This is a genomic window from Streptomyces albicerus, assembly GCF_008905045.1.
GTDB classification, from domain to species: Bacteria; Actinomycetota; Actinomycetes; order Streptomycetales; family Streptomycetaceae; genus Streptomyces; species Streptomyces albicerus.
The window spans coordinates 1-56,093 of record NZ_VWMY01000011.1; the positions used below are offsets into that span (position 1 = coordinate 1).

Genomic DNA, 56,093 nt, shown 5'->3' on the forward strand with positions numbered 1-56,093 from the left:
AAGCCGTTCATCTGGACCAAGACAGCCGAAGAGATCCTCGACTCCCTCGCCCGCTTCTACCGACGGATCTCTGGCGCAGGACACTAGCGGAAGGTGTGGTGTTTCCGTATGCCGTGTTCGGTGCTCGGCTCGGTCAGCGTGGTTCCTTCACGGGCGGGCCCGGGTTCTTGCGCGGGGTGATCGTGGCGTTGGGCAGTGCGGGTGCCGGGAGGCGGTCGCCGTCGTAGCCCTCCACTCGGCCGAAGCGGTCCGACGCGTTCTGCCAGGCATCGCGGGCCTGCACGATGTCCTCGTGGGTGCGGCCGATGAAGTTCCACCACATGACGATCTCCTCCGGGAACGGCGGCCCGCCCAGGAGCACCAGTCGTGCCGCCTCCTGCCCCTGGTTGGTCAGGTCAACGGCGGTGTGGCCGGGTGCCGCGTAGCCGAGTTCGGCCGGCTTCAGCGTCGTTTCGTTCATGAGGACGTCGCCGCTGTCGACGAGGACGCCGTGCTCGAATCCGGGATCGACATCAAGGATCACCGTGGCGCCGGGGTCCACGGTGAGTTCCGCTCCGAGGAGCGGGGTGAAGGTGCGCACGGGGGATGTGTCGCCGGCGAGCGTGCCCAAGAAGACGCGGGCCTCGCCGCCGTCCAGCGGCACGGCGCGTGGGACGTGGTGCTGGAAGTCCCTTGCCGCATTGCGGTGTTCGCCGGGCAGCGCCACCCACAGTTGCACACCGTGCAAAACGGTGGTGTTCGGTGTGGAGACCTCCGAGTGGCTGATGCCGAAGCCGCCCGTCATGAGGTTCAGCTCGCCGGGCCTGACGAAGGCGTGGGTGCCCAGGCTGTCGCGGTGTTCGATCTCGCCGCTGAAGAGCCAGCTCACCGTCTGCAGACCGGTGTGAGGGTGAGGGGCGACGTCCATGCCGCCGCTCGTCGTGACATCGTCGGGGCCGTAGTGGTCAGCGAAGCACCAGGCGCCGATGAGCGCCCGGGCCCGCTGGGGCAGTGTGCGCCGTACCCGCATGGCACGAGGGCCGCCGAGCGGGACGTCCCGCGGGGTGATTGTCTCGATGCGCGTGTGCGGCCGTCCGTCGGTCTCGGCCCGGCAGGTCAACTCGGCAGGGCGCTCTTCTGTGTTGCTCACCGGAAGGTGCCCCCTTCAAGGAACGTTCGATTTTCAACATTCACAGGGTCGATGATAGGACGGAGACCGAGAGATCGTGTGATGAAGGAGTTCAGGTGACCCAGACGGCAGCGGCGACCACCGAGGGACGTGTCTTCGTCGACAAGCAGAGCCCGGATGCCTACCGCGCCCTGACGGCCACAGCCGAGGCGGTGCGCGGCGTCGCGGCCGAGGCCGGGCTGGACCGCCTGCTCGTCGAGCTGATCAACATCCGGGTGTCGCAGCTCAACGGCTGTGCGTTCTGCCTCAATCTGCACACCAAGACGGCCCTGCGCGCGGGCGAGACCACTCAGCGTCTCGGCGTACTGCCGGCCTGGCGGGACACCGAGTTGTTCACCCCGCGCGAGCGTGCGGCGCTGGCGCTGGCGGAGGCCACCACCCACGCCGCGGACGCCGACCCCCAGAGCACCGCCTACGCTCTCGCCCGTGCCGCGCTGTCGGACGACGAGATCTCCGCCGTGATCTGGGTGGCGATCACCATGAACGCCTTCAACCGGGTCTCGGTCATGAGCAAGCACCCCGTTCGCAACAGCCCCCCAGCACCGTCCGTCTGACGGCGCCTGCCTGCGGGCAACACAGCCGCGCAGAGACAAAAGGGCCGGCTCCGCGTGCTGGAGCCACGCACATCCTTGGAAACAGCAGAGCAGTCCAGTGGCACATCGCCATCGCCATCGGCTGCGGCCGACGTCCGGCCGCAGCCGATGAATGCTGCGGCGCAGATATGCAACCATGTATCACAGCGTGCACAGCGAACATACTGTGCGAAGCAACACCTTGTCACACTGGGTCATGGCCGCATCGGCACCAGACCGGCAGGCACGACGGGCCCCATGCGGCCTTTGCCATGCTCTGCCGATCCAAGGTTGAGCAACTCATGGATCGGGCGATCCCGTGCACGGACCCTTGTGGCCTGGCAACGACACGACCGCACACCAGGAGCATGCGATGAACGACGTAACCGTCCCCGACCTGCGCGGAAAGCTCGCCGTGGTGACCGGAGCGAGCAACGGCATCGGACTCGGGCTGGCCCAACGGCTCGCTCGCGCCGGCGCCGATCTCATATTGCCGGTCCGCGACGCGGCCAAAGGAGCCGCCGTTCTGGAGCAGATTATGGCCGCCACGCCCCAGGCGAAGGTCTCCATTCGTGACCTCGACCTGGCCTCACTGGCGTCGGTGGATGGCCTCGCTGACGCACTGCAGGCAGACGGCAGGCCGATCAACCTTTTGATCAACAATGCGGGAGTGATGGCACCGGCCACCCGGCACACGACAGTGGACGGGTACGAGCTGCAATTCGGAACCAACTACCTCGGCCATGTGGCGCTCACCGGACGCCTGATGCCGCTGCTGCAGGCGGGTCAGGCCCGCGTGACGACCATCACCAGCAGCGCGGCCCGCAGCGGCCGGATCAACTGGGACGACCTGCAGAGCGAGAGACGCTATTCGCCGGTGCGTGCCTACAACCTCTCGAAGCTGGGCAATCTGTTGTTCGCCCTCGAGTTGGAGCGCCGCAGCGCGGCGAACGGGTGGGGCATTGTCAGCAACGCCGCTCATCCCGGCACGACATTGACCAACCTCTACGCGTCCGGGCCCAACCTCGGCCGCAGCCGTCCCGCCCCTTTTGAGGCGATCGTGAAACGACTGGCTCGCTGGGGCGTCTTCGTGCATTCTGTCGACGCAGGGATGCTTCCGCCGCTGTACGCAGCCACGAGCCCCCAGGCCAGGGGCGGGCTCCTCTACGGTCCTGACGGCCTCGGGCAGTTCACCGGCGGCCCCACCGAGCTGGCGATCTACAAGTCGGCCCGGAGCGAGGCGGACGCCGCCCGGCTGTGGGAGATCTCCGAGCGTCTGACGGGGGGCGCGTTCGCGTCCGCTTGAGGCAGCCGGTGCCGTCAGGAAGTTCTTCCTCGGACGAACAGGCCAAGCACCAGTGAACAGAGCCGAATTGGCGGCCTTTCTCGGATCGCTCATCGAAGAACCATGTGACCACAGGCGCCGTGACACCGACACAGGAGTCACCGCATACATAACTTGTGACACTGTATAATTCGGTGTGTTCGTCGCCCTCGCAACGTCGCGACGCAGACACCAGAGACAGCCGCGGGAGCACAGGAACAGGCGCCGACCTGTCCTCTCCGCACATCGTGTGCCGCAAGGACGAGCCCGCACGGGCCCGCAGCACGGACTGGCACACCGGCGGTCGTCCGAGCTGCACGACAAGACCTGGAAGTAGCTGATGCACGATGAATGACGGCATGACCGCGTGGCTTCCCTATCCTCCGGGGGAGGTTCCCGGCCTGCCGGACGGGATTTCCTACCAGTACTGGAACGGTTCCCACTCGCTGCCTGGTGACCCGAACGACGTCCGTTTCCTGGTCGGTCCCCCTACGCCCGCGGCGGAACATGCCCTGAGCCGCGTACTGCCCCACACAGGCAATCTGCAGGTTCTCCAGCTCCTCAGCTCGGGATACGACGGCATGGCCCCGCTGCTGGGCGCGATGCCGCCCGGCGCGCAGCTGGCCACCGCCCGTGGAGTCCACCGCGAGGCGACGGCAGAACTGGCTGTCACTCTCCTGCTCGCTCTCATGCGCGGTGTCGACCAATTCATCGGCCAACAGGCGCAGCACGAATGGAAGTCCAAGGTCTGGCCCACGCTGGTCGGCAAGCGCGTCCTGGTCGTCGGATACGGGGCCGTGGGCACGGCCGTCGCAGCCCGGCTCCATGCGTTCGGGTGCGAGGTCGTGCCGGTGGCCCGGGTCGGGCGCACCTCAGCGGCCGGCCGCGTGTACAGCGCGGCGGTGCTGACCGAACTGCTTCCCACGGCCGATGCCGTGGTGCTCTGCGCACCGCTCACAAAGGCAACGCGCGGCATGTTCGGCGCAGACTTCCTGGCGCTGCTGAAGGACGGGGCCGTGCTGGTGAACACCGCCCGCGGCGAACTCGTGGACACCGCCGCGGTGGTCCGAGAGGTACGCAACGGCCGACTGCGGGTCGCGCTCGACGTGACGGATCCCGAGCCCCTGCCCGCCGATCACCCGCTGTGGAACCTCCCCGGTGCGCTGATCACCCCTCATGCGGCAGCGTTCACCGACGCGTTCCGGCCGATGTCCATTGACTTCCTGCGGCGGCAGCTGCATCGCTACGCAGGCGGCGAGGAGTTGGAGAACGTCATCCCCATCACGCAGGAACTCTGGGCCGGTGATCAAGCTGCCTAGGCACGGCACAGCATCGCAAGGCACTTCCCCCGAGGTCGTCGGGCCGGGCACCGCCCTGGCGCAAGTGCTGCGCTTCTACGAGCGCGAGGCGCACCACGATCCCTCCGCGGCGTGGAGGTCGTTCACCACCACATGGAACTGGGCCGCTCCGCTTCCCGCCGCCCTACCCACTGACCACGGCCTCACCATCGCCCGTTCCGTCCCAGGCGGCTTCTCGCTGTCGGGGGTGTGGCGGATGCCGTGGGACGCTCGGCATGCACGATGGCTGGCTGTGCCGCTCGTCGACCACCGGCAGCGGCCCCGGACCGAAGCAGCGAAAAGAGGACCCGACGTCTTCGTGCTCTCCTCGAACGCACTGCCGCGCCCACACCGCACCGTGGACGACACGGACACCTACGACCCCACGCTCCCGCTGGACCAGGTCTATGTGCCCGGCGGATTCGCCACCAGCTCAGCAGGCACACCGCTACGGTCCGACGACGCTGCCTTCGTCCGGACGGCGGTCACCGCCATGGCGCTCGGCTCTGCCCGTCGGCTGACCGATGCCCTGACGGCTCTGGATCAGCAAGTGGCGGCCTCTCCCGTCGTGTCGGCGATGTCACCCGCTGCCGCAGCCGCGGAACTGGCCGCTGTGCTGCACGACGAACGACTGAGCCTGGCCGTGCACCTGCACGGCACTTCCCCCGGCAGCCCGGGTGCTGGGCCGTCCCCCGACGGCCCCCTGGCCGCGTCGACGCGGCGGGCCAGTCACATGGTCCACGAGGTGGTCGCGGCGGTGTACGAATACGGCGCGCCCTTCCTCGGAATTGAGGGTCACGACTCTCTGGTGTCCCTGATCGAAAGCAGCACGCCCGTCCTGCAGTGCATGCGGTTTGCGGTGGAGCTTCTGCCGCCCGGCAACGCCGCTTCGACGAGGGAAGGCTCAGCACCGTGATGGTCGTCGCGTACCAGGGTGAACCGGGATCCAATTCCGCGACCGCCGCCCGTGCTCTGTACCCCGAGAGCAGAGGGCTCGCCTGCACGAGCTTCGAGCAGGCGCTGGACGCTGTGACGCTCGGCACCGCCGAGGTGGCGGTGATTCCGGTGGACAACTCCGCGGCCGGGCGCGTCGCGGACGTGCATCATCTCCTTCCGGAGACAGGCCTGTTCATCGTCGCCGAGTACTTCCTCGCCATCCGCTTCGACCTCATGGCCGTCCCCGGCACGTCACTTGACCAGGTGGAGTGCGTACGCAGCCACGTGCACGCCCTGGGGCAGTGCCGGAAGGTACTGCGCGAAGGCGGCTGGCGCACCCTCATCAGCGATGACACGGCAGGTGCGGCCCGTGAAGTCGCGGAGCTGGGCGACCCCAGGCACGCGGCGCTGGCCCCGCCGGCCGCGGCACGGCTCTACGGCCTGGACGTACTGCGGCCGGCGGTCGAGGACGATCCCGACAACACCACGCGGTTCGTCGTACTCTCCCGGGACGCCAGCCTCTCGCCGAGCACGGACGATCCGACGATGACCAGTCTGTTCTTCTGCGTACGGAACATTCCCAGCGCGCTCTACAAGGCGCTCGGCGGATTCGCGAGCAGCGCCGTGAACCTCACCAAGATCGAGAGCTACCAGCTGGGTGCCGGGCTGAATCCCAGCCGCTTCTATGTCGAGATCGAGGGACATCCCGACGAGCCCCGCGTCGCCCTCGCGTTGCAGGAACTGCGCTTCTTCTCGTCCGAGGTACGCGTTCTCGGCGTGTATCCGGCGCATCCGCACCGGTTGGGGGACCGCGTCAGCTGACCGGAGTAGCGAACGAAAGACCTCATGACGCGTCATCGTCCCCTACCTGCGGGGGCGTGGTCCCGCGTTCCAGCCCAGGTGGAGAACAGCGACGTCGTCCGCCAGGCCCCCGTAGGGAGCGGCCTTCGACGCGGCGCCATCGACCAACGCGTCTATGAACTCCTGCCCCGGCAGGTGTACGTGCCGCATCGCCAGCCGGAGCAGGCCTTCCTCGCCGAGCCGTGCGGACGGCGCGGTCCTCCCCTCGAACAGTCCATCGGTGTAGAGGACCACACCGTCGCACGGGGACAGCTGAATTTCCGTCTCCGTCCAGTCTTCGCATCCCGGAAACAGACCGAGCGCAATTCCGGCCTGCGGCTCGACCCAATGGACTTTCCCCCGCCTTCGCAGCAGAAGTCCTGGGTGCCCCGCACTCACCGCTCTGACGGACCTTCCTCCCGAAGGGAACACCAGCGACACAACCGTGGTGTATGTGTCGTCGTCCGCTCTCTCGTCGACCAGGATCCTCTCCAGGATGCCCAGTTGCTCGAACTGAGTCTTTCCGCAGAGAACAGCCGTCCGCCAAGCCACGCGCATGTGAATCGCGAGAGCGGCTTCTGCCACTCCGTGTCCGGAAACGTCACCCATGATCACATGCACAGTCGAATCCTCTGTCTGCACGATGTCGTAGAAGTCACCGCTCAGCAGCGCGCGTGGCCGGCCGGGTACGTATCGTGAGGCGGCCACGAAGTCGTCTCCACGCAATGCCGGCGCAGGAAGGAGGCTTCTTTCCAGAGATGCATTTTCATAGGAAGTCAGCACGTCTGCCCTCAGATGCCAAGAGTCAGCCATCGATGTCCTGTCAGTGATAATCGTTGAAACTGCATAAGGCATTGGCGCGGTACCCCACCCTCAATTCACTTGTTTCCGCCGCGGGTTGTTCACAACACCAGACCGGAGAGGCGCCGGATCTGTGACATTGGCTTCGGCGGCCATGTTCTGCGACGGGATTGTCGGCGGCGCGTCCCCGACTTTTCAGCATCACCCAGCCCCGGGCACCACGGAGGGGTCCCGCCCTGCTCCCGGCGGTGTGCGCCGCCCGTTGTCGAGGTGTCGGGCTTGCAGCCAGCACGGGTGAATACGGGTGATGAAGTGGAGGCCACGCTTACACTCCGGCCCCGAACTATGTTGTCCCACCACATGTGCGCCTGACCTGCCAATTCCTACGGTGTTCCGACACGTACCCGTCCCCACCGCACACGAGGAAGTGGCGCACATGGCCTCCGCAGCAACCGCTCCCCCACCACCCGCCAGCCTCAAGCGCATCGTCGCCGCCAGCCTCATCGGCACCACCATCGAGTGGTACGACTTCTTCCTCTACGGATCTGCCGCCGCGCTCGTCTTCAACAAACTGTTCTTCCCGGACTCCGACCCGCTCGTCGGCACCCTGCTGTCGTTCCTGACGTATGCGGTGGGCTTCGCCGCCCGGCCGCTCGGGGCGCTCGTCTTCGGGCACTACGGCGACCGGCTCGGGCGCAAGAAGCTGCTGGTCCTGAGTCTGCTGCTGATGGGCGCGGCGACCTTCGCGATCGGGCTGCTGCCCACGCACGCGACCGTCGGCACGGCGGCTCCAGTGCTGCTGACCGTGCTGCGCCTGGTGCAGGGCTTCGCGCTGGGAGGCGAGTGGGGCGGCGCCGTGCTGCTGGTGTCGGAGCACGGGGACGCACGGCGGCGCGGGTTCTGGGCCTCGTGGCCGCAGACCGGGGCGCCCGCCGGGCAGTTGCTGGCGACGGGTGTGCTGTCGCTGCTGACCGCCGTCCTCTCGGACGCCGCCTTCACGTCCTGGGGCTGGCGCATTCCGTTCCTGCTGTCGGGTGTGCTGGTGATCGTCGGTTTGTGGATTCGTCTGTCTGTCGATGAATCGCCTGTCTTCAAGGCGGCCCTCGCTCAGGCCGAGGCGCGCAAGGCGGCCCAGGACGGGACCGTCGAGAAGCTGCCGCTGGTGTCCGTGCTGCGGTACCACTGGCGGGACGTGCTGATCGCGATGGGCGCGCGTATGGCGGAGAACATCAGCTACTACGTGATCACCGCCTTCATCCTCGTGTACGCCACCACCTCGGCCGGACTCTCCAAGCAGACGGCGCTGAACGCGGTGCTCATCGCGTCCGCCGTGCACTTCGCGGTCATCCCGGTCTGGGGCGCCCTGTCGGACCGCGTGGGCCGTCGGCCGGTGTATCTGCTGGGCGCGGCCGGCGTCGGTCTGTGGATGTTCCCGTTCTTCTCACTCATCGACACCGGCAGTTTCGGGAACCTGATCCTCGCCGTGACCGTGGGCCTGGTGCTGCACGGGGCCATGTACGCGCCGCAGGCGGCCTTCTTCTCGGAGATGTTCGCCACCCGCATGCGCTATTCGGGCGCTTCGATCGGCGCGCAGTTCTCGTCGGTCGCGGCGGGCGCGCCGGCGCCGCTCATCGCGACCGCGCTGCTGGCGGACTACGACAGCTCCACTCCCATCGCCCTCTACGTGATCGGGGCCGCCGTGCTGACACTGATCGCGGTGGGCGTGGCGAAGGAGACCCGGCACCGCGACCTCGCGGACGTGGAGATGGAAGCCGGGCCCGGCCCCGAAGATGCGACGACACCGGCCCACGCCGCCGACGCCCGTACCACCTGAGCCGGCAGCCGGCTTCTCGGAGACCGACCCCCGTACGCACGCGCGTGCGGGGGTCAACGCTGTGCGGTCGACGCCAACCGGTGCAGCCGCAGGGCGAGTTGGATCTCCAGAGCCCGAGCCGGGCTCTGCCAGTCGGCGCCGAGCAGGCGGCCGACCCGCTCCAGCCGCTGCGCGACCGTGTTGACGTGGACGTGCAGTTCGTCCTTGGTGCGTGCCGGGCTCATGCCGCAGGCGAAGTACGCGTCGAGGGTGCGCAGGAGGTCGGTGCCGCGCTTCTCGTCGTATGTGACGACCTGGCCGACGGTGCGCTCGACGAAGCCCGAGATGTCCTTGCTCCCGGCGAGCAGCAGCCCCAGGAACCCGAAGTCCTCCGCCGCGGCGCCGTCCCCGGTCCGGCCGAGGAGCCGCAGCGCTTCGAGGCATCGCTGACCCTCCGCGTAGGCGTCGGCCACGGTGTCCGGACGGGAGGCGAGGTCCTGGACGGGCGCGGAGGCGCCGACGGTGACCGCTTCGTGGACGGCCGTCCCCAGGTCTCTGGCCGTGCGGCGGGCCAGGTCAGTCGCGGTGTCACCGGGGCCGAGGGGCAGCAGCAGAACGGTGCCGCCGTCGCGGGCCGCGGCCAGTCCGTGCCGGGTGGCGGCGAGGTGGGAGGCGGCGGACCACAGCCTGCGGCGGGCGGCGGCCTCCTGGTCGCCGTCGGCGGCCTCGGCGTCGAGGCGGGCGGCCAGCACCACATGGACGGCGTCGAGGTCGGCGTCCAGCCGGGCGGCACGCTCGCGCAGCAGCCGGGGGTCGCGGTCGCGCGCGTCGAGCAGGTCGTCCAACAGCTCGCCGCGGACGCGCTGTTCGGCCTCGGAGGCCGAGCGGCGGGCGAGCAGCAGGAGCGAGGTGACCATGGCGGCCCGTTCCAGGGTGCGCTGGTCGACGGGGTCGAGCCCAGGGTGGCCGCGCAGCACCAGCGCGCCGAGCAGTTCCCCGCCGGCGGCGACGGCCGCGACCCAGTCGTCCCCGTGCCGGACGGCGTGTCCTTCGGCCCGTGATACCTCCAGGGCGTCGCCGGGTGCGGCACCCGCGTCGGCGAACTGCACGGTGGCGTCAAGGACCTGGGAGACCGCGGCGGACACGTCGTGGACTCCGCCGCCCCGCAGTACGAGTTCCGCCAGCCGGTCGTGGACGTCCGAGGCGCGCTCGATGACGCCGCTGCGGTCGCGGATGATCTCGTTGGCCCGCTCCAGGTCCGCGAGTGCTTCACGGGTCTCGGTGAGCAGGTTCGCGGTGTCGATGGCGGCGGCCGCGAGGGCGGCGAACGAGCCGAGCAGCGCGATCTGCTCCCGCTCGAAGACCCGCGCACGGCGGTCGGCTGCGAAGAGCACGCCGATGACATGCGGTCCGAGCATGAGGGGCACGCCGAGGATCGCCACCAGCCCCTCGTCGCGTACCCCCGCGTCGATGGTCTGGGTGTGCTGGAAGCGGTCGTCCCGGAAGTAGTCGTCGGTGACATAGGGGCGGGCCGTCTGGGCGACGAGCCCGCCGAGCCCCTCCCCCATGCCGAGCCGCAGCTGCTGGAAGCGCGCCGCCACCGAGCCCTCGGTGACCCGCATGTACGTGTCGCCCTTGGCCGGGTCGTTCAGGCTGAGGTACGCCACGTCCGTGCTCAGCAGCGAGCGGGCGCGCTGCACGATCGCCTGGAGCACGGCGTCGAGGTCCCGCAGTCCCGCGAGGTCGTGGGCCGTCTCGAAGAGCGCGGACAGCTCGGCCTCGCGTCTGCGGCGCCCCTCCATCTCGGAGCGCACGCGCAGCGCGAGCAGCTTGGCGTGCTCCAGAGCGACGACCCGGTCGGGCGGCAGCCCGTCCGCGCGGGCGAGCAGCACCGGCTGTTCGTACGCGTCGGCGGACGCGCCCCGGGCCAGCAGCTCAAGGAACGGCGCCTCGGCGCTCGCCTCGGAGCGCCCGGCTGACTGCAATTGATCGCGAGACATGTCCACCAGGATTACCCACCGCACCGACAGCCTGACCAGCCCTGTGGACAACTCGCGTTCAGTGCGCGGTCCAGCCGCCGTCGAGGACCAGCGAGGTCCCGGTGACGAAGGACGCGGGCGGGCTGCACAGATATGCCACGGCTTCGGCGACCTCCTCCGGTTCGATGAGGCGCTTGACCGCGCTGTCCTGCAGCAGGACCTCGGTCAGTACCCGCTCCTCGGGGATGCCGTGGGCGGCGGCCTGGTCGGCGAGCTGCTGCTCGACCAGTGGGGTGCGCACATAGGCGGGGTTCACACAGTTCGAGGTGACTCCATGGGGGGCACCTTCCAGGGCCGCGGTCTTGGAGAGACCTTCCAGTCCGTGTTTCGCCGCCACATACGCGGACTTGAAGGCAGAGGCGCGCAGCCCATGGACGGAGGACACATTGACGATGCGGCCCCACCCCTGCCCGTACATGTGCGGCAGTGCCCCCCGGATCAGCCGGAACGGAGCCTCCAGCATCACGGTCAGCACGGTGTGGAAGGTGTCGGGCGGGAACTCCTCGATGGGGCGCACCAGTTGCAGCCCGGCATTGTTGACCAGGATGTCGGTGCCCGCGGCGGCGGACTCCGCGGCGTCCAGGTCGGTGAGGTCGAGGACGTGGGGCTCGACGGTGCCGGCGAGGCCCTGGGCCTGTTCGGCGAGCGCATCGAGTCCCCCGGCGTCCCGGTCGACCGCGCGCACCTTCGCCCCGGCCGCGGCGAGCCGCCGTGCGCACGCGCGGCCGATGCCGCCTGCGGCGCCGGTGACGAGGGCGGTACAGCCGCCGAGGTCGAGAGACGGGGCGTGAGGGCCTGCGAGGGCGCTGGGCGCGGTCATGCCCCGACTCTAGGCAGCGGCCACGCCCCGACCGATGTGGTCACCACCCACACTTCGTCGTCAGGTCGTGGCGTCGAACCACGTGGGCTCGTCCGACAGCGCCTGCTTGATCCGGAACAGCCCATGCTCGTTCAGCTCCGGCAGCGCGTCGACGTCGAACCAGCCGACCTCCAGCGATTCGTCGTCGTTGACGCGGGCCTCCCCGCCGACTGCCCGGCACCGGATCGTGATGTCCATGAACTGGCAGATGTCGCCGTTCGGGTACGTGATCGGTTTCAGGGCCTGTACGAGCACGACGCGCTCGGCGACGCACCGGACGCCCGTCTCCTCGTACACCTCCCGAACGGCGCAGGCCGCGGGCTGCTCGCCGGGGTCCGACATTCCGGCGACGACAGCCCACTTGCCGGTGTCGGCCCGGCGTCCCAGCAGCACTCTGCCCTCGTCGTCGAAGACGACGGCGGTGACGCCGGGGAGCCACAGCAGCTGGTGGCCCGCGGTGGACCGGATCGTACGGATGAAGTCAGGAGTAGCCATGAGCCGACCCTAACGGGCCGGTTCCGCCATCCCGGCGCGTTCCGGACGGACACGACCGGCATGCAACCGGTGTACGGCTACAGGTCACCAGTGCGTCGCCCGCGCACCACCGAGGTCACGGCCCAGCCGAGCCCGCCCGCCGCGATCAGCAGCAGGAGCATCTCCGGCGCGGTCCCGAGCCGTGTGGCGGGGGTCTCGGAGGAGCGCAGCGGCACCTTCTGGACGAGCGAGTCCGCCACGAACATGCCGGTCCGCTGCGTGATCTTCCCGTCGGGCATGATCACTGCACTGACGCCGCTGGTCACCGGGACGGTGACGGTTCGGCTGTGCTCGACCGCGCGGATCCGGGACATGGCGAGCTGCTGGTAGGTCATCTCGCTGCGGTCGAACGTGGCGTTGTTGCTCGGCACGGAGATGATCTGGGCGCCATGGGTGACGGTGTCGCGCACAGCCCAGTCGAAGGCGGCTTCGTAGCAGGTCGCGAGGCCGACCTTGGTGCCCGCCATGGTGAACACGCCGGGCTTGCTGCCCCGGCTGAAGTCCTGGCGGACCATGGACGTCCAGTTCTCGTTGATGGCGCCGACCATCGACCGCAGGGGGAGGTACTCGCCGAACGGCTGGACCTGCCGCTTGTCGTAGGTGGCGCCGGGCCCGGTCTCCGGGTCCCAGAGGATCTGCTCGTTGTAGAGCTTGCCGTTCTTCTCGACGACGCCGCCGACCGAGATGGGCGCGCCGATCGCCTTGGCCGCCTGGTCGATCACGGCGTAGGCGTCGGGGTTGCCGAACGGGTCGATGTCGGAGGAGTTCTCCGGCCACAGCACGAACTCCGGCTGGGCGATCTTGCCGGCCTTGACCTGCGCGGCGAGGCGCTCGGTCTCCCGCGCGTGGTAGTCGAGGACGGCGCGCCGCTGGGAGTTGAAGTCGAGGCCGGCGCGCGGCACATTGCCCTGGATGACCGCGACGGTCGCGGTGCCGTCCTCGGCCGTGTCGCTGACCAGGGGCCGCGCGGCGAAGGCGCCCACGACAGGGAGGACGAGGCTGAGCAGAGCGACCGCGGCGGCCCCGCGGCGTACGGCACCGGTGCGCCGCGCCTCGAGGGCCTGGCGGACGATCTCGCACAGTCCGAAGCCGCACAGGACGACCGCGAACCCGAGCACCGGAGTGCCGCCCACCGCCGCGAGCGGCAGGAAGACGCCGTCCGCCTGGCCGAAGGCGATCTTGCCCCAGGGGAAGCCGCCGAACGGCGCACGCGCGCGTGCCGCCTCACCGGCGATCCACAGGGCGGCCGCCCACATTGGCCACCCGGGCAGCTTCGACACGGCCGCGACGCCGACGCCGACGAGCGCGACGAACACCGCCTCGATGACGACGAGGGCCAGCCAGGGCCCGGGACCGACCTCCACGCCGGTCCACACGAGCAGGGGCAGCAGGAAGCCGAGGCCGAAGAGGTAGCCGAGGCCCAGGGCCGCCTTCCAGGTGCGGCCGCGCAGCACCCAGCCGAAGACCGCGAAGGCCGGGACGGCCAGCCACCACAGGGTGCGTGGCGGGAAACTGACGTACAGCAGCACCCCGGAGAGTGCCGCGGCGGCGGCCGGAGCGAGCCGCCGCACCAGTCGCGCGCCGCGCGATACGGGCCGGGCCTGCGGTTCGAGCTGTTCCGGCTCGTCTACGGAGGTTGCTGTGACGGTCACTCGGGGAGTGTACGGCGCGTGACCGTGGCGCCGACAGCGCGGCCTTCGGCGCCCGGCCGGGCGCGCCCCTCTCACCTGCCGCATCGTTTCTGCGCAACTCGTCCACAAACCGGCGCATCACCCGTTACGGTGTGCCCGAGCCTCTGACGTACAGGCCGTGTCCGGCCGGGCGGTCGGGGCCCGTCACAGGTCGGGGGGCGGCGGGGTGGGGTCCACGGGGATGGCGTCGGCGGCCGGTGCAGCGTCGGCGCACGAGAGACGCAGCAAGTCGGACGCGACGGGTGTCGTCGTGCTCGGAGCCTGCGCGGCCTGGTCCTTGATCACGGCCGCGGCGCACGGCGGCCGGCCCGAGGGGGTACTGCTCGCGGTGCTCGCCGTGGCCGCCGGATACGCCTCGGGGCGGATCTGCGGGGAGCTGCTGCCGGTCGCCGCGCCGTGCGCGGGCGCGCTCGCCGGGCTCGGTCTTGCGGTGGCCGTCCCGCACACCAATCCGGGTTCCCAGGTGACCTCGCCGCTCGGGCAGACCGGCGCCACCGCCGCGCTGCTGACGATCTCCGCGGGGGCCGCGTGCTGTGCGGCGTGGGCGGCCGGCCCGACGGGGCTGCGGCTCGTGCTGCGCCTGCTGGCCGCCGGTATCGCGGTGGCGGCGGCCGTACTGGGTTCGACGTCGGGTTTCGTGGCCTGCCTGGGTGTGCTGCTGTGCTCACTCGCCGCCGACCGCATGCGGCGCCGTGGGCTGGGGCTCGGCGGCCTCACCCTCACCGCGGTCCTGGTGACCGGAGCGACCTGGGCGATCGCCGAGAACGTACTGCCGGACGGTCTGACCAGGTCCCTGGAGGGGCAGCTCACCCAGCACCGGGTCCTGCTGTGGCACGACGCGCTCGACATGGCCGGCCGGGAGCCGGGGCTTGGCGTCGGACCGGGACGGTTCTCGGAGCTGAGCCCGACCGTCACGCAGTCGCTGCTGCCCGACGGCAAGCCTCACTCGGCGCCGTTCCAGCAGGCGGCCGAGCAGGGCGTGGTCGGCGTGGTCCTGCTCGCGGCGGTGTTCGGCTGGGTGCTGTACGCGCTGTGGCGATCGCCGCGTCCGACGCCGGTCGTGCTGACGGCGGGCGCCGCCCTGACGGCACTGGCCGCGATCGCCGCGGTCGGCAACGCGCTGAGCTTCACCACGGTGACGGCGGGCGCGGGCCTGCTCGCGGGCCTCGCCACGGCGCGCCGCCTGCTCGACGAGGTGCCGGAGACCGCGGTGGACGCCGGACGCGCCCGCAGCGGTCCGCCGCAACCCTGAGGTTCAGGTGCGAACCTGCCGGGCCGAGCCCCTCTGACGTCAGCGGGCGGTGCGCGCGGCGGCCGCTCTCAACCGGTCGCGGATGACCCGGACGGCCGCCTCCGCGTTGTCCACCGTGATGGTGAACGAATGGCCGTCCCCAAGACGGAGCACCAGGCCCTCGCCGCGCCGGACGACCACGGCGGTCCCCTTCTCGGGCCGCCAGCGGTAGCCCCAGCCGCCCCACTGCCTCGGGGTGACCCGGGGCACGAAGTCGGCGCCGATGATGTTCGACAGCGGGATACGGCGGCGCGGGAGGCCCATGTGGCCGCAGCGCACCTCGAGGCATTCCTTGTCGACCTTCACGGCGACGTGCACGAACGCGAGCGTGCCGAAGAGAACCAGGAGGCCCGCGGCGATGCAGCCGACCACGGACATGACGAGCGGGGCGATGCCCGACGTCCACGCCGAGTCGACGGCCAGCTCGATGCCCAGTGCCACGCAGGCGGCACCGCCCGTCGCGAGCAGCCACTGAACGCGGTTGGACGCGCGGCCGTGCCAGACCTCGGGGTGCGGGGCGTCGGCAGCGCCCTGTTCGCCGTGGGGGTGGTCCCTCATGCCAATGAGCGTACTCATGTTCCGCTCCGCGGGCATCAGGTTGCGGACTGTCACTACTCTGGGTGGACGCGGAGTGTCCGCTTCGTGACAGGACGTTCAGCGCGCCGGGCTGACCGCCTGCAGCAGCCTGCCCTCGTCGTACGTCAGCGCGGTCGCGGGCAGGGCCCCCGCGCGTCCGCCGAGCAGCACCGTGAGGCTGCTGTCAGCGGGTGCCTCCAGGGCCGGGCCCCCACCGATCCGGCGCAGCGCCTGGGCGGCCACCGCGCCGGCGGATCCGTGCAGGACGAGCGGCGCGAGGCCGGGGCGCTGCACGGCAGCGCGGATGCGCTCGGCGACCAGTTCGTAATGGGTGCAGCCCAGGACGACGGCCCTTACATCGTCGGGGGTGCCCACCGCGGCCGCGGCGATCGCGGCGTCGATGGCTGCCTCGTCCGCGTGTTCGATGGCGTCGGCGAGCCCGGGGCAGGGCACCTCGGTGACGGTCACACCGTCGGCGAACTCACGGATCAGACCGCGCTGGTAGGGGCTGCCGGTGGTGGCGGGTGTGGCCCAGATCGCGACGGGCCCCCCGCCCGCCGCGGCCGGCTTGATCGCCGGGACCGTGCCGATCACGGGAATCCCCGGCTCCAGGTGGGCGCGCAGCGTGGGCAGGGCGTGCACGGACGCGGTGTTGCACGCGACGATCAGGGCGTCGGGCCCGTGCAAGGCGGCGGCCTCGGCGACGGCGAGGGCGAGGGCGGTCACATCCTCCGGCGTGTGGCGTCCCCACGGCATGTTGCCGGGGTCCGAGGAGAGAACGAGCTCCGCGTCGGGGCGCAGACGACGTACGGCGGCGGCCGCCGCGAGCAGTCCGATTCCGGAGTCCATGAGCGCGATCTTCACCCGGTCACCATAGACGATCCGCCTCAACGGGCCGCCGTGGTGGGGCAGACTGCGGCGGGTGAGCGCCGTCGCATGGATCGCTGTGGGATCGCTGGCCGCCTGGCTGTGGCTGCTCCTCTGCCAGGGCTTCTTCTGGCGTACGGATGTGCGGTTGCCGCCGCGTAGAGAGCCGGACGGCTGGCCTTCCGTCTGTGTCGTCGTACCGGCGCGGGACGAGGCCGCCGTCCTGCCCGAGAGCCTGCCCTCGCTTCTTGCGCAGGACTATCCGGGGCGGGCCGAGATCTTCCTCGTCGACGACGGCAGTTCGGACGGCACCGGTGAACTGGCCCGTGAACTGGCGCGCCGGCTCGGGGGGCTGCCGCTGACCGTCGACTCGCCCGGGGAGCCGCCCGCGGGCTGGACGGGCAAGCTGTGGGCCGTACGCCACGGAATCGGCCTGGCACGCGCGCGTGGACCCGAATATCTGCTGCTGACGGACGCGGACATCGCCCATGCGCCGGACAGCCTGCGGGAGCTGGTGGCCGCGGCCCGCACGGGTGACCTCGACCTCGTCTCGCAGATGGCCCGGCTGCGCGTGGAGAGCGTCTGGGAGCGGCTCGTGGTGCCCGCGTTCGTGTACTTCTTCGCGCAGCTGTATCCGTTCCGCCGGATCGCCGTGCAGGGGTCGCGGACCGCGGCCGCGGCGGGCGGCTGCGTCCTGCTGTGCACCGCCGCGGCCGAGCGGGCGCGGATTCCGGACGCCATCCGGCAGGCCGTCATCGACGACGTGGCGCTGGCGAGGGCGGTGAAGGGCTCCGGTGGGCGCATCTGGCTGGGGCTCGCCGAACACGTCGACAGCGTGCGCCCGTATCCGCGGCTGCACGACCTCTGGCGGATGGTGTCGCGCAGCGCGTACGCCCAGCTGCGGCACAACCCGCTGGTGCTGGCCGCAACGGTGGCCGGTCTCGCGCTGGTGTACCTGGTACCGCCCGTGGCACTCGTCGTGGGCCTGGCGGCGGGCGGTTCCGGGGCGGCGGCGGCCGGGGGTCTCGCATGGCTGCTGATGACGCTGACGTACCTGCCGATGCTCCGTTACTACCGCCAGCCGCTCCTGCTCGCCCCGCTGCTCCCGTTCACCGCGTTCCTGTACCTCCTCATGACGGTGGATTCCGCGGTGCAGCACTACAGGGGGCGGGGTGCGGCCTGGAAGGGCCGCACCTACGCCCGTCCCGACGCGGCGCCCGAGCAGCAGTGAATGATCGCCCCCGGTCAGGTCACTTCCTGCCGGGAGTCCAGTTCATGCCCCACCCGTAGGTGTAGTCGACGGTGCGCTGCGGGCTCACTCCCCGGTCGGGGACGAGGAAGCGGGCCTCGCGCTGTACGACGAGGTCGCTGCCGGTGTTGGTGATGAGGGCGAGCGCGCACACCGTCGAGGGCACGGTGCACTCGCCGAGCGAGAAGTCGACGGGTGCGCCGTGCAGCGGCTGGAGGGTCACCGTGGCGTCCAGGTCGGCGAAGGAGCGTGCTCCTTCGTAGATGGTCACGAAGATGAGGATGCGGCGGAAGTACTGCGTGTGGTCGAGGTTGATGCTGAGGTTCTCGCCGCTCGCCGAGGCTCCGGTGCGGTCGTCGCCGTCGAGATGGATGAACGGCGGCTGGTGCAGCGCTCCGAAGGCGTTACCCAGTGCCTGCACGACGCCCTTGCTGCCGTCGGAGAGCTCGTACAGGGCGCACAGATCGAGGTCGAGGTCCGCGTGCATGGCGACGGCCCGGCCCAGTTTGGCCTGCCATCCCGAGAACTGCTTGCGCACCTGCCAGTTGAGGTTCACGCGCATCACGCCGGAGGTGCCGCCCTGCTTGGTCAGCGAGACGGACGGGGCTTCCTTGGTGAGCGTGACCTTGGTCAGGCGTACGGGGGCCGCGGGCTGGGCCGGCGGTGCGGGCGGCGGTGTCACCGGCGGCGCGGCCGTGACCGGCGGGGCCACGGGGGCGGGCGGCGGCGCCACGGGGGCCGGCGGTGCCGCCTGCTGCGGTTCGTCCACCGTGATCCCGAAGTCCGTGGCCAGCCCCTCCAGTCCGCTGCTGTAGCCCTGTCCGACGGCACGGAACTTCCAGGCGCCCTGACGGCGGTAGAACTCCCCGAGGACGAAGGCCGTCTCGACACTCGCCCCCTCGCTGTCGAACCGGGCGACCTCGGTGCCCTGCTGTGCGTCGACGACCCGGATGTACAGCCCGGGCACCTGCCCGAACGTGCCGCCGTCCGAGGACGCGGCGAGCACCACCGTGTCGATCGAGGGCTCCACGCGCGCGAGGTCCACCAGCAGCGTGTCGTTCACCTGGCCGCCGGCATCCCGCTTGCCTTCGTGGCGCACCGCGCCTGAGGAGTGCGTCGCCTGGTTGTAGAAGACGAAGTCCCCGTCGGAGCGGACCTTCCCGGCGGCCAGCAGCAGCGCCGAGGCGTCCGCGTCGGGTACGCCTGGACCCGCCCGCCAGCCCAGCTCGACCCTGAGGCCGGTCGTAGGCACCGGAACGTTTGATCCCTTAGGCATTGACATGTCCGCCCCCATCGGGTGTCTCCGCGCGCGACCGCGCCTCGTTACGTTCAGTCGTTCTTCGCCAACCTATTCCCCCGAGCGTCGAACGCGCATGACCCGGCTCAGGAGTTCGCCTACCGACCCGCGGGTAACCCGCCCGGAACTCGGCTTTTACATGAACGAACGCCATCCCGCCGCCCCTTTTCGCCAAGTTCGCTCGCATTGGGGATCCCGCGTCACCGCCGACACGGAAAACAACCCTCTTATCGGTCTCCCCAACCGGCACATCGTGGGCTTAACTTATGTGCCATGACCTCCCCCCGCTCCACCTATGGCGGCGGTTACTACTCCGCCTCCTTCCCGGACACTCCGATCTACGACTCCCTCGTGGCCGAGCGGGGAACCCCGCAGATCGCCCCGATCCGGGTCCCCGCGGCTTACGACACGGGCAGTCACCTGCCCGCGCTTCCGGCAGCGCTGCCCGCCCTGCCTGCCGCCCCCTCCCCGCAGGTTCCCTCGTACAACTACCCGCAGGCTCAGCAGCCCGCCCCGCTGCACCAGGCCCCGGCGCCGTACATCCCGCAGCAGGCCGGTGCCCCGCGCGGCTACCCCGGCCCCCAGGCCCCTCAGCCGCAGCGTCCCGTAGCGGGCGGTACGGGTTACGAGGCGATGCGCCCCGCGGCCCCGCGTCCCGCTCCGGCGCCGTACCAGGATCCGTACAACAACCAGCAGTACCGCGGCTACTGAGGTCGTTCGGCGGAGGTTGTCCGTGCTCGCTGGCAGGATGACCTCATGTCGAAGCCGGTGCTGCACTCGATCCACGTCTATCCGCTGAAGGCGGGCAGGGGGTATGCCCCGCGTGCGGCCGTCGTGGAGCCGTGGGGGCTGGCGGGTGACCGGCGCTGGGTGCTGATCGACGAGAGCGACAAGGTCGTCACCCAACGCCCGCAGCCGCGTATGGCGTTGGCCGCCGCCGAGCTACTGCCCGGCGGCGGCATCGTGCTGTCCGCGCCCGGCCGTGAGCCGCTGACCGTCCCCGTGCCCGAGCCGACCGGGACGACGACGGTGGAGATCTGGAACGACAAGGTGGAGGGGGTCGCCGCCGACACCGCGGCGCACGCCTGGTTCAGCGACTATCTCGGCACGGGGGTGCGTCTCGTGCACCTCGACGACCCGGCCACGCGCCGGCCCATCGACCCGGAGTTCGCCCGTCCCGGCGAGACCGTCAGCTTCGCCGACGGCTATCCGCTGCTGCTCACCACGCTCGCCTCGCTCGACGCCCTCAACACGCTGATCGCGCGGGGCGACCGGCCCCAGGAGGGCCCGCTCCCCATGAACCGCTTCCGGCCGAACGTGGTGATCGACGGCACCGTCTCCTGGGCCGAGGACGACTGGTCCCGGATCACCATCGGCGAGGTCACCTTCCGCGTCGCCAAAATGTGCGGGCGCTGCGTCGTGACCACCACCGACCAGTCGACCGCCGAGCGGGGCAGGGAACCGCTGCGCACCCTCGCGCGCCACCGCCGCTTCGGCGACAAGCTGGTCTTCGGCCAGAATCTCGTGCCCGAGTCCCCCGGCACGGTCCGCGTGGGCGATCCGGTCAGCATCCTGGAATAGGCCCTTTCGCGGGGAACACCGACGCCGGGGACGTCCGTTGAGCCTGTGTGAGAAGTTCATAAGAGGCCGGTACGAGGGGTGATTTCGCTCTCTCTTCCCCGGTCCCGCGCGTGAACGGCTCCGGTCGGGGTTATCACGGACGCGGAAGGGGGTGCGGGACGGTTGCGGGCAATCAGGGGACTCTGGCGCTGGCGGCACAACCCGCTGCGACGTACGACGGATCTCGCCGAGGCGTGGCTGGCGCTGGCCACGCTGCTGCTGATCCTCGTCGCCGCGCCCCTGGTCGGTGTCCTGGTCGGCGGACTCGCCCAGGACGCCCTGCAGCAGTCCGTGAAGGAGCAGCGCAAGGACCGCCATCCGGTGGTCGCGACCGTCGTCAAGAAGGCGGATCGCACGCCGCTCGACCCCGACCCCGAGACGGCCTCGGGACGTGACTCCCACAGCCGCGTCCTCGCCGACTGGACGGCCCCGGACGGCACCGCTCGGCACGGCACGGTCATGGCGGCCCTCAACTCCCCGCAGCGCGGCGATCACTTCACCCTGTGGACGGACGAGCGCGGCCGCCTGGTGGGCCGGCCGCTGGACACCGCGACCGCGACGACGCACGCCGTGCTGGCCGGATTCGGCACGGCCGCCGTCTGCGCGGGTCTCGTCGAGGGCTCCCGGCGGCTGGTCGTGTGGCGCATGGTGCGGCGCCGCTACGACCGGTGGGACCAGGCATGGTCGCAGGCCGGGCCGGACTGGGGCAGGACGGGCACGGGCAGCTGACGGCCTCTCCGCTCCGGTCAACCGGCCGGCTCCGCGCACGCTACGGTGGACCGGCCGAGGTGTTCGGCAACGTCGTGAGAGGCTGTTCTCGTTGCCCCCGTGCCGAGTTGACGCGGCCGGGTACCGGGGAACGGCCTCTCAGGGCCCGCGTACGACGAGGTGGGGGCACAACAGCGCCATGGCACAGGGCACGGTCCAGGTGACGCACGCCGGTACGTCGCGGTGGCGGCGCCGCACGGGTGAGTACGCATCCCTCGCCGCCGCCCTGGAGGCCGCGGCCGACGGTGATGTCCTCACTGTCGCCGCCGGGACCTACCGGGAGAACCTCGTGGTCCAGCGGGCGGTGACGCTGCGCGGCCCCGAGGGCTCGCCCGGTTCCGTGCGCATCGCGCCCGTCGACGGAGTGCCGCTCACCGTGCGTGCCTCAGCCGTGGTCCAGGACCTGCTCGTGGAGGGCCAGGACTCGGCCGCGCCCGCGCTGCTCGTCGAAGAAGGCACCCCGGAGCTCATGGACATCCGGATCGTCACGCGGTCCGCGGCCGGCATCGAGGTGCGCGGCGGCGCGCGTCCGACGGTTCGGCGCTGCACGGTGGACAATCCCGCGGGCGTCGGCATCGCCGTACTGGACGGCGGGGGCGGGGTGTTCGAGGAGTGCGAGGTCGTGGCGGCCGGCCAGTCCGGTGTCTCGGTCCGTGGCGGCGGCCATCCGCGTCTGGAGCGCTGCCGGGTGCACCACACCTCGGGCGCGGGCCTGGCGGCGACCGGCGAGCAGTCCGCCCTGGAAGCCGTGGGCTGCGAGGTGTACGAGGTCAGGGGCAGTGGCGTACAGGTCACCGCGCGGGCCACGGCGCACCTCACCGACTGCGATGTGCACCGCACGACCGCGGACGGCATCACGCTCGACACGGACGCCGTACTGACCCTCGCCGACTGCCGTATCCACGACATCCCGGAGAACGCGGTCGACCTGCGCTCCCGCTCGGTCCTCACCATGACCCGTTCCACCGTGCGGCAGTTCGGGCGCAACGGCCTGTCGGTGTGGGATCCCGGGACCCGCGTGGACGCCAACCAGTGCGAGATCCACGACAGTACGGGCGACTACCCCGCGGTGTGGGTCAGCGACGGCGCGACGGTCGTGCTCGACTCCTGCCGGGTGCACGACGTGCCGGACGCCCTGTTCGTCCTCGACCGCGGCTCGCGCGCGGACGTCGTCGACAGCGATATTTCACAGGTGCGCAACACGGCCGTGTCGGTGAGCGACGGCGCCACCGCGCAGCTCGACGACTGCCGGATCCGGGACGCCGCGACGGGCGCCTGGTTCCGCGACCACGGCAGCGGCGGAACGCTGAACGGCTGCACCGTGGACGGCACGCAGACCGGCGTGATCGTCACCAAGGGCGCCGACCCCACCATCGAGCGGTGCACGGTCACCTCACCCGCGGAGGCGGGCTTCTACGTGTCGGCCGGCGGCCGGGGCAGCTTCCACGGCTGCCGGGTCACGGGCAGTGGCGGCTACGGCTTCCACGTGCTCGACGGCTGCCGTACGACGCTGAAGAAGTGCCGTACGGAGCGGTGCGCGCGCGGCGGTTACGAGTTCGCGGACGCCGGCGGCGACCAGGCGTCCGGCACGGGACCTTTGGTCGAGGACTGCACGAGCGACGAGAGCGCCGGCGTGCGGGCTCCGGCGCACGAGACCGCCATACAGACCACGGGCCAGTCCCCCGGTCTGCTGGGGGCGATTCCGGGTCAGCGCATCACCGAGCAGGAGCCGCTCGTCACTCCCCAGGAGTCCGAGCAGCCCGCCCGCACCTCCAAGGCTGTCCTCGGTGAACTGGACGCGCTGGTGGGTCTGGAGAGCGTCAAGCGCGAGGTGCGGGCCCTCACCGACATGATCGAGGTGGGCCGCCGCCGCCAGCAGGCGGGCCTCAAGGCGGCCTCCGCGCGGCGCCATCTGGTATTCACCGGCTCCCCCGGCACCGGCAAGACGACGGTCGCCCGGCTGTACGGCGAGATCCTCGCCTCGCTCGGAGTCCTGGAGAAGGGGCATCTCGTCGAGGTCTCCCGGGTCGACCTGGTCGGCGAGCACATCGGCTCCACGGCCATCCGTACGCAGGAGGCCTTCGACAAGGCGCGCGGCGGGGTGCTGTTCATCGACGAGGCGTACGCCCTCTCGCCGGAGGACTCGGGGCGCGACTTCGGCCGTGAGGCCATCGACACGCTGGTGAAGCTGATGGAGGACCACCGGGAGGCGGTGGTGGTGATCGTCGCGGGGTACACGGCCGAGATGGAGCGCTTCCTGTCGGTCAACCCCGGTGTGGCGTCCCGCTTCTCACGGACCATCACCTTCAGCGACTACGACTCCGAGGAGCTGCTGCGGATCGTGGAGCAGCAGGCCGAGGAGCACGAGTACCGGCTCGCACCGGGCACGCCCGAGGCGCTGCTCAAGTACTTCACGGCGATCCCGAAGGGGCCCGCGTTCGGCAACGGCCGTACCGCGCGGCAGACCTTCGAGGCGATGGTGGAGCGGCACGCGGGGCGGGTCGCCCAGCTCCCCGAGCCGAGCACGGACGACCTCACCCTGCTGTACGCGGAGGACCTCCCGGAGCTGCCCTGAGAGGCCCTGGCCCTACGTGGGCGACGGTTCCAGCTCGGGCTCCCGCGGCTCCTCGGGCCCGCCTTCCGGGCGCTGCCCCGGGACCTCCGGCCTCAGCCGGGCCAGCAGCTTCTCGCGCTCCTCGGCGAAGGCGGGGTCCGCCTGGTAGTCGGAGTGCCCGAGGATCGGCGCGGGCAGCGGGTGCTCCTCGGTGCGGCCGTAGGCGAGGGGGTCCTTCAGGGCCTCGCGGTCGACCTGGGGGCCGCAGTCGCCGGGCAGCCCGACGGGACCGCCGATGGGATCGGTGGCCCGGTACAGGTTGCGCCAGCAGTCGACGTCGCGGTGCAGGCTGCTGAGCGCGGCGGGCCCGAAGTGGGCCGGGAACCAGCGCCCGTAGAGCCGCTCCAGGGGTGAGCCGTAGGTCAGCAGCGCGACTCGCTTGCGTACCGACGGCTTCAGCTGCCAGGCCGCGGCGGCCGCGAGGACGCTGCCCTGGGAGTGGCCGGAGATGACGAGGCGGCCGCCGGTGGCGCGGGTCCAGGTGGCCATGCGCCAGGTCAGGTCGGGCACGGCGCGCTCGGCGTAGCAGGGCGGCGCGAAGGGGTGTGCCGCGCGTGGCCAGAACGTGCCGACGTCCCACAGGATGCCGATGGTGCGCCGGGCCGAGGGGTCCTTGTAGGCGCGGCGGCCCCAGGTGACGAACAGTATGAAACCGACCCCGATCAGCCAGGAGCCGAGCGCCTGAGCGGTCTCGGCCCCGCCCCGCACGACGGCGTACGCGCCGTCCGCGGCCTTGTCCGGCGTCTTGTCGGTGGCCATGGCGCCCACGAGAGCCAGGGCGCCCAGGAGCAGCGTCACGAGGGAGGTGATGCCGATGATCCGGGGGGCCCGGTCGGTGAGGGCGGCCATCGCGCGCGTGCGCGCGATGCGGCGGGTGCGCTCGGTGTCCCTGGGCTCGCCCTGGTAGTCCCCGTCCACGGCGGCCGTCTCGAGGCGGCGCAGCTGCACGGTGCGCCAGGCCAGCCAGCCGACGAGGACCAGCAGGACGATCAGCAGGGGCGGGATGACGGACGCCTGCCAGGTGAGCAGCACGGGCGGGCCGTCGATCGTCCCTCCGGTGCCGTCCAGCCAGTCGGCGACGCGCTGGGCCACGCCGCCGGACATCACGCCGCCCAGGGCGCAGGCCAGCATCGCGACGGCGGGCCCGGCCAGGCCGCGCATCGCGGTACGGGTGTCCGGGTGGGTGCGGTACAGGAGGTGGGCCACCACGCCGAGCGCGATCACGAGCAGGCCCTGGACGAGGGCGATACCGCCGAAGGTCGCGTCGCCCGGCAGCCGGCCGTCCGATCGCCAGCCGGGGCGCGACCAGCCGGCGTACACGAGGGTGAGCGCGAGCAGGATGAGCGAGCCGACGGGCAGCCAGCGCACCAGAGTGGCGTCGAGGTGCTGGTCGAGCCGCTTCTCGCTGCGACCCCGGCGGCAGACCACCCACAGCACAACGGCCGCGCCCACCACGAGCGTTGCGTTCAAGAGCCACCCGAGCGCTTCCAGGGCGAGCGGCCCGCCGGTCTCGCGGTCGTGGCGGGCGGCGGAGGTGCCGACCGCGGCGACGACGGTCAGCAGGCCCGCGGCGGTGTGCGCGGCTCGCAGCCGGGCCACCAGCCGGCGCCCGTACCAGAAGCCGGGGCGGCCGAGCCCGGCCCGGCTGTGCTCCTCGTCGGGCTCGGCCCGGCGCGACATCGGCTGCTGGGACTCGTACGCGCTCCAGGTGCGCTGCGAGAGATACCAGAGCAGGCCGGTGAGGGCCGCGGGCACCAGGGAGGCGAGGGCCAGGCGGCGGCCCGGCTGGCTCCACCAGCTGTCCCGGTCACCGGGGTCCGCCGGGGAGAGGAAGCCCAGCCAGGAGTGCTCCTCGGCGCATCCGCGTTCGCCCGCGCACTGCCAGGCGGCCAGGTCCAGGGCGACCTCGCAGGCGGCGGCGACCAGCAGCACCGTCAGGGTCAGGCCGGCGAGGCGGACGAGCAGGCCGTAGAGGCGTACCGTCCGCCTCCGGTTGTCGCTCACGGTGGGCCGCATCCAGTGGGCGAGGTTGACCACCATGAACGGTAAAAGCAGCAGCCACAGCGCGCGCGAGCCGTTGCCGGAGGTCAGATTGCACCAGACGTACGCCTCGGGCACCGGCTTGCCCCGGTACTCCTCGGGCCGTTCCTCCGCCTCCTTCTCCCAGGCAGCGTCGTCGGCGCGCCGGAAGACCGCGGCCGTGTCGTCGCCGGTGATCCGGACCGTGCGCGGATCGTTCAGCATCTCCTCGGGCGTCGTACCGCCGACGCCGTGCACCAGAAGTTCGAGCGCGGTGTCGGCCGTCGCGGGCCGCCGCTCGGAACCGTTCGCCTCATTCGTCGAGGCATGCCCCTGTGGACGCTCCACTGTGTTCTGCTTCCCCCGTGCTGCCCGTACGGCATGTGTCATGTGCAGATACAAGGATCCCGCCTCGGGGACCCGCGCGCACCACTCGTCACGGAATCTCCCCGATCCGTGTGACCATGCGAACGGAAGATGACAGCGTGACGTGTGCGCTTCAGTACAGGCAGTGGCGCGACCTGCGGTGACCCGTGCGAGGATGGGGCATCCTGTGGACCGGAGGTGAGGAGAATGTCCTTGTCGGAGGGGGTTCGGGGACATGTCGGGCGTGTTGAGGCGAAGGGAACCGGAGCAGGCGTGAGTGAGAATCAGAACCTCCTCGCCGAGCAGCGGCGCGCTCTGATCCTCGACGAGGTCCGGCGGCGTGGCGGTGTCCGCGTCAACGAACTCACCAGGAAGCTCGGCGTGTCCGACATGACGGTCCGCCGCGACCTCGACGCGCTCGCCCGGCAGGGCGTGGTGGAGAAGGTGCACGGCGGCGCGGTCCCGGTGGTCGAGGCGAGCACGCACGAGCCCGGCTTCGAGGCCAAGTCGGGTCTGGAGCTGACCGCCAAGGAGGACATCGCGCGAGCCGCCGCGGCGCTCGTGGCGCCGGGCTCGGCGATCGCACTGTCGGGGGGCACGACGACGTACGCGCTCGCCCATCAGCTCCTCGACGTGCCGGATCTGACCGTGGTGACCAACTCGGTGCGGGTCGCCGACGTCTTCCACGCGGCGCAGCGCACCTCGGGTCAGCGGCAGGGAGCGGCGACGGTCGTGCTGACCGGCGGGGTGCGCACACCGTCGGATTCGCTGGTGGGACCCGTCGCGGACCAGGCCATCGAGGCGCTCCACTTCGACGTGCTGTTCCTGGGTGTGCACGGCATATCGGTGGAGGCGGGCCTGTCCACGCCGAACCTGGCGGAGGCCGAGACCAACCGGCGGCTCGTGCAGTCCGCACGGCGTGTCGTCGTGGTCGCGGACCACACCAAGTGGGGCACGGTGGGCCTGAGTTCCTTCGCCTCGCTGGAGCAGATCGACACGCTGGTCACGGACGACGGGCTGGCCGCCGAGGCACGTGCGGAGATCTCCGAGCATCTGCGGCGGCTGGTAGTGGCGGGCGAGCCCGAGGACAATACGGACACGGACGCCTGAGGGCGGTACAGACATCTGACGGACCGCCAGCTATGGTGACCGTGCCCTGTCAACCGCCTCGTTGCGGGGCTTCATCCGCATTAGTTCCAGTTCGTTCCCGTTCGTACCAGCGAGGGGGTTCCGTACATGGCACACCGACTGCGCCCGGTGGGACTCGATTTCGTCGAGACCGCTCCCCTGCGTCTGGTGTTCGCGAGAGAGGTCACCTCCCCTCCCGAGGCGGTCTATCGCGCGCTGGCCGAGGACGTGGCCGGCTGGCCCGAGTGGTTCTCAGCGGTGACCCTGGCCCGGTCGATCGGGGACGGCACCGGGCGCCAGATCCGCCTCAAGGGCGGAACACGCTTCCAGGAGACGGTCATCGCGGCCGAGCCCTCCGAGGTGTACACGTACCGCGTCGACGTGACGAACGCTCCCGGTGTCCGCGCCCTCGTGGAGGAGTGGCGCCTCACCCGGGACGGCACGGGTACGCGGGTGCAGTGGACGTGGGCCGCCGACGGAACGGCGGCGTTCCGCTTCGCGGTGAAACTGGGCAGGGCGGGCTTGGGCAGAGCGTTTCGCGACGCGGTGACGAAGCTGGATCGGAGACTGAGCTCCACGCACGCGCCCTAAGGGGCGCGGGGAACTGCGCGACCAGCCGCGGACGGCCCGCAGCTTCGGAAATGCCCACCGCCATGGACCACTCAATCCGGCCAAACCCCCGTAGCCAACAACGACTCGATCGCGCCCGCATACGGCCCGATGTCCAGTCCCTGACCAGCCAGCCACTCATCCGAGTAGTACTTGTCCAGATAGCGGTCCCCGGGATCACACAGCAGAGTCACCACGCTCCCCGTCCGGCCGGCCGCCACCATCTCGGCAACGATCTTCAGCGCACTCCACAGCCCCGTACCGGTCGAGCCCCCCGCCTTACGCCCGATCGCCCGCTCCAGCGCCCGCACGGCAGCCACACTCGCCGCGTCCGGCACCTTCATCATCCGGTCGATGGCCCCCGGCACGAAGCTCGGCTCCATGCGCGGCCGCCCGATGCCCTCGATGCGCGACCCGCAGTCGGTCGTGACGTCCATGTCACCCGTGGTCCAGCCCTCGAAGAAACAGGAGTTCTCCGGATCGGCCACACAGATACGGGTGTTGTGCTGCATGTAGTGCACATACCGGGCGATGGTCGCCGACGTGCCGCCGGTGCCCGCCGTGGCGACGATCCACGTCGGCTCGGGGTAGCGCTCCAACTCCAGCTGCCGGTAGATCGATTCCGCGATGTTGTTGTTGCCGCGCCAGTCCGTGGCCCGCTCCGCGTAGGTGAACTGGTCCATGTAGTGCCCGCCGGTCTCGGCCGCGAGGGCCGCCGACTCCTCGTACATGGTCCGCGGGTCGTCGACGAAGTGGCACTGTCCGCCGTGGAATTCGATCAGGCGGCACTTCTCGGGGCTGGTGGTGCGGGGCATGACGGCAATGAAGGGCACCCCGATCAGCTTGGCGAAGTACGCCTCGGAGACGGCCGTGGAGCCGCTGGACGCCTCGATGACGGGGCGGCCCTGGCGGACCCAGCCGTTGCACAGGCCGTACAGGAACAGCGAGCGGGCCAGGCGGTGCTTGAGGCTGCCGGTGATGTGGGTGGACTCGTCCTTGAGGTACAGGTCGATGCCCCACTTCTCGGGCAGCGGGAAGCGCAGGAGGTGGGTGTCGGCCGATCGGTTCGCGTCGGCCTGGACCTTCCGGACGGCTTCTTTGAGCCAGTGCCGGTACTCCGCGTCGCTGTGATCGACATCAAGTGTGGCGATCGGCTCATGCTGGTGGGGGCGGGCCTGCTGTGGGGTTGTCACGGCGGGGCTCCTTCGGGTTGCGCCGACGCCGGGTCACACGGTCGGACGCTTCGATCATAAACAGCTTCCGCACGCTTCTCACCTGCATAAACACACCTTTGAGTACCTCAAAGGAACCCCTGGCGCAGCTCGGCACGGATGGTGGGGGGCGCATTCGCGCGAGTGCGCCGATGAGCACGTGTGACGCCGTCATGCGCACTGGTGCTCGACGCCGGTGACAGGCAGACTGCACCGAACGGGACGACGATTCCGTGCGGGGATGCACACTGGATCAGGATCCACGCCGGATCACGACAGGGCACCACCGAAGCGCACAAGGGGGCGGGGCACATGGCGGAGCCGGAGTTCACGGCCACAGGCGTGCGGATCGGCAAGAGGCTGCGTTCGCTCACGCGGGCCGGACAGGTCCGGATCAGCGACGGCAGGCTGGAGTTGCTCACCAGTTACGGCAGCGAGATCGACAGCGCGCCGGTGCAGGCGGTCCGGGCGTCGAAGCCCTGGTTCGCCCATGAGGACCGGGCGTTGGCGGACGTCAACGGCACGCGCTATCTGCTCACCCTGGGCGATCACGACCCGGCGCCGGGGGAACCCGGCCCACCGGCGGCCAGCCGGTTCATCGAGGCCGTGCGCAAGGCGGCGGGGCGCGGGCGCTGAGAGTCCGGCCGCCGCACGTCCAGTTGCCAGGAATGTCGCGAGTTGCGGGGCCGCACCTCCTGGGTCACGCTGTTCTCACGTCACTCTGGGTTTACCGGCGATAACGCTGCGAACCAGCCCGCCGGCACCACACAGCAGGCGGTCGTTTGCACGCAGGCCACCCGCTGGATCCGTACTCCGTCTTCTTCCGGACCTCAATTCGGGGAGTCGCAGCCGTGATCAGCCAGCCAAGCAGGCATTGCACGGTGGAGCTCCAAGCCCTGCCGTCGCGGATCGGCCAGGTCCGCAGAATCGTCTCTGCGCAGTTGCGCTACTGGCATCTGGACCCCTTGATAGACCGCGCCGCGCTCGGTGTGACGGAGCTGTTGACCAACGTCCACCGGCACGCGAAGCCCGACAAGCTGTGCACCGTGGAGATCGAGCTGCTGCTCGACCGGCTCACGGTCTCCGTGCACGACAACGACCCCCGTATGCCCGAGGTGCGGGACGCCGACTCCTCCGAGACCTGCGGACGCGGCCTCGCGATGGTCGCCGCGGTGAGCGAGAGCTGGGGTGTGCGGCCGGACGGCGAGTCGGGCAAGGTCGTGTGGTTCACACTTCCGGCGCACTCTCCCACGACGGCGCTGCCCGTCTGCCCGACATACGGCGCGGCCGCGGAGTCGCCTGCCCGCACCTTCGCGGAGGTGGAACACGCCGCCGACGCGCTCAGGGCCGGACACGCTCCCGCCCGGTCGGCCGTTGCCGGCTGACCGGGCGGTGACCGGGGCCTCCTCCGTCGCTCGGTGGCGAAGGCCCGCCGTTCGGTCTACTCGGTGGCGATGGCGCGCAGTACGTCGAGGCGTGCGGCCCGCCGGGCCGGGCGCCAGCCCGCGAGGGCTCCGGCGGCGAGGCCCACCAGGGCCACCACCGCGAGCTGGACCGGCGGCACCGCGAAGGCGAAGGCGCTGTCGGACGCTCCGTCGGAGGCCTTGACGAGCACCCAGCCGAGGAACCCGCCGAGCGCGAGTCCGCCCACCGTGCCGAACGCGGCGACCAGCACCGACTCCCAGCGGACCATGGCGCGCAGCTGCGACCGGGTCTGCCCGACGGCCCTCAACAGGCCGAGTTCGCGGGTGCGTTCGTGGACCGCGAGCGTCAGCGTGTTGGCGATGCCGAGCAGGGCGATGAGCACCGCGAGCGCGAGCAGTGCGTAGACCAGGGTGAGCATCATGTCGATGCCGCCGGCCGCGGACTGCGCGTACTCGTCGCGGGTCTGCACCTCCGGATTGCCGTACGCCGCCGCGGCCTTCTCGACCGCCGCCTTGCCGTCGGCCGCGCTCACGCCGTCCTTGAAGGAGACGGCGACGAGCGTGTCGGAGTCCTGAGTGCGGTGCGGGGCCCAGGCGTCGCGGGTGATGACGTAGTCGCCCGCGAGTTCCGACTGGCCGTAGACCGCGCGGACGGTGAAGGTCTCCTTCTCGCCGTCGGTGAAGGCGAGTTGGGCGGTGTCGCCGGTCTTGAGGCCCTGCTTGTCGGCCTCGTTCTCGGTGATGGCGATGCCGTCGGTGCCGAGGTCACGCATCGAACCCTGGACGTCGCCGAGGTCGAAGGTCCGCTCCAGTGCGACCGGGTCGGTGACCGTCAACGCCCGTCCCTTGCCGTCGACTTCGGCGACGCCGCGGCCGAGTCCGACCGCCGTGCCGACCTCGGGCCGCTCGGCGATCGCCGGAGCGAGCTTCGGGCTCAGTCCGCTGCCCCCCGCGCCGAACGACGGGGTGCTCACGGCGACGTCGCCCGCGAAGGACCGTGCCACCGTCTGGTCCATGGTCGCCTTCAGCGAGGCGCCGAAGACCGTGAACAGCGACACGACGGCGACGCCGATCATCAGGGCACTGGCGGTGGCGGCGGTGCGCTTGGGGCTGCGCAGGGCGTTGCGCCGGGCGAGTCCGCCGGTGACGCCGCGCAGCCGGTCGAGCGGGCTGCCGAGAACGCGAACGGCGGTGGTCGACGCGACCGGGCCCAGGACCACGAAGGCGGCCAGCGCCAGGATCGCACCGGAGCCCGCGAGCCACAGCGACGGGCTGACGATGACGCCGGTCAGTGTGATGGCGACCGCCAGCGCGGCGAGACCGGTGCCCACGACGGCGCGGGTGCGGGACGCACCGGACTGGTCGACGGCCGTCTCGCGCAGTGCGGCGAGGGGTGCGGTGCGCCCGGCGCGTACGGCGGGCAGCAGCGCGGAGCCCAGGCAGACCACGATGCCGACCGCGAGCGGCAGCAGCATGGACAGCCCGCTGATCACCAAGTCGCCCTCGGGGAACGGGAATCCGATCGCCGGGAACAGCGCCTGCAGCCCGGCCGCGATGCCGATGCCGCCCGCGAGACCGGCGGCGGACGCGGTCACGGCGACCACGCTCGCCTCGACGAGGGTCGACGCGGTGACCTGGCGGCGCGAGGCGCCGAGGGCGCGCAACAGGGCGTTCTCGCGGGTGCGTTGGGCGACGACGATCGCGAAGGTGTTGTGGATGGAGAAGGTCGCGACCAGCAGCGCCACACCGGAGAACACCAGCAGGAAGGTGGTGAAGAGTGTCAGGAACTGACCGGAGATCATGTCGGTGTTCTCCGCTGCCAGCTCCTGCCCCGTGATCGCCTCGACTCCCTTCGGCAGTACGGGAGTCAGGGCGTCGACGAGTTCCCGCTCGCCGGTGCCGGGCCCGGCCCGCACCAGGATGCTCGCGGCCTCTCCGGGCTTCGCCGTGAGGTACTTCTCGGCGTCGGCCTGCGTCATGCCGGTGTAGGTCACCTGCGCCATGCCGTCCTCGCCACCGAAGGTCGCGAGGCCGACGATCGTCACCTTGACCGGGTCGGGCGTCCGCAGGGTCGTCGTGTCGCCGATCTTCAGGTCGCCCTGCTCGGCTGCGCCGCGGTTGACGACGACCTCGCCGGACTTCGACGGGGCGCGTCCTTCGGCGAGTTGGTACGCATTGAGCTTCGTGTCGTCGATCCAGTTGCCCGCGAGCGTGGGCGGACCCGCGCCGCCGATGGGGTCGCCGTCGGCGCCGATGAGCTGGCCCGCGCCCTGGATGTCGGGCACGGCGGCCGCGACACCCGGGGCCTTCTCGATGGCCGTCACCAGGTCGGTGTCGACCGGCTGGCGTACGCCCTGGCTCTCGCCCGGCGTGGTGATGGTGTTGGCGCTGCGCACAACGGCGTCGGTGCCGCTGGTCGCGTTGCCGAACATCGTGTCGAAGCTGGCCCGGAGTGTGTCGCCCATGACGAGGGTGCCGGCCAGGAAGGCGACACCGAGCAGCACCGCCAGGAACGTACCGGCGAAGCGCCGCTTGTGGGCGCGCAGGGACGACGCGCTGATGCGCACGGAGGCGTTCATGAGGGTGCCCCCTTGCTGTCGAAGGCCTTCATCCGGTCCAGGACCTTGTCGGCCGTCGGGGATTCCATCCGGTCCACCAGGCGGCCGTCGGCGAGGAAGACGACCTCGTCGGCGTGCGCGGCGGCGACCGGGTCGTGGGTGACCATGACGACCGTGCGGTCCATCTGGCGTACGGCCCGGCCGAGGAGGTTCAGGACCTCCTCGCCGGAGCGCGAGTCGAGGTTGCCGGTCGGCTCGTCGGCGAAGACGACGTCAGGTTGTCCGGCGAACGCCCTTGCCACGGCGACGCGTTGCTGCTGTCCGCCGGAGAGCTCGGACGGACGGTGGTGCAGCCGGTCGCGCAGCCCCACGACGTCGACGAGCGCGTCGATCCACTCCCCGGACGAGCCGTCGCCCCTGCCGCCCGCGAGGTCCATGGGCAGCGTGATGTTTTCCGCGACCGTGAGCGTCGGCACCAGGTTGAACGCCTGGAACACGAAGCCGATCCGGTCGCGGCGCAGCAGCGTGAGGCGACGGTCGTCGAGCCTGCTCAGCTCGGTGTCGCCGATGAACGCCGCGCCCGAGGTGAGGGTGTCCAGGCCGGCCGCGCAGTGCATCAGGGTGGACTTGCCGGAGCCCGAGGGCCCCATGATCGCGGTGAAGCGTCCGGCCGGAAAGGTGACGCTCACCCCGTCCAGGGCCCGTACGGCGGTGTCGCCGCTGCCGTACACCTTCACGGCGTCGGCGACACGTGCTGCGGTCTGTGTGCCCTTCGTCGCGGTCGCGGTGCTCATGCCGCACCGCCCTTGCCCGTACGCCCGAACTGCTCGTCCAGGACGGAGAGCCGCCGCCAGTACTCGTCCTCGTCGATCTCCCCGGAGGCGAAGCGCCGGCCGAGCATCGCGATCGGCGAGTCGCCGGTCGGGCGGGCGTCCGGGTGGCCGTGGTCCATGCCGCGCCACGGGCCGCGGCGGCCGCGCCACACGGTTCGTCGGAGGACGGTCACGACGCCGATCACGACGGCCGCCCAGATCAGCGGGAAGAACAGAATCCACGGGCCGGGCCCGCCGTCCCAGTGCGCCAGGGTCTGCATCTGAAGTCATCTCCTCGGTTGGCTGTTCCGGTGATGCTTCGAGACTCGCGCCGGGAGGGGGTCCGGGTCGTCGTACGGCCAGCGGCAGTGCGCGTACCTCCGCGGGAGTACGAACGGGGTCCTGGGCTGCTCCCTCGACTCTGTACCTACTAGTATGTACAGTGATTTCATGAGCACCCCGGAGCGACTGATCGAGGCCACCCGCGAGCTGCTGTGGGAGCGCGGGTACGTGGGCACGAGCCCCAAGGCGATCCAGCAGCAGGCGGGCGCCGGTCAGGGCAGCATGTACCACCACTTCACGGGCAAGCCCGATCTGGCGCTGGCCGCGATCCGGCGCACGGCGACGGAGATGCGCGCTACCGCCGAGGGAGTACTCGGCGGCCCCGGTTCCCCGTACGAGCGCATCGAGGCCTATCTGCGCCGCGAACGCGATGTGCTGCGCGGCTGTCCGGTCGGGCGGCTGACCATGGACCCGGACGTCATCGCGAGCGACGAGTTGCGCGCGCCCGTCGACGAGACGCTGGACTGGCTGCGCGAGCGGCTCGCCGGACTCGTCGAGGAAGGCCAGGAGCGGGGCGAGTTCGCGCCCTCGCTGGACGGTGAGGAGATCGCCGCGACGATCGTCGCCACGGTCCAGGGCGGCTATGTGCTGGCGCGCGCGTCCGGGTCGACCGTCGCCTTCGACACGGGAGTTCGCGGGTTGCTGTCGTTGCTCACTCTCAATTCGCCCACCCGTACAGCCGGTTAGAGCCGTTGGAGGCTTCGATGCACGCCCTGCAGTACGAGATCACGCTGCCCGCCGACTACGACATGGACGTCATCCGCGGCCGGGTGTCCCGCGTCGGGCACCTGCTCGACGACTGGGACGGACTCGGCCTCAAGGCCTATCTGATGCGCGAGCGCGGAGTGGACGGCTCGCCGGTCAACCAGTACGGGCCGTTCTATTTGTGGCACACCCCCGAAGGCATGAACTCCTTCCTCTGGGGGCCGGGCTTCCAGGGCCTCGTGAACGACTTCGGGCGCCCCGTGGTGCAGCACTGGATGGGCCTCGCCTACGAGGACGGGGGCGCCGCCGATGTCACGCCCGAGGTCGCGGTGCGCCGGCGCGTGAGCATCCCGGAAGGAGCGCAGCTCGCCGAGGTGACGGAGGAGGCCGTACAGGAGACGCGGCGGCTGGCCGCGCTGGACGGGGCCGTGGGTGCCGCTGTCGCCGTCGACCCGCGTCACTGGGAGCTCGTGTACTTCTCGCTCTGGGCCCATGACGCGCCCAAGGCGACCGGTGAGGTGTACCGGGTGCTGCATCTGTCGGCACCGGAGCGCGACCGGCTGCCGTGGGGAAGGCAGTGGTGACCACGGGCCGCGCCGTCCGTACGGTCCTCGGGGATGTCTCCCCAACGGAGTTGGGGGTGTGCGACGCGCACGACCACCTGTTCCTCAGCAGTCCCCAGCTCCCCGGCCAGGAACTGCGCGACGCGTCCGCGGCGCGCGCCGAACTGCTCGCGTTCCGCGAGGCCGGCGGCGGGAGCGTGATGCAGTGGACGCCGTACGGCATGGGCCGCCGGGCCGCGGACCTCCCGCTGCTCTCGCGCGACGCGGGGGTGCATGTGGTCGCCGCGACGGGACTGCACCAAGCCGTCCACTACACACCGGAGTTGCTCGACCGGTTGCGCGGCAGGCTCGCCGGCCTCTTTGTGTCGGAGCTGACGGAGGGCCTGGCCACTTCGGGAGTCAGGGCGGGGTTCATCAAGGTCGCCGGCGGCTTCCACGCCCTGGACGCGCACGCCCGCTGGACGATGACCGCGGCGGCCGAGGCGCACCATGCGACGGGTGCGCCCATCGCCGTGCACCTGGAGCTGGGTACGGGTGCGCTCGACGTACTCGACCTGCTGTGCGGGGAGTTGAGGGTGGCGCCGGACCGGGTGATCCTCGGTCATCTCAACCGTTTCCCCGACCTGGTGGTGCACCGGCAGGCGGCGGAGGCCGGCGCCTATCTGGCTTTTGACGGGCCGTCGCGCGCGAACCACGCCACGGACTGGCGCATGCCCGATGCCGTACGGGCCCTCGCGGACGCCGGGTTCGGCGACCGACTGCTGCTCGGCGGGGACACGACGACGGCCGGGGCCCGCTCGGTGAACGGCGGGCCGGGGCTGCCATATCTCCTGCGCCGGGTGCGCCCCAGGCTCGAACTCGCCCTGGGGGAAGGGCTGGTGGAGCAGATGCTGACGGAGAACCCGGGGCGGGCGTACGCCGTCGAGTGGGCGTAGGCCCGCCGTCCACGGCCCGGCGTCCTCGACCACAGCGCGGTGCGCGACCGGCTGACGGTGCTGGCCGCCACTCCCCCGCCGGAGCCGTTCCCGATCGGTCTGTGTGTGCGTCGGGCCGATCTGCGGCGACCGTTGGTGGCGGCGCTGTGGAGCCTGACCGACGTTTCCGCCCATGCCGCCGATGCCGCCGGCGCTCGGACCTGAGCGAGAGGCTCGGGCCCGAGCAAGGTACTCAGGCTTGCGACAAAGCCGCGATCGGGTCGTCGAGTACCGGCTGCCACGCCAGCTCGGCCGCTCCCACCAGGCTGTTGTGGTCCAGCGTGCAGGCGAGGATGGGGACGCCGCCGCTCTGTCCCCACAGGCTGCGGTCGGCCACGACGGCGCGCAGCCGCTCCGGGTCGGCGTCGAGCAGGGTGCGGTGCAGTCCGCCGAGGATGATGCGGTCCGGGTTGAGGATGTTGACCAGACCCGCGAGTCCCAGGCCCAGCCGGTCGATCAGTGCCTCGGCGGCCGTGCGGACGGTCGCGTCGGCGTACTGGCTGCGGATCAGGTCGTTGGCCTGCTGGAGCAGCGACACCTCGGGACCGGGGTCGCGGCCCGCCGCGGTCAGGAAGGCGAGCGGGTCCGCCTCGACGTCCAGGCAGCCGCGGCTCCCGCAGTGGCAGGGGCGGCCTTCCGGGTTGACCGTGAGGTGGCCGACTTCGAGTGCGAGCCCCGAACTGCCCGTGTGCAGACGCCCGTCGAGTACGAGCGCACCGCCGACACCCCGGTGTCCGGTGGCCACACACAGCAGGTCGCGGGCGCCGCGGCCCGCGCCGTGCCGGTGCTCGGCGAGCGCGGCGAGGTTGACGTCGTTGGCCGCGAACGCCGGCCCCGCGATCCCGGCCGCGCGGACGCGCTCCGCGAAGATCTCCCGTACGGGTGCGCCCGCCGGCCAGGCCAGGTGGAGCGGATTGAGGGCCGTGCCCTCGGGTTCGGCGACGGCCGACGGTACGGCGAGGCCTGCGCCCACGCAGCGGCGTCCTGTCTCCCGGAGCAGCTCGGCGCCCGCCTCGACAACCGAGCCGAGCACCTTCGCCGGGTCGGCGTCGACGGTCTCGCAGCCGGGTGCGGTCGCGACGATTCGTCCGCCGAGGCCGACCAGGGCGGCGCGGAAACCGTCGGCGTGCACCTGGGCGGCGAGGGCGACGGGGCCGTCCTCCGCGAGTTCGAGGCGGTGCGAGGGGCGGCCCTGCGAGCCGGCGGCCGCGCCGGGGCGCGCGTCGACGTGGATCAGTCCGAGCGCTTCGAGTTCCGCGGCGACCGCTCCCGCCGTCGCGCGCGTGACGCCCAGCTCGGCGGTGAGTACGGCACGCGTCGGCGCGCGTCCGGTGTGAACGAGCTCCAACGCGGGCCCGAGCGCACCCCGCCCTCGGTCCAGCCGTGTCCTGGTACTTCCTTCTCCCGCCGCTCTGGGGGCCGCATTGCCGCTCATGAGGGCGAGTCTCCCATGATCCGGTGGTCCGGTGGCCGGTCCGGCTCTCTAGAAGCCGCTCACCCGCAGGGTCACGTTCAGACGGCCGGTCAGTCCCAGCTCGGGCGGCGCCGTGCCCGCGTGCACGCGCGGTACCCCGTGGTAGGCGAGCCGGGACGGCCCGCCGAACACGAACAGGTCGCCGCTGCGCAGCTCCACGTCCGTGTAGGGGCGAGTCCGCGACTCGGTGTTGCCGAAGCGGAAGACGCAGGTGTCGCCGAGGCTCAGCGACACCACCGGTGCGTCGGACTTCTCGTCGCTGTCGCGGTGCATGCCCATGCGGGCGTCGGCGTCGTAGAAATTGATCAGCGCGATGTCGTACGGGGCCGGCACCTCGCCCGCGTGGGCATCGCCTCCCGAGGTTTCGCCGCCGAAGGCATCGGCCACCGCCCCGCGCCCCAGTTCGCCTAGCCACGTGGGGACCTCCTTCACCGGCGCCCCGTCCCCGTCGACGACCGTGCGCGCGTACCCGTACGGGTACCAGTGCCAGCCGAGGCAGACCTGCCGGGAGGTCATCGTGCCGCCGCCCGGCGTACGGACCGTGCGCAGCCCGGCGGGCGGGCGCGCCCAGGCGCGGCAGGCCTCGAGGAGTTCGCGCTGGCGCTCGGGAGTCAGCCAGTCCGGCAGGTGTACGGCACCCGGCGCGACCTCCGTCCGGGCCCGGGGAAACAGCTCGGCGTCCATGGCTCCCATCCTCGCGCACCGCGCGCCCAGGACCTGTCCGACCCTGATCCGCGGACAGGCCATGGCCGCCGAAACCCCCTGATCTGCGCCTCAGCTAGCCTGGACCCAATGACCGACCGTATGACGACCCCCTCGGCCGAGCTGACGCTGGCGCGCTTCCCCGAGGACTCCCGTGACCAGCTCCGTGCGTGGGACGCCTCCGACGAGTATCTGCTGAGGCATCTCGCGGACAGCGGCCAGGCGCTCGAGGGCGCGGTCGTCGTGGTCGGCGACCGCTGGGGCGCCCTCACCACGGCCCTTCGGGCACACCGGCCGGTGCAGATCACCGACTCGTACCTGACCCGGGAGGCGACCCGGGCGAATCTGGCGCGCAACGGCGCCGACCAGGACTCCGTACGTCTGCTCACCACCCAGGACCCGCCGCCGGACCGTGTCGACGTGCTGTTGGTCCGCGTACCGAAGAGCCTCGCGCTTCTCGAGGACGATCTTCTGCGTCTGGCGCCCGCCGTGCACGAGGGGACGGTCGTCATCGGCACCGGCATGGTCAAGGAGATCCACACCTCGACGCTGAAGCTGTTCGAGCGGATCATCGGCCCGACGCAGACCTCACTGGCCGAGAAGAAGGCCAGGCTCATCTTCTGCTCACCGAATCCGGGGCTCGCGCGGCCTGCGAACCCCTGGCCGCACCGCTACGCGCTGCCCGACGACGTCGGTCCCGTCTCCGGCCGTACCGTCGTCAACCACGCCGGCGTCTTCTGCGCGGAGCGCCTGGACATCGGCACCAGGTTCTTCCTCCAGCACCTGCCGTACGAGGGCGGGGGCGAGCGCGTCGTGGACCTGGGCTGCGGCAACGGCGTGGTCGGTACGGCGGTGGCGCTGGCCCGCCCCCGGGCCGAGGTGCTGTTCGTGGACGAGTCGTACCAGGCGGTGGCCTCGGCGGAGGCGACGTACGGGGCGAACATCGACGACACGGCGGAGTACGGCAAGGCGGAGTTCCGGGTCGGCGACGGGCTGGACGGCGTCCCGGACGAGAGCGTCGACCTCGTGCTGAACAATCCGCCCTTCCACTCGCACCAGGCGACGACCGACGCCACGGCATGGCGGATGTTCACCGGCGCGCGCCGCGCACTGCGGCCGGGCGGCGAGCTGTGGGTGGTCGGCAACCGTCATCTCGGCTATCACGTGAAGCTGCGGCGCCTCTTCGGCAACAGTCAACTCGTCGCGAGCGACGCGAAGTTCGTGATTCTGAAGGCCGTGAAGGAGTAGGGCTCAGGCTGGGCCCGGCTCCCCGCGCAGGGCGCGTGGCGACGCGCCCAATTCACGTCGGCACGCCTTGTTGAACGCCTGCAGGTCGGGAATGCCGACCGACGCGGCGACTGCCGGGATCGACAGCGTCGAGGCCCGCAGCAGGTGGTGGGCGCGGTCGAGTCTGCGGCGGCGGATGTAGGCGACGACCGTGCCTCCCGTCGTGGCGCGGAAGAGCCTGGTCAGGTGGTTGTGCGAGACACCCGCGGCACGGGCCACGGCGGGCACGGTGAGCGGGGCGGCGAGGTTCGCCTCGACGTACGCGATCGCGGCGGTGACGGCCGGGTGCGGGCCGGGGCGTTCGGCGGCCGGGGCGAGACGGGCGATGCGCCACAGAGCGGTCCAGATCTCGGCCCGCGTACGCTCCGGCTCGCCCGGTACGGACGCGACCGCCTGGAGCAGCAACCCGGTGAGCATGGGGAGTTCGGGTCCGGCGTCCTGCATCACGGGGACGGTGCGCGGCGGCCCGACGGCGGCGATGCGCAGATGCGCGTAGAGGTGTTCTGAGCGGCCCTGGTAGCGGTAGCGGACCGTCGTGCCGGGCGGTACGAGACTGACCCGGCCGGGGCGGATGACGTGCGGTGTGCCGTCGACGGTCAGCTCGGCCTCGTACTGGTACAGGTGCAGCTGCCACAGCTCCGGCAGCCGGAAGACGTCCGTGCGGCTCGCGACGCCGTGCACGCCGACGCCCGCGTTGGCGACGACGGGCGGCTCCCCGAGGTGGATCTCCGTCTCCCGCATGGTGAAAAACTACCAGCGGTGGTGAAACGGACCAACGCGCCGGACCCGGCCCGCTCCGTACGTTGAACCCATGACGGACACCCAGCAGCCTCCCCTCCTGAGTTCGGTGCAGATGGCGCGTTTCGTGGCGCACGGCTCGCTGCGCCTCGACGCGGTGGTGCCGGCGGAGATGAACGCCGAGGCGATCGGTTTCCTGGGGCGGGGCGTCCCGGGCGTGCCCTACGGCAGCACGGTGCCTGACGCCTATCCCGAGGGCTCCTTCGTCCGGCGGCTCCTCGGCATCCCGGCCGTGGCGGGGGCGCTGCGCGGCCTGGTCGGTCCGGACCCGCGCGTCGACCACCACGCCGTGCACATCCGCGAGCCCCACGAGGGGCGGGCGCAGCCGCTGCACGGTGACGCGATCATCGACGTCCGCACCGACGCCTTCGACGTCCAGCTGATGTACTACCCGCAGGACGTGACCCTCGACATGGGCGGCACCCTCAGCGTGCCGGGCAGTCATCTGCGGCGTACGAACGAGTCGGACACCGGCCGCTACCAGAATCTGCTCGGCCAGTCCCGCCTCGTCTGCCCGGCCGGCACCGTGGTGTTTCTGCACCACGGCCTCTGGCACGGCGGGCGGCGCAACGAAAGCGACGCGGTCCGCTATATGTTCAAGATCCGCTTCAATCCGACCGTACGGCAGCGGCGGCTGTGGGACACCTCGGACCTCGGCCACCCGCGGGTGGCCGAGGAGCTCTCGACGTCCTTCCCGTGGTACGAACCCGCCACCGGCCGTCTGGAGATGTACAACCGTGTCCTGCTGTGGCGGTCGCTGACCGGCGACGAGTCCTTCGATCTCGAGCACTGGGTGACCCGTGTCTCCAACCGTCCCCAAGGAGACGCGGCATGACGGTCCGTCAGCAGGTTCTGGTGCTCTACCTGGGTACGTCGGCGCTGGACTCGCCGGTGGTCTGCTGGTCGGTGTACGACGGCACGGGGCGTACGTCACCCACGACCGGGGACAGCGACGAACCCCCGTACAAGTCGGGCGTGCACGCCTTGGAGGACGGCTGGCGGCTGTTCCAGGCGGCCCAGTTGATTCCGCCGTATCCGGGCGGCGAGTACGACGTGTCGTTCCTCAAGCACGAGTTCTTCTTCGAGAAGCTCGTCGAGGTGGGCTGAGCATCAGCCGGTGGCGCCGAGGACACCGATCATCCGTGCCACCGCCTCCACCATCGCCGCCCGTCCCACGGTCAGGTATGTGCGCGAGTCGACCGCCTCGGGATGGGCGGTGAGGTACTCCCTGATCGCGCCGGTCATCGCGATGTTCAGGGCCGTGCCGATGTTCACCTTGGTGATGCCGCCCGCGACGGCCGCCCGCAGCTCGGCGTCCGGGACGCCGGACGAGCCGTGCAGCACGAGCGGTACGTCGAGGGCCGCGGTGAGGCGCTTGAGGAGGTCGTGGTCGAGGGCGGCGGTGCGCGTGGTCATGGCGTGCGTGCTGCCGATGGCCACGGCCAGGGCGTCCACGCCGGAGTCGGCGACGAAGGCGCGCGCCTCGGCCGGATCGGTACGAGCACCCGCCGCGTGGGCGTCCAGCGGCGGCTCCCCCGTCTTGCCGCCGACCTCACCCAACTCGGCCTCGATCCACAGCCCTTGGGCATGGGCCCAGTCCGTCGCGGCCCGGGTGGCGGCGAGGTTCTCGGCGTACGGGAGGCGGGCCGCGTCGTACATGACGGAGCTGAATCCGGCGCCGGGCGCCTGCCGGAGCAGGTCATCGCTCTGTACGTGATCGAGGTGCAACGCGACGGGCACGGAGGCGTGTTCGGCCACGGCGGTCGCGGCGCGGGCCAGCGGGAGCAGCCGTCCGTGGCGGAACTTCACGGCGTTCTCGCTGACTTGGATGATGACGGCCGCGTTCACGGACTCGGCACCGGCGACGACGGCTTCGACGTGTTCCAGCGTGATGACGTTGAACGCGGCGACGGCACTGCGGGCGGCGGCCGCCCGGGCGACCAGCTCACCGGCTGCTGCGAGAGGCATGGACGCTCCCTTCAGGGCGTGGTGAGGATGACCGAGCGGGTGAGGTGGCGAGGCTGGTCGGGGTCCAGGCCGCGGGCCGCGGCGACGGCCACGGCCAGGCGCTGGGCGCGGACGAGTTCGGCGAGCGGGTCGAGACGGCCCTCGACCCACAACCCGCCGGTGGCACGCACCTGTTCGGCCAGGCCCTCGGGGGCCTCGCCGAGCATCCAGGTCGCGGTTCCGGCGGTGGTGACACTGATCGGGCCGTGCCGGTACTCCATCGCCGGATAGGCCTCGGTCCACGCCAGCGAGGCCTCGCGCATCTTGAGCCCGGCCTCGTTGGCGAGCCCCACGCTCCAGCCGCGCCCCAGGAAGGTGAACTGCGTGCAGTCGACGAGCCCTTCGGGCAGCGGCTCCGACAGCGCGGTGCGGGCGTCGGCGACGACCGCGTCGGTGTGCAGGCCCAGGTGGGCCCGCAGCAGGGTGAGCGCGGTGGTCGCGAACCGGGTCTGCACCACGGACTTCTCATCGGCGTAGTCGAGCACGACGACCTCATCCGCCGCCCGCATCACGGGAGATCCCGGATCCGCGGTGATCGCGACCGTGTGCGTCCGCCCCTTCAGCCGGCCGAGCAGGTCGAGCACCTCGGTGGTGGTGCCGGAGCGGGTCAGGGCGACCACACGGTCGTACGAGCGGCCGTGCGGGAACTCGGAGGCGGCGAAGGCGTCCGTCTCCCCCTGTCCCGCCCGCTCGCGCAGCACGGCGACGGCCTGCGCCATGAACCACGAGGTGCCGCACCCCACGATCGCGACCCGCTCCCCCGCGGCGGGCAGCGCGGACGCGGACGCAGAGGCCTCCTCGGCGGCCCGGATCCAGCACTCGGGCTGGCTCTTCAGCTCGGTTTCGACATGACTCACGCCTGACCCTCCCCATGGGATGATTGTTCTTGCAAGATATAGCGAGCTTTCGAGCACAATCAAGCATGTTTCGGTGAACGGTGTGCGTTAGGGTCGCCGGAAGATCAGGGAACGGTCGATGGACGGAGAGTGCGGATGTCACGCGACGCCCGCTGGCAGGCACTGCTGGAAGTGCTCGTGGAGCGCGGCCGGCTGGATGTCGAGGAGGCGGCGGCCGAGCTGGAGGTGTCGGCCGCGACCATCCGGCGTGACTTCGACCAGCTAGCCGAGCAGCAGATGCTCGTACGCACCCGGGGCGGCGCGGTCGTGCACGGTGTCTCGTACGAGCTGCCGCTGCGCTACAAGACGGCCCGCCACGCCTCCGAGAAGCAGCGCATCGCGAAGGCGGTTGCGGACCTCGTCACCGCCGGCGAGGCGGTGGGCCTGACCGGCGGCACGACCACCACGGAGGTGGCCCGCGCGCTGGCCGTACGCAGCGACCTCGCGACCGGCTCGCCCGCCCTCACCATCGTGACGAACGCGCTCAACATCGCCAACGAGCTGGCCGTACGCCCCCAGTTCAAGATCGTGCTGACCGGCGGCGTCGCGCGTCCGCAGTCGTACGAGCTCGTCGGCCCCCTCGCGGACGGCGTGCTCGGCCAGATCACCCTCGACGTGGCCGTGCTCGGCGTGGTCGCCTTCGACGTGGTGCACGGCGCGGCGGCCACGGACGAGGCGGAGGCCGCCATCAACCGGCTGCTGTGCGAGAGGGCCGAGCGTGTGATCGTCGCCGCCGACTCCAGCAAACTCGGCCAGCGGGCCTTCGCCCGGATCTGCGCGGCCGCGTCGGTGGACACGCTGGTCACGGACGCGGCGGTGAGTGAGGACGTGGTGCGGCGGTTCGAGGAAGCGGGCGTCACGGTCGTCGCCGTCTGACACGTCCGCCAACTCCTGTACGGGCCTGGCGAGGTCGGCGCGGCTGGAGAACCTTGGCGGACGGGGCCGCGGGCGCGGCGCCACCGAGCGGGAGCGGTCCCGGATCGCCGATCCCACGAGCGCGCCCCCCGCTCACCGGCAGCCGGATGCGGCGGACGGCCCGGCCGTATAACTGGAGGTCAGCCGATAGACGCCCGGCCGGGGTGCGGTCAGGCGGGTCCAGGGGCCGTCCGCCTGTACGCAGGCTCCCTCGGCGCGCAGCCATGGTGAGTGCGCGATGCGTACCGTGACTGTTCCGGCGCGCGGCATCCTGAGGATCACGTCGGCTTCTCCGGCCTTGACTCCTGCGGCCGGGGCCGAGACGAGCGGGAGTGGGTCGCTGACACGGTAGATCTTCCAGTACGCGTCGTGCCAGACAGGCCGCAGCCAGTCCTGTCCGGCTTGGATCAGGGCGGCCTCGGGCGCGGAGGCACCTTCCGGTTCCGCGTCGGGCACGACGACGTAGCCGACGGCCCACTGACGCAACCAGGCGTGATAGCGCGGTGCGTCGAGTGAGCCGTCGTAGAACAGCCGTCCCCGCTCCACGTCCAGCTGGCGGTTCCAGCCCCGCATCACCTGGACATGGGGCGCGAAGAGGTCGGCCCTCGCGGTGGTTGGTCGCGTTGACGACTTCGACCCTGCCGCGGTCCGCGCCGAGCCGGCCGAGTTCCGCGATCACCCCGTCGGTGTGCGCGGCCCAGGCCGGCACGGGTGCCGTGCCCAAGATGGAGTGGAGCGCCGACTGGGTGGTCCAGGTCGCGGTGACGAGGAACAGCGGGACCAGTACGCAGGTGCGGATACGGCGCAGGGCGGACCGGACGGCGCGGAATCCGCTGTTCAGGAGGGCCGCGAGGAGCACGGCGGGGCCGAGGTGCACCGCTAGCCGCTCCACGTTGGAGCCGACCGGTGAGGGGATCAGCCAGGTCAGCACGACCCCGGCGGCGTAGACGACGGCCCCGGCGCGCACCACCCGCCACTCGCGCGGCGCGGCCCATGCCACGGCGACTGCCAGCAGCAGGGGCAGGGTCATGCGACTCGCTCCCATGGGGTGCTCGCCTTGGAAGGGGAACAGCAGGGTCGTCAGCCAGACGGCGGCGACGGGCGGGATGGCGAGGGCGAGGCACTTGGCGTACTGCCGGTCCCGCAGATATCCGGCGCCCGCGACGAGGACGAAGAGTCCGGCCAACGGGCTGGCCAGGGTGGCGAGCAGCGCGCCCAGGGCCGCCGCGGTGAGCCGGCCGGGCCGGGGCGGTCGGCCCGCGAGAGCGAGCAGGCCGGCCAAGCCGAAGGCCAGCCCGAGGGCGAACGTGGAGCGCCCCATGGCGACGTTGCCCCACAGGCCGAGCGCGCCCAGCAGCGCGGGCCACAACGGCGCCCTCGCGGTGGTGCGTATCAGCAGGGCGGCCAGCCACCAGGTGGCGGCCAGGCCCGCCAGGACGGAGACGGTACGCACCCCCAGCAGCGCCATCAACGGCGGTGACAGCACGCTGTAGTTGGCGGCGTGCGTCCCGCCGTACCAGAACAGCCCGTAGACCGCGTCCGGGTGCCGGCCGGCGAAGCCCGCCCAGGCGTACTGGGCGGCGAGATCCCCGCCGCCCGTCGCGAGAAACGCCGCCCAGATCCCGTACAGGGGCATGACGGAGACGACGGCGATGAGCGGGATCCGGCGCTGCCGCCGCCGAGGGGGCCGACGCGTGGGCAGGCGGATGTCCGGCCGTGGCCGGGCGGGCAGGAGCAGGGTGGACTGCGTGGGCATGGCGGCTGTTCCCGGGGCGTGAGGGGGCGAGCGGGGAGCAGCCGGCCGAAGCATCAGGCACGTCGGGAAACACCCCGCGGACCTGATGGATCGTCTCGACCGAATCGCTCCCGGCCTTCGTCGCCACTCTCTTCGCACACACCACAGCGGCACCTCGGCCGATCGGCCATTTCGTCCGCACTCCCCGGCCGCTCACCTCGTCCGATCGGCCACCCCACGTCCGATCGGCCACCCCATCACGACGGGGCTCGCGCTGTTCAGGCCCAGTACTTCGCCGACAGCGTCGAGGCCTGCGTCGTCCCCCGGACCTTCAGCGACCCCCGTCGTCCTCGGGGACAGCCCGCCAGCCCGTCCACCGCAGGACGGTGACCACGATCACCGGACCTTCCGGCGGCCGGTCCCGGTACTGGGGGTACTTCTGCCGCAGCACCTCGATGGCGGCGGCGTACTCGTCCCGTGTCTCCTCGTCGGACGCGTCGGGCGGCACGGTCCGGGCGTCGCCGTCGGCGCGGACCCACCAGAGGTGGTCCCAGTCCTCGTCGTACTCGTCCACGAGCAGGCAGACGGCCGAGTGCGCGGCGATGTTGTGCAGCCGCCGCACTTGCTGCGACCTCTTCGGTTTCTGGTCGATCGCGGTGACGAAGTCGTCGCCTCGCCGCGCGAAGACGAGCGGCACAAGATGCGGGCGTCCCCCCGGGTCGACCGTCGCCAACCGCGCGATCCGCGCCTCGGCGAACCGTCTGCGCGCTTCGTCCTGCCGCATGTCCGGCATGGCGTGCTCTCCCTGGTTCAGCGGTACGCCGCGGTGGCCTCGATGTACTTGTCGAGCGTGCGCAGTGTCTCGTCCTCCGCCCGGGTCGGCAGATACAGCAGCACGCGCTCGACGCCCAGTTCGGCGTAGGTGTCCAGCGCCTCGCGGTCGTGCGGGGCGGCGTACACCGCCACGGGGGTGTCGGCGCCCGCCACCTCCTTCATCCGGTCGATCTGTGCGCCCAGTTCCTTCGGAGGGACGCCGCTGGGCATCCAGGCCGACCCGTACTCGGCCACCCGCGCGAAGGTGCGCTCGCTGCCGCCGCCGACGTAGATCGGCGGATGGGGTCGCTGTACGGGCTTGGGCCGGCAGATGACCGGGGCGAAGTCCACGAACTCGCCGTGGAACTCGGCCTCTTCATGCGTCCAGAGTTCGATGATCGCGCGGATGCGTTCGTCCATCAGCCGGCCGCGGTTGCGCGGCTGGGTCCCGTGGTTGCGCATCTCCTCGCGGTTCCAGCCGGCACCGACCCCGAAGACGGCCCGGCCGCCGGAGATCAGGTCGAGCGTGGCGACCTCCTTCGCGGTGATGATCGGATCCCGCTGGATCACGAGCGCGATCCCGGTGCCCAGCAGCAGGCTCCGGGTCGCGGCGGCGGCCGCGCCCAGGGCGACGAACGGATCGAGCGTGCGGTAGTACATGCGCGGCAGGTCGCCCCCGCCCGGATACGGAGTCTCCCGGGAAACCGGGATGTGCGTGTGCTCCGCCAGGAACAGGGCGTCGAAGCCGCGTTCCTCCAGGGCGGGCCCCAGCGTCGCCGGACCGATCCCCTCGTCGGTGAGGAAGGTCGACACTCCGAACTTCATCCGCCATCACTCCAAGTCCTGCGTCCCGTATGCCTCAGCCTGCCCATGAGCGGTACCCGCGGACAGCGTCCCCATGTCCCGTCGATGACGCGTCCACACCGACTCGCCGGATCAGCCGTCGGTGCGTCAGCCGTCGGTCGCGGTCAGGGACGCAAGGCGCTCCTCGCACCACTCCCTGGCCGTGTCGGCGACCTGCTCCAGTGCCCCGGGCTCCTCGAAGAGGTGGGTGGCACCCGGCACCACGCGCAGTGAGTGCGGGACCGGCAAGAGCTGGGCGGCCTCCCGGTTCAGCCGCATTACCTCCGGGTCCTGGCCGCCGACGATGAGCAGGACCGGGGCCCGTACGCGGTGCAGGGCATCGCCCGCCAGATCGGGCCGGCCGCCTCGCGACACCACGGTCAGGACCCGCTCCGGCCGCTCGGCGGCGGCCACCAGAGCCGCTGCCGCTCCGGTGCTGGCGCCGAACAGGGCCACGGGAAGTCCCTTGGTTCCGGGCTGTTCTTCCAGCCAGTCGATCACGGCAGCCAGGCGGCTGCCCAGGAGCGGGATGTCGAAGCGGTACTCGGCCGTCCACTCGTCCTCGCGTTCCTCACCCTCGGTGAGCAGGTCCATCAACACGGTGCCGAGTCCGGCGGTGCGCAGCTGTTCGGCGACCATCCGGTTGCGGGGGCTGTGCCGGGAGCTGCCGCTGCCGTGGGCGAACAGCACCACCGCCCGGGCCGACGTCGGCAGCACGACATCGCCCGCGAGCGCCTCACCGTCGACGGGCACCATGACCGACTGGGAGATCATCGCCGTCATCTTCTTCCTCGGGTTCTTCCTCGGGTTCTTTCTCGCGTTCTTTCTCGCGTTCTTTCTCGGGCCGCACGGTCCTCGTACCGATGTGTCCGGTCCGTTCCCCTCGTGTACCCCATGGGCCGGGCAACGATCGCCGTCGTATGGCCTGGCCGATCACGGGTACCCGTACGGAACGCAGCACTCCTTCCGAGGAGACGGCTGGGATGCGGTTCGGCGGAACGGCGGTCGGTGAGGCGGTGGGCATGGTCGGTGACACGGACGACGACATCCGGCTGCGGCGCCAGGGCGGCAGCGGCCACCGGGCGGTGCCGCACACGGCCGACGTGCGGATCGAGGCGTGGGGAGCGAGCCGGGAGCGCTGCCTGGCAGAAGCGGTGCTGGGGATGGTGGAGTGCTTCGCCGACGTCACGGCGGTACACCCGACAGCCGTGGAGCGCGTCCGGCTGGCGGAGGCCAGCGACGACGACCTGCTGACCGCGCTGCTGGACGAGGTCGTCTACCGCCTCGAGGTGCACGGCAGGGTGGCCGTCGACGTGGAGGCCGACGTGGCCGAGGACGGCCTCGTCGTACGACTCGCGTTGGCCGAGCTGGCGGACGTGGACATCATCGGTGCCGCGCCCAAGGGCGTCTCCTGGCACGGGCTGCACATCGGGCCGGACCCGTACGGCTGGTCGTGCGCGGTGACCGTCGACGTGTGAGACGTTCGAGACGTCTGAGAACCGACGAGGCCCGAGCACTCCGAAGCGATGCTCACGCTCGCTGCGATCACGCTCATGACCCGGCGGCCCACCCGGCTGCCCATCCACCCCATATCGGCAACACCACGGCCAGCAACGGCGGTTCAGGCCGTCTGACCCGACGGGCTGCCTCCATCGTGCGCTCCTCCGGTTGAACTGCCCGTTCACCAGGGAGACTTGCACGATGGCCTGCCCTTGTTCAGGGAGCAGTCACCGGTGATCACCTTTCCGGGCAGCGGGAGCGGGAGCGGAGGATCAACCGTGCGTTGGCGGAGCTGTCCCCGCACGGGCGTCCGGAGCCGGTCGTGGAGCTCGGCAAGCTGGCCCGTCACCTGCCAATTGCGGGTAAAGGCATGCACCCGCCGATACCGCGGGAAGTCCGCAGGCAGGTTGGCCACTTCACGCCGTTGTCGGCCACCTAGCGCACCGCGTCGAGCATCACACCGTGGCAATAGCCCTCCGGCCGCCCGCCCCGCCCTCCAGCCAGGCCGGAACCGGCAACAACGGCCGCACCACCCGCCACTCCGCCTCCGTCATGTCGGAGACATAGCTCGAAGTGCGCTCCGGCCCGTCCGCCGCGCTGCCGAACCTGTGCGCGAGGCAGTCACACGACGGTGGCAGCGAGTTGGGCTCCACGCACGCGAGCGCGAAAGACTGCGGCAACAGGGCCTCCTGGTACTCGGATGGGATCGCACCCCCGAACTACCAAGAGGCCCTGCTGCCATGCGCCGGCCCTCACGCGATCACCCGATCAGGAACCCTGTTCGACCAGACCAGCAGGGTGATCGATAAGCGGATGGCGTCTCACACACATTGGGGACCGTCAGTAGGGACGCCGTTGAATTCCCAGAAGGCATCCAAGGTCTTCGGTCCGACGATTCCGTCAACGGCAAGGCCGAAGCCAAAAGTGTTCAAGTAGCGCTGCAGCGCCTTGATCGTGTACGGTCCGACGATTCCATCGACGACCAAGCGGGTACCTCCATTGAAGCCACGCCTGTTGAACATCCGCTGCGCGGCCTTCCAGCTGTCCTTGCCCAGCAATCCGTTGTGCTCATAGGTTGGGTAACCCATGCGGGTCAGAAAGCACTGCCAGTTCTTCGCCCGGCGGACGGTCAGGCCGAGGTTGTTCACCGCGAGGACGGAAACGTCCTGGGTGCTCGCCGCAGGCTTGGCGGTCGGCTCGGATGCCGCAGAGCTGATGGTCGCGCCCGCCAGACTTCCGGCGGCGAGTCCGATGATGGTGGCAGCGCTGACGAATGTCCTCGTCAAGGCAGGTCGCATTTGTTGTCCTCTTAACTGTCTCGCCGCTGCGGGGCGGGATAGGGAAATGGCTTCTTCAAGGAGCGGCACATACCGCGCCCTTACTACGGGTGGAGTGGGCGGACTGCACCCAGTTCCCGACGGTCCTGGCAAAGATCCGCATTCCGCGGGTCGGTCCGGGCCGGCCCCACACGAAGCCTTAGAGCGTTGCGGCCGGCAAGGGGTATTGCAACGGCCCGTGCCGTAAGTGTCTGCGGCGCCGGGGCATCTTGCGCATGATCCCGGAGAAGACCGATGGCCAGGCCGTCCGCTCACTCCCTTTTCTCTGGCCTCGCCAATGGACCTTAGGGCCATCGTGGGCTTCGGACTTTGTCATCCGTGCAGGGAACTTTGTCAGTGGTGCACCGCCTCAAGGTCGCGCCGCTTCACGCGACCGCCATGGCCGGTGTCAGCCCCGTACGACGGGCACGGTAGCCCGGCCCGGTCGCTGAGTGTGCCGGTCGTTTGCCCCACAAGGAACGGCCGCCGCACACACCGGAATACGGGCAAGGCGGCGGTCGAGACCGCCTCTGGTTTACAGCCGCGACCTTGTTGAACTCGACTGCCGCTACCGCTGGGACCACGAGAAGCCGCCCTACGCGTCCATCAGTTCCGTGGCTCGCAGCGAAGGCGCGGGTCACCGCGGAGGGCTGGGGTGTTGGGGTGTTGGTTCGACAACTTTTCGACGGCCCCGCGCAGCTTCTCCACGATCTGCTCGTACCGCTGGACGCTGACGTTGCCGATCTTCTCCGTACTGGGCCCTGTGCCCACCCCCTGCCAGGCCGGAGCACGGCCCCGCCGTGAATCGGGAACCCCGGCCCGCCCGGTAGCGGCAGAATTGCCACACCACTGCGAAGAGCGGGTTCTGTGTGCACCGAGCACTCCACCGGGGCTTGTATACGAGATCAGCAGAGGTTCAAAGGTGGGTGCTGAGGGGTGCGGTCGGGCGGATGTACGCGACCGGACAGAGTGCGACGAACGGGCCGGGCTCGCCCTTCACCACGCCTGTCTCAGCCCGTCACCACGCCCGGTCTCAGCCCTTCACCACGCCCAACGGCACCAGCCGGGCGACCGTGCGGCACAGACCCGCGGCCTCGCTTGCCGCCACCACTTCGCCCACGTCCTTGTACGCCTCGGGGGTCTCCTCCGACAGGCCGCGGAGCGACCGCGGGCGCACCGCGATGCCCGCCGCCTCCAGCCGGGCCCGCAGGTCCTTCCCGCTGACCGCACGCGCGGCCTGGTGTCGGCTCATGACCCTGCCCGCGCCGTGGCAGGTGGAGAAGAACGCGTCGCCGTCGGGCACGCCGGCCAGGACGTACGAGGCCGTGCCCATGGTTCCGGGGATCAGCACGGGCTGGCCCACCTCGCGCAGGTCCTCCGGGAGGTCGGGGTGCCCGGGCGGGAAGGCGCGGGTGGCGCCCTTGCGGTGCACGCACAGCCGGCGCTGTGCTCCGGCCACCGGATGGGTTTCGATCTTGGCGAGGTTGTGGGACACGTCGTACACCAGCGACAGCCGGACGCCCGCGGCGCGGCGCAGGACCCGGCGGGCCGCGTCCGACAGCAACTGGCGGTTGGCGCGGCCGTAGTTGGCCGCGGCTGCCATCGCACCCAGATAGGCCCGTCCCTCGGGCGAGTCGACCGGGGTGCAGGCCAGCTGCCGGTCGGGGACGGTGATGCCGTAGCGGGACATGGCGCGGTCCATCGAGCGGACGTGATCGGTGCAGATCTGGTGGCCGAGGCCGCGCGAACCGCAGTGGATCATCACGCACACCTGGCCGGCGGCGAGCCCGAACGCGGCGGCGGCCGTCTCGTCGTACACCTCGTCGACACGCTGCACCTCGAGGAAGTGGTTGGCGGACCCCAGGCTGCCCACCTGCCCCAGCCCTCGTTCCCGCGCCCGCTCGCTGACCTCGGCCACGTCGGCGTCGGCGACCGCGCCGCCGTCCTCGCACCGCCTCAGGTCGCGCTCCTCGCCGTATCCCTCCTCCACGGCGTACCGGGAGCCGCCACGGAGGATCCGCTCCAGTTGTCCATGACGGGACGGCCGCCACACTCCGCCGGGTCCCGCGCCTCGCGGGATCGACCGGTCCAGGCCGTCCATGACCGCCGGCAGTGCCGGCTCAAGCGTCTGCCGGTCGCAGTCGGCGGCCAGCAGCCGTACGCCGCAGGAGATGTCGAAGCCGACCCCGCCGGGCGAGACGACCCCGCCGTCGTCCACGTCGGTCGCGGCCACCCCGCCGATCGGGAAGCCGTAACCCCAGTGGATGTCCGGCATGGCGTACGAGGCAACGACGATCCCTGGCAGGGTGGCCACGTTGGCGACCTGCTCGAGCGACTTCTCGGCGTCCCTCAGCAGTTTCCGGGACGCGAACACCACCCCGGGCACCCGCATCTGTCCGCTCGGGGCGATGCGGAAGCGGTGCGGGCGTTCCTCGACGAGTTCCACGGCAGCCTCCCGTGCCCGGCATCTCCATGTCCGCGGTACCCGTACGAGACGGTCCCTATCGCCCCGGCGGCCGGAATCGCCTCCCGGCGCCCGGATGCCCGACGCGCCGGACGGAACACCGGTCCGCGGCCGTCATGGCGATGCAGGAGCTCCCAGCTGGAGGTGCTCCTAGTCTGGAGGCATGGCCGATGGCGTGGTGACGCTGTTCGTCTGCGGTGATGTGATGCTCGGGCGCGGTGTCGACCAGATCCTGGCGCGGCCCGGTGATCCGGCGCTGCGGGAGGGTTACGTCCAGGACGCCCGGTCGTACGTGGACATGGCGGAGTCGGTCAACGGCCCGATTCCGGTCCCGGTCGATCCGTCCTGGCCGTGGGGCGACGCGCTGCGGTTGCTGGAGGAGGCGGCCCCCGACGTCCGGATCGTGAATCTGGAGACGGCCGTGACACGCGGCGACGCGTTCGCGCCCGACAAGGCGGTCCACTACCGCATGCACCCGGCCAACCTGCCCGCTCTCGCGGTCGCCCGGCCCGACGTCTGCGTGCTGGCCAACAACCACGTGCTGGACTTCGGCCGCGCGGGCCTGGAGGAGACGCTCGACTCGCTGGCCCGCGCGGGCCTGCGGGCGGCGGGCGCGGGGCGCAACGCCGAGGAGGCGTGGCAGCCCGTGGCGGTCCGCGCCCCGGCCGGCGGCCGCGTGCTCGTTCTCGCCCTCGGGACGCCCTCCAGCGGCATCCCGCCCGGCTGGGCGGCGAGCGCCGGCCTGCCCGGTGTCGCCTACGCTCCCGACCTGTCGGCCCGTGCGGCCGCCGCGGTGGTCCGACGCGTGCGGCAGGTGAAGCGGGCGGACGACATCGCGGTCGTGTCGGTGCACTGGGGATCCAACTGGGGCTACCGCGTCCCCCGGGAGCAGATCCGCTTCGCACACGCTCTGGTGGACGGCGGTGTCGACGTCGTCCACGGGCACTCCTCGCACCACCCCCGTCCCATCGAGGTGTACCGCGACCGGCTGATCCTCCATGGCTGCGGCGACTTCATCGACGACTACGAGGGCATACCCGGCTACGAGGAGTACCGCGACGACCTCCGGATCGCCTACCTCGTCACAGTGGCGGCGGGCACGGGCCGGCTGACCGGCCTGCGCATGGTTCCCCTGCTGGCCCGGCGCATGCGGCTGGAGCCCGCGCCGGACGAGGACCGCGCATGGCTGCGCGCCACCCTCGACCGCGTCAGCGACGGCGTGCACATCACCCTGGAGCCCGACGGCACGCTCTCGGCGGCACCGGCCGCCACCGCGCCCGCGACGGGAACGGGCCCGTGAACCGGTGGCTGCGGCTCACGCTGCTCGGCGTCGGCGCGATGAACTCGCCGCGGTTCGCCCCGGCGGGTCTGCTGCTCCGCTACGCCGGACACCGCGCGGCCTTCGACGGCGGCCCCGGCGCCGAACCGCCGCCCGGGCCGCTCGCGGGCTGGCTGGTCACCGACGAGCGGTCGGAGCTGAGGTCCGCGCTGCGCCGGAGCGCGGCCGCGCGGGGCGTCTCGATCCGGGCCGGTGATCTGGACCTCGGCGAGGTGCGGATACGTTGCCGCCCGGTGGCCCACACGTCCCATCCCACGTACGGCTATCGCATCGAGGCGGGTGATCTCGTCGTGGTGTGGGCGCCGGAGTTCTGGGAGTTTCCGGCCTGGGCCGCGCGGGCGGACCTGATGTTCGCCGATGCCGCTGCCTGGGAGCGGCCCATACGGTTCCGTGGCGGTGTGGGCGGCCACGCGAGCGTGCAGGCCGTCGCCGAGGAGGCCGTGCGGCACGGCGTGCGGCGGCTGGTCCACGCCCACATCGGGCGGCCCGGTATCCGGGCGATCGACGCCGGCCTGAAACCTCCGGTGGGCGAGTGGGGTGTCGAGGGCCGTACCTATGCGCTGCGGTTGGGACGAGTCGGGGCGGACCGGGCAGGCAGCTGAACGACGACGGCCCGCGGTGTCATCGCCTCGCGGGGCGCGGGGCGTCCGGGTGGTCTTCCTCGGGCGTCCGGGTGGCCTCCCTCGGGAAGGCATCCCTCGATTACCCGTGACCGTGATCAGCCGTGACGTCGCGCAGCGCCTCGAGCACATCGTCGTCCGTCAGCTGTGCGAAATCCTCGTACCACTCGCCGACGGCCATGAACGCCCTCGGGCGGTAGAGGCAGACCACGTCGTCGGCCTCTGCTCGCATCAGGTCGGCCGCCTGCTGTGAGCCGACGGGTACGGCCAGGACCACGCGCTCGGGTTCCCGGCGCCGTACGGCGCGCAACGCGGCGCGCGCCGTCGCGCCGGTCGCCAGTCCGTCGTCGACGACGATCACGGTCCGGCCGCTCAACTGTGGGGCGGGGCGGCCCTGCCGGTAGTGCTCCTCGCGGCGGAGCAGTTCCTTGCGCTCACGCTCCACCACGTCTGCGAGGGATGCCTCGCTCAGCCCCA

General features: G+C 71.2%; 53 protein-coding genes and 2 pseudogenes (1 of these 55 running past the window's edge). 28 read left to right on the top strand and 27 right to left on the bottom strand.

Annotated features, from left to right (window positions below; genetic code table 11):
* Positions 1-133 precede the first annotated feature (133 nt).
* Positions 134-1,129 carry a pirin family protein gene (locus tag GAS53_RS11100; protein WP_151477333.1) on the bottom strand — a complete coding sequence of 332 codons (996 nt, stop codon included), beginning with the start codon at positions 1,127-1,129 and terminating at the stop codon, positions 134-136.
* A gap of 95 nt (positions 1,130-1,224) precedes the next feature.
* Here GAS53_RS11100 and GAS53_RS11105 point away from each other — a divergent pair, with 95 nt between their 5' ends.
* The 5 genes from GAS53_RS11105 to GAS53_RS11125 all read left to right on the top strand — a co-directional run bounded on the left by GAS53_RS11105 (position 1,225) and on the right by GAS53_RS11125 (position 6,159).
* Positions 1,225-1,722, top strand: coding sequence for a carboxymuconolactone decarboxylase family protein (locus GAS53_RS11105; protein WP_151477334.1), 498 nt, complete (start codon positions 1,225-1,227; stop codon positions 1,720-1,722).
* Between the two features lie 391 nt (positions 1,723-2,113).
* Entirely contained in the window at positions 2,114-3,046 is a 933-nt protein-coding gene (locus tag GAS53_RS11110; RefSeq protein WP_151477335.1) for an SDR family oxidoreductase, read from the top strand.
* 377 nt (positions 3,047-3,423) lie between these two features.
* Complete coding sequence (locus GAS53_RS11115) at positions 3,424-4,383, top strand: NAD(P)-dependent oxidoreductase (protein WP_225858858.1); 960 nt, start codon at positions 3,424-3,426, stop codon at positions 4,381-4,383.
* Complete coding sequence (locus tag GAS53_RS11120) at positions 4,367-5,317, top strand: hypothetical protein (RefSeq protein ID WP_151477337.1); 951 nt, start codon at positions 4,367-4,369, stop codon at positions 5,315-5,317. Before GAS53_RS11115 ends, GAS53_RS11120 begins: the two co-directional genes overlap by 17 nt.
* Positions 5,314-6,159: a prephenate dehydratase gene (locus tag GAS53_RS11125; RefSeq protein WP_192583064.1), complete on the top strand. Its 846-nt coding sequence runs from the start codon at positions 5,314-5,316 to the stop codon at positions 6,157-6,159. Before GAS53_RS11120 ends, GAS53_RS11125 begins: the two co-directional genes overlap by 4 nt.
* Before the next feature lie 42 nt (positions 6,160-6,201).
* On the opposite strand, the gene GAS53_RS11130 is transcribed toward GAS53_RS11125, so the two are convergent.
* Positions 6,202-6,885, bottom strand: a complete 684-nt coding sequence (locus tag GAS53_RS11130; protein ID WP_404829205.1) for a PP2C family protein-serine/threonine phosphatase — start codon at positions 6,883-6,885, stop codon at positions 6,202-6,204.
* 529 nt (positions 6,886-7,414) lie between these two features.
* On the opposite strand from GAS53_RS11130, the gene GAS53_RS11135 reads away from it, so the two are divergent.
* Positions 7,415-8,812: an MFS transporter gene (locus GAS53_RS11135; RefSeq protein ID WP_192583065.1), complete on the top strand. Its 1,398-nt coding sequence runs from the start codon at positions 7,415-7,417 to the stop codon at positions 8,810-8,812.
* Between the two features lie 53 nt (positions 8,813-8,865).
* On the opposite strand, the gene GAS53_RS11140 is transcribed toward GAS53_RS11135, so the two are convergent.
* From GAS53_RS11140 to lnt, 4 genes are all read right to left on the bottom strand, one after another.
* Positions 8,866-10,791 carry a helix-turn-helix domain-containing protein gene (locus GAS53_RS11140; RefSeq protein ID WP_151477340.1) on the bottom strand — a complete coding sequence of 642 codons (1,926 nt, stop codon included), beginning with the start codon at positions 10,789-10,791 and terminating at the stop codon, positions 8,866-8,868.
* Positions 10,792-10,849: 58 nt separating this feature from the next.
* A complete protein-coding gene (locus GAS53_RS11145) occupies positions 10,850-11,650 on the bottom strand; it encodes a 3-hydroxybutyrate dehydrogenase (protein ID WP_151477341.1) in 801 nt (266 codons plus the stop codon).
* Positions 11,651-11,710: 60 nt separating this feature from the next.
* Entirely contained in the window at positions 11,711-12,184 is a 474-nt protein-coding gene (locus tag GAS53_RS11150; RefSeq protein ID WP_151477342.1) for an NUDIX hydrolase, read from the bottom strand.
* Between the two features lie 77 nt (positions 12,185-12,261).
* The gene (lnt, locus tag GAS53_RS11155) at positions 12,262-13,875 is read right to left on the bottom strand and encodes an apolipoprotein N-acyltransferase (protein ID WP_151477343.1); all 1,614 of its coding nucleotides are present in this window, start codon (positions 13,873-13,875) and stop codon (positions 12,262-12,264) included.
* 220 nt (positions 13,876-14,095) lie between these two features.
* On the opposite strand from lnt, the gene GAS53_RS11160 reads away from it, so the two are divergent.
* Positions 14,096-15,166: an O-antigen ligase family protein gene (locus GAS53_RS11160; RefSeq protein WP_151477485.1), complete on the top strand. Its 1,071-nt coding sequence runs from the start codon at positions 14,096-14,098 to the stop codon at positions 15,164-15,166.
* Between the two features lie 39 nt (positions 15,167-15,205).
* On the opposite strand, the gene GAS53_RS11165 is transcribed toward GAS53_RS11160, so the two are convergent.
* The gene (locus tag GAS53_RS11165) at positions 15,206-15,763 is read right to left on the bottom strand and encodes a hypothetical protein (protein WP_151477344.1); all 558 of its coding nucleotides are present in this window, start codon (positions 15,761-15,763) and stop codon (positions 15,206-15,208) included.
* A 96-nt stretch (positions 15,764-15,859) separates the two neighbouring features.
* On the bottom strand, positions 15,860-16,645 hold the full coding sequence (locus tag GAS53_RS11170) for a glutamate racemase (RefSeq protein ID WP_192583066.1): 786 nt from the start codon (positions 16,643-16,645) through the stop codon (positions 15,860-15,862).
* A gap of 58 nt (positions 16,646-16,703) precedes the next feature.
* On the opposite strand from GAS53_RS11170, the gene GAS53_RS11175 reads away from it, so the two are divergent.
* Entirely contained in the window at positions 16,704-17,879 is a 1,176-nt protein-coding gene (locus GAS53_RS11175; protein WP_151477346.1) for a glycosyltransferase, read from the top strand.
* Between the two features lie 19 nt (positions 17,880-17,898).
* Here the strand turns inward: GAS53_RS11175 and GAS53_RS11180 are convergent, their stop codons facing one another.
* On the bottom strand, positions 17,899-19,191 hold the full coding sequence (locus GAS53_RS11180; RefSeq protein WP_192583067.1) for a TerD family protein: 1,293 nt from the start codon (positions 19,189-19,191) through the stop codon (positions 17,899-17,901).
* A 276-nt stretch (positions 19,192-19,467) separates the two neighbouring features.
* Between GAS53_RS11180 and GAS53_RS11185 the strand changes: the two genes are divergently transcribed.
* From GAS53_RS11185 to GAS53_RS11200, 4 genes are all read left to right on the top strand, one after another.
* The gene (locus GAS53_RS11185; protein WP_151477348.1) at positions 19,468-19,905 is read left to right on the top strand and encodes a DUF6643 family protein; all 438 of its coding nucleotides are present in this window, start codon (positions 19,468-19,470) and stop codon (positions 19,903-19,905) included.
* A gap of 45 nt (positions 19,906-19,950) precedes the next feature.
* Positions 19,951-20,775 carry an MOSC domain-containing protein gene (locus GAS53_RS11190; protein ID WP_151477349.1) on the top strand — a complete coding sequence of 275 codons (825 nt, stop codon included), beginning with the start codon at positions 19,951-19,953 and terminating at the stop codon, positions 20,773-20,775.
* A gap of 162 nt (positions 20,776-20,937) precedes the next feature.
* On the top strand, positions 20,938-21,543 hold the full coding sequence (locus GAS53_RS11195; RefSeq protein ID WP_192583068.1) for an Rv1733c family protein: 606 nt from the start codon (positions 20,938-20,940) through the stop codon (positions 21,541-21,543).
* Between the two features lie 178 nt (positions 21,544-21,721).
* Positions 21,722-24,157: a right-handed parallel beta-helix repeat-containing protein gene (locus tag GAS53_RS11200; protein ID WP_192583069.1), complete on the top strand. Its 2,436-nt coding sequence runs from the start codon at positions 21,722-21,724 to the stop codon at positions 24,155-24,157.
* 12 nt (positions 24,158-24,169) lie between these two features.
* On the opposite strand, the gene GAS53_RS11205 is transcribed toward GAS53_RS11200, so the two are convergent.
* A complete protein-coding gene (locus tag GAS53_RS11205; protein WP_151477352.1) occupies positions 24,170-26,563 on the bottom strand; it encodes a lipase family protein in 2,394 nt (797 codons plus the stop codon).
* A gap of 291 nt (positions 26,564-26,854) precedes the next feature.
* Between GAS53_RS11205 and GAS53_RS11210 the strand changes: the two genes are divergently transcribed.
* The gene (locus GAS53_RS11210) at positions 26,855-27,691 is read left to right on the top strand and encodes a DeoR/GlpR family DNA-binding transcription regulator (protein ID WP_151477353.1); all 837 of its coding nucleotides are present in this window, start codon (positions 26,855-26,857) and stop codon (positions 27,689-27,691) included.
* A 126-nt stretch (positions 27,692-27,817) separates the two neighbouring features.
* Positions 27,818-28,300: an SRPBCC family protein gene (locus GAS53_RS11215; RefSeq protein ID WP_151477354.1), complete on the top strand. Its 483-nt coding sequence runs from the start codon at positions 27,818-27,820 to the stop codon at positions 28,298-28,300.
* Between the two features lie 71 nt (positions 28,301-28,371).
* Here GAS53_RS11215 and GAS53_RS11220 read toward each other — a convergent pair whose 3' ends face one another.
* A complete protein-coding gene (locus GAS53_RS11220; protein ID WP_318721945.1) occupies positions 28,372-29,511 on the bottom strand; it encodes an L-cysteine desulfhydrase Cds1 in 1,140 nt (379 codons plus the stop codon).
* A 330-nt stretch (positions 29,512-29,841) separates the two neighbouring features.
* On the opposite strand from GAS53_RS11220, the gene GAS53_RS11225 reads away from it, so the two are divergent.
* Entirely contained in the window at positions 29,842-30,165 is a 324-nt protein-coding gene (locus GAS53_RS11225; RefSeq protein WP_151477355.1) for a hypothetical protein, read from the top strand.
* Between the two features lie 215 nt (positions 30,166-30,380).
* The gene (locus GAS53_RS11230; RefSeq protein WP_151477356.1) at positions 30,381-30,914 is read left to right on the top strand and encodes an ATP-binding protein; all 534 of its coding nucleotides are present in this window, start codon (positions 30,381-30,383) and stop codon (positions 30,912-30,914) included.
* A 56-nt stretch (positions 30,915-30,970) separates the two neighbouring features.
* On the opposite strand, the gene GAS53_RS11235 is transcribed toward GAS53_RS11230, so the two are convergent.
* From GAS53_RS11235 to GAS53_RS11245, 3 genes are read right to left on the bottom strand one after another with little or no spacing between them, the layout of a single operon-like run.
* Positions 30,971-33,532 carry an ABC transporter permease gene (locus GAS53_RS11235; RefSeq protein WP_151477357.1) on the bottom strand — a complete coding sequence of 854 codons (2,562 nt, stop codon included), beginning with the start codon at positions 33,530-33,532 and terminating at the stop codon, positions 30,971-30,973.
* Positions 33,529-34,305 carry an ABC transporter ATP-binding protein gene (locus GAS53_RS11240; protein WP_151477358.1) on the bottom strand — a complete coding sequence of 259 codons (777 nt, stop codon included), beginning with the start codon at positions 34,303-34,305 and terminating at the stop codon, positions 33,529-33,531. Before GAS53_RS11240 ends, GAS53_RS11235 begins: the two co-directional genes overlap by 4 nt.
* Positions 34,302-34,604, bottom strand: a complete 303-nt coding sequence (locus tag GAS53_RS11245) for an SHOCT domain-containing protein (protein ID WP_151477359.1) — start codon at positions 34,602-34,604, stop codon at positions 34,302-34,304. The genes GAS53_RS11240 and GAS53_RS11245 overlap by 4 nt, the downstream gene beginning before the upstream one ends.
* 169 nt (positions 34,605-34,773) lie before the next feature.
* On the opposite strand from GAS53_RS11245, the gene GAS53_RS11250 reads away from it, so the two are divergent.
* The 4 genes and pseudogenes from GAS53_RS11250 to GAS53_RS11265 all read left to right on the top strand — a co-directional run.
* Complete coding sequence (locus GAS53_RS11250) at positions 34,774-35,352, top strand: TetR/AcrR family transcriptional regulator (protein WP_225858859.1); 579 nt, start codon at positions 34,774-34,776, stop codon at positions 35,350-35,352.
* A 17-nt stretch (positions 35,353-35,369) separates the two neighbouring features.
* Positions 35,370-35,954, top strand: a complete 585-nt coding sequence (locus GAS53_RS11255; RefSeq protein ID WP_151477361.1) for a DUF4865 family protein — start codon at positions 35,370-35,372, stop codon at positions 35,952-35,954.
* A complete protein-coding gene (locus GAS53_RS11260; RefSeq protein WP_404829206.1) occupies positions 35,951-36,868 on the top strand; it encodes a phosphotriesterase family protein in 918 nt (305 codons plus the stop codon). The genes GAS53_RS11255 and GAS53_RS11260 overlap by 4 nt, the downstream gene beginning before the upstream one ends.
* Before the next feature lie 21 nt (positions 36,869-36,889).
* Positions 36,890-37,072 (top strand): annotated as a pseudogene (locus GAS53_RS11265) (transcriptional regulator); the annotation flags it as partial.
* A gap of 28 nt (positions 37,073-37,100) precedes the next feature.
* Here the strand turns inward: GAS53_RS11265 and GAS53_RS11270 are convergent.
* Both GAS53_RS11270 and GAS53_RS11275 read right to left on the bottom strand, forming a co-directional pair.
* On the bottom strand, positions 37,101-38,342 hold the full coding sequence (locus tag GAS53_RS11270; protein ID WP_151477362.1) for an ROK family protein: 1,242 nt from the start codon (positions 38,340-38,342) through the stop codon (positions 37,101-37,103).
* Positions 38,343-38,390: 48 nt separating this feature from the next.
* Positions 38,391-39,065: an alpha-ketoglutarate-dependent dioxygenase AlkB family protein gene (locus GAS53_RS11275; protein ID WP_151477363.1), complete on the bottom strand. Its 675-nt coding sequence runs from the start codon at positions 39,063-39,065 to the stop codon at positions 38,391-38,393.
* A gap of 108 nt (positions 39,066-39,173) precedes the next feature.
* On the opposite strand from GAS53_RS11275, the gene GAS53_RS11280 reads away from it, so the two are divergent.
* Positions 39,174-40,331, top strand: a complete 1,158-nt coding sequence (locus GAS53_RS11280) for a methyltransferase (protein WP_192583070.1) — start codon at positions 39,174-39,176, stop codon at positions 40,329-40,331.
* A gap of 3 nt (positions 40,332-40,334) precedes the next feature.
* On the opposite strand, the gene GAS53_RS11285 is transcribed toward GAS53_RS11280, so the two are convergent.
* Positions 40,335-41,111: an AraC family transcriptional regulator gene (locus GAS53_RS11285; RefSeq protein ID WP_151477364.1), complete on the bottom strand. Its 777-nt coding sequence runs from the start codon at positions 41,109-41,111 to the stop codon at positions 40,335-40,337.
* Positions 41,112-41,181: 70 nt separating this feature from the next.
* Between GAS53_RS11285 and GAS53_RS11290 the strand changes: the two genes are divergently transcribed.
* Positions 41,182-42,003, top strand: coding sequence for a phytanoyl-CoA dioxygenase family protein (locus tag GAS53_RS11290; RefSeq protein ID WP_151477365.1), 822 nt, complete (start codon positions 41,182-41,184; stop codon positions 42,001-42,003).
* Entirely contained in the window at positions 42,000-42,275 is a 276-nt protein-coding gene (locus tag GAS53_RS11295) for a hypothetical protein (protein ID WP_151477366.1), read from the top strand. The genes GAS53_RS11290 and GAS53_RS11295 overlap by 4 nt, the downstream gene beginning before the upstream one ends.
* 3 nt (positions 42,276-42,278) lie before the next feature.
* Here GAS53_RS11295 and GAS53_RS11300 read toward each other — a convergent pair whose 3' ends face one another.
* Together GAS53_RS11300 and GAS53_RS11305 are read right to left on the bottom strand one after the other, a co-directional pair.
* On the bottom strand, positions 42,279-43,136 hold the full coding sequence (locus tag GAS53_RS11300) for a class II fructose-bisphosphate aldolase (protein WP_151477367.1): 858 nt from the start codon (positions 43,134-43,136) through the stop codon (positions 42,279-42,281).
* 11 nt (positions 43,137-43,147) lie between these two features.
* Positions 43,148-44,032 carry an SIS domain-containing protein gene (locus GAS53_RS11305; protein ID WP_151477368.1) on the bottom strand — a complete coding sequence of 295 codons (885 nt, stop codon included), beginning with the start codon at positions 44,030-44,032 and terminating at the stop codon, positions 43,148-43,150.
* 135 nt (positions 44,033-44,167) lie between these two features.
* Between GAS53_RS11305 and GAS53_RS11310 the strand changes: the two genes are divergently transcribed.
* A complete protein-coding gene (locus GAS53_RS11310) occupies positions 44,168-44,947 on the top strand; it encodes a DeoR/GlpR family DNA-binding transcription regulator (RefSeq protein ID WP_151477369.1) in 780 nt (259 codons plus the stop codon).
* On the opposite strand, the gene GAS53_RS11315 is transcribed toward GAS53_RS11310, so the two are convergent.
* The 4 genes from GAS53_RS11315 to GAS53_RS11330 all read right to left on the bottom strand — a co-directional run bounded on the left by GAS53_RS11315 (position 44,928) and on the right by GAS53_RS11330 (position 49,151).
* Entirely contained in the window at positions 44,928-46,742 is a 1,815-nt protein-coding gene (locus GAS53_RS11315; RefSeq protein ID WP_318721959.1) for a hypothetical protein, read from the bottom strand. The two genes, GAS53_RS11310 and GAS53_RS11315, sit on opposite strands and share 20 nt — an antisense overlap.
* Before the next feature lie 310 nt (positions 46,743-47,052).
* Positions 47,053-47,514: a TIGR03668 family PPOX class F420-dependent oxidoreductase gene (locus GAS53_RS11320; RefSeq protein ID WP_151477370.1), complete on the bottom strand. Its 462-nt coding sequence runs from the start codon at positions 47,512-47,514 to the stop codon at positions 47,053-47,055.
* Positions 47,515-47,531: 17 nt separating this feature from the next.
* On the bottom strand, positions 47,532-48,359 hold the full coding sequence (locus GAS53_RS11325; RefSeq protein WP_151477371.1) for an LLM class F420-dependent oxidoreductase: 828 nt from the start codon (positions 48,357-48,359) through the stop codon (positions 47,532-47,534).
* A 126-nt stretch (positions 48,360-48,485) separates the two neighbouring features.
* Complete coding sequence (locus GAS53_RS11330; protein ID WP_151477489.1) at positions 48,486-49,151, bottom strand: dienelactone hydrolase family protein; 666 nt, start codon at positions 49,149-49,151, stop codon at positions 48,486-48,488.
* A 248-nt stretch (positions 49,152-49,399) separates the two neighbouring features.
* Between GAS53_RS11330 and GAS53_RS11335 the strand changes: the two genes are divergently transcribed.
* The gene (locus GAS53_RS11335; protein ID WP_151477490.1) at positions 49,400-49,855 is read left to right on the top strand and encodes an archease; all 456 of its coding nucleotides are present in this window, start codon (positions 49,400-49,402) and stop codon (positions 49,853-49,855) included.
* Positions 49,856-50,332: 477 nt separating this feature from the next.
* On the opposite strand, the gene GAS53_RS11340 is transcribed toward GAS53_RS11335, so the two are convergent.
* The gene (locus GAS53_RS11340; protein WP_225858860.1) at positions 50,333-50,557 is read right to left on the bottom strand and encodes a transposase; all 225 of its coding nucleotides are present in this window, start codon (positions 50,555-50,557) and stop codon (positions 50,333-50,335) included.
* Between the two features lie 141 nt (positions 50,558-50,698).
* The gene (locus GAS53_RS11345; RefSeq protein ID WP_151477372.1) at positions 50,699-51,175 is read right to left on the bottom strand and encodes a peptidoglycan-binding domain-containing protein; all 477 of its coding nucleotides are present in this window, start codon (positions 51,173-51,175) and stop codon (positions 50,699-50,701) included.
* A 101-nt stretch (positions 51,176-51,276) separates the two neighbouring features.
* On the opposite strand from GAS53_RS11345, the pseudogene GAS53_RS58300 reads away from it, so the two are divergent.
* A pseudogene (locus GAS53_RS58300) lies at positions 51,277-51,450 on the top strand (IS5 family transposase); the annotation flags it as partial.
* Positions 51,451-52,226: 776 nt separating this feature from the next.
* Here GAS53_RS58300 and GAS53_RS11350 read toward each other — a convergent pair.
* A complete protein-coding gene (locus GAS53_RS11350) occupies positions 52,227-53,639 on the bottom strand; it encodes an RtcB family protein (protein WP_151477373.1) in 1,413 nt (470 codons plus the stop codon).
* Between the two features lie 181 nt (positions 53,640-53,820).
* Here GAS53_RS11350 and GAS53_RS11355 point away from each other — a divergent pair, with 181 nt between their 5' ends.
* Both GAS53_RS11355 and GAS53_RS11360 read left to right on the top strand, forming a co-directional pair.
* Positions 53,821-54,957, top strand: coding sequence for a CapA family protein (locus GAS53_RS11355; RefSeq protein WP_151477374.1), 1,137 nt, complete (start codon positions 53,821-53,823; stop codon positions 54,955-54,957).
* Positions 54,954-55,598 (top strand): MBL fold metallo-hydrolase, encoded by a 645-nt coding sequence (locus GAS53_RS11360; RefSeq protein ID WP_151477375.1) that lies wholly within the window; start codon positions 54,954-54,956, stop codon positions 55,596-55,598. The genes GAS53_RS11355 and GAS53_RS11360 overlap by 4 nt, the downstream gene beginning before the upstream one ends.
* A gap of 100 nt (positions 55,599-55,698) precedes the next feature.
* On the opposite strand, the gene GAS53_RS11365 is transcribed toward GAS53_RS11360, so the two are convergent.
* Positions 55,699-56,093 carry the 3' portion of a phosphoribosyltransferase gene (locus tag GAS53_RS11365; RefSeq protein ID WP_151477376.1) on the bottom strand. 268 nt of this gene lie beyond the right edge of the window, so the window shows 395 of its 663 coding nt (coding positions 269-663); its start codon lies off the right edge, out of view; its stop codon occupies positions 55,699-55,701.

Coding starts and splice junctions, on each gene's coding strand:
- GAS53_RS11200 (WP_192583069.1), top strand. CDS start 21,722: ATGGCACAGGGCACGGTCCAGGTGACGCACGCCGGTACGTCGCGGTGG.
- GAS53_RS11275 (WP_151477363.1), bottom strand. CDS start 39,065: ATGGACGCCGAGCTGTTTCCCCGGGCCCGGACGGAGGTCGCGCCGGGT.
- GAS53_RS11115 (WP_225858858.1), top strand. CDS start 3,424: ATGACCGCGTGGCTTCCCTATCCTCCGGGGGAGGTTCCCGGCCTGCCG.
- GAS53_RS11165 (WP_151477344.1), bottom strand. CDS start 15,763: ATGAGGGACCACCCCCACGGCGAACAGGGCGCTGCCGACGCCCCGCAC.
- GAS53_RS11215 (WP_151477354.1), top strand. CDS start 27,818: ATGGCACACCGACTGCGCCCGGTGGGACTCGATTTCGTCGAGACCGCT.
- GAS53_RS11135 (WP_192583065.1), top strand. CDS start 7,415: ATGGCCTCCGCAGCAACCGCTCCCCCACCACCCGCCAGCCTCAAGCGC.
- GAS53_RS11225 (WP_151477355.1), top strand. CDS start 29,842: ATGGCGGAGCCGGAGTTCACGGCCACAGGCGTGCGGATCGGCAAGAGG.
- GAS53_RS11290 (WP_151477365.1), top strand. CDS start 41,182: ATGACGGACACCCAGCAGCCTCCCCTCCTGAGTTCGGTGCAGATGGCG.
- GAS53_RS11190 (WP_151477349.1), top strand. CDS start 19,951: ATGTCGAAGCCGGTGCTGCACTCGATCCACGTCTATCCGCTGAAGGCG.
- GAS53_RS11250 (WP_225858859.1), top strand. CDS start 34,774: ATGAGCACCCCGGAGCGACTGATCGAGGCCACCCGCGAGCTGCTGTGG.
- GAS53_RS11355 (WP_151477374.1), top strand. CDS start 53,821: ATGGCCGATGGCGTGGTGACGCTGTTCGTCTGCGGTGATGTGATGCTC.
- GAS53_RS11285 (WP_151477364.1), bottom strand. CDS start 41,111: ATGCGGGAGACGGAGATCCACCTCGGGGAGCCGCCCGTCGTCGCCAAC.
- GAS53_RS11330 (WP_151477489.1), bottom strand. CDS start 49,151: ATGATCTCCCAGTCGGTCATGGTGCCCGTCGACGGTGAGGCGCTCGCG.
- GAS53_RS11240 (WP_151477358.1), bottom strand. CDS start 34,305: ATGAGCACCGCGACCGCGACGAAGGGCACACAGACCGCAGCACGTGTC.
- GAS53_RS11160 (WP_151477485.1), top strand. CDS start 14,096: ATGGCGTCGGCGGCCGGTGCAGCGTCGGCGCACGAGAGACGCAGCAAG.
- GAS53_RS11245 (WP_151477359.1), bottom strand. CDS start 34,604: ATGCAGACCCTGGCGCACTGGGACGGCGGGCCCGGCCCGTGGATTCTG.
- GAS53_RS11300 (WP_151477367.1), bottom strand. CDS start 43,136: ATGCCTCTCGCAGCAGCCGGTGAGCTGGTCGCCCGGGCGGCCGCCGCC.
- GAS53_RS11315 (WP_318721959.1), bottom strand. CDS start 46,742: ATGCCCACGCAGTCCACCCTGCTCCTGCCCGCCCGGCCACGGCCGGAC.
- GAS53_RS11235 (WP_151477357.1), bottom strand. CDS start 33,532: ATGAACGCCTCCGTGCGCATCAGCGCGTCGTCCCTGCGCGCCCACAAG.
- GAS53_RS11110 (WP_151477335.1), top strand. CDS start 2,114: ATGAACGACGTAACCGTCCCCGACCTGCGCGGAAAGCTCGCCGTGGTG.
- GAS53_RS11295 (WP_151477366.1), top strand. CDS start 42,000: ATGACGGTCCGTCAGCAGGTTCTGGTGCTCTACCTGGGTACGTCGGCG.
- GAS53_RS11140 (WP_151477340.1), bottom strand. CDS start 10,791: ATGTCTCGCGATCAATTGCAGTCAGCCGGGCGCTCCGAGGCGAGCGCC.
- GAS53_RS11280 (WP_192583070.1), top strand. CDS start 39,174: ATGACCGACCGTATGACGACCCCCTCGGCCGAGCTGACGCTGGCGCGC.
- GAS53_RS11335 (WP_151477490.1), top strand. CDS start 49,400: ATGGTCGGTGACACGGACGACGACATCCGGCTGCGGCGCCAGGGCGGC.
- GAS53_RS11270 (WP_151477362.1), bottom strand. CDS start 38,342: ATGAGCGGCAATGCGGCCCCCAGAGCGGCGGGAGAAGGAAGTACCAGG.
- GAS53_RS11185 (WP_151477348.1), top strand. CDS start 19,468: ATGACCTCCCCCCGCTCCACCTATGGCGGCGGTTACTACTCCGCCTCC.
- GAS53_RS11145 (WP_151477341.1), bottom strand. CDS start 11,650: ATGACCGCGCCCAGCGCCCTCGCAGGCCCTCACGCCCCGTCTCTCGAC.
- GAS53_RS11320 (WP_151477370.1), bottom strand. CDS start 47,514: ATGCCGGACATGCGGCAGGACGAAGCGCGCAGACGGTTCGCCGAGGCG.
- GAS53_RS11150 (WP_151477342.1), bottom strand. CDS start 12,184: ATGGCTACTCCTGACTTCATCCGTACGATCCGGTCCACCGCGGGCCAC.
- GAS53_RS11345 (WP_151477372.1), bottom strand. CDS start 51,175: ATGCGACCTGCCTTGACGAGGACATTCGTCAGCGCTGCCACCATCATC.
- GAS53_RS11255 (WP_151477361.1), top strand. CDS start 35,370: ATGCACGCCCTGCAGTACGAGATCACGCTGCCCGCCGACTACGACATG.
- GAS53_RS11180 (WP_192583067.1), bottom strand. CDS start 19,191: ATGGGGGCGGACATGTCAATGCCTAAGGGATCAAACGTTCCGGTGCCT.
- GAS53_RS11310 (WP_151477369.1), top strand. CDS start 44,168: ATGTCACGCGACGCCCGCTGGCAGGCACTGCTGGAAGTGCTCGTGGAG.
- GAS53_RS11325 (WP_151477371.1), bottom strand. CDS start 48,359: ATGAAGTTCGGAGTGTCGACCTTCCTCACCGACGAGGGGATCGGTCCG.